Origin of the sequence: Streptomyces sp. NBC_01006 (assembly GCF_045162725.1) — a bacterium.
In the GTDB taxonomy this organism is placed as follows: domain Bacteria; phylum Actinomycetota; class Actinomycetes; order Streptomycetales; family Streptomycetaceae; genus Streptomyces.
In genome coordinates, this window is the sequence record NZ_CP108700.1 from 7,746,716 (window position 1) to 7,803,679 (window position 56,964).

Here is a 56,964-nt window from a genome sequence, read left to right on the forward strand (position 1 = left end):
GACGACGGCCAGTTCGGCCTCGGCCACGTCCGCCTCGGCCGGCGGCATGCTCTCGCCGAACCGGGCCGCGGCCTGCCGGGAGGCGTCGGGGCCCGCGTACGGGCGGCCCGCCTCCCGCATGCACGCGGCCCACTGCCCTCACCGCCGTCAGCTCGGTCGCCTTCAGCCCCGACGGCGCGGTGCTGGCCTCCGGGGGTTTCGATGCCACCGTCCGGCTGGCGGGGACCGACGAGGCGCGGGTCATCGCCGACGCCTGCGCACACACCGGACCGCGGATCACCCGCGCCCAGTGGTCCGCGCACCTGCCGTACGTCGCCTACTCGCCGCCGTGCAGCGGGCTGGAGCAGCGTCAATAGCGGCCGGGCGGGGGCGCGTGGCGATAGCCTCGGGGTGGACGCCCGACACCGGCTCGGAAGGCAGGTCCCGATGGCGAGTTCAGCCGATCCACCGAGTTCTTCCCCCTCTTCCCCTTCCTCTCCTTCCCCGACTTCCTCCGCTTCCGCTCGATCCCGGGTTCCCGTGATCGACCTCGGGCCGTGGCGGTCCGGTGGGGCCGGGGCGCGGGAGCGGATCGCCGCCCGCGTCGACGAGGCCCTCCAGGCCGCCGGGTTCCTGCTGATCACCGGGCACGGGGTGGATCCCGGGCTGCCCGCGCGGATCCGGGAGGCCGCCAAGGAGTTCTTCCGGCTGCCGGCCGAGGCGAAGGAGCCGTACGCGGTCGCGGTCGGCGGTCGCGGCTGGCTCGGACCGGGCGCCGAGGCCAACAGCTACGCGGAGGGGGCTGCCTCTCCGCCCGACCTCAAGGAGTCCTGGTCCTGCGCGGCGGACGAGCCCACCGGGAACCCGTCCGTGGACGCCGAGTGGTTCCGGCCGAACGCCTGGCCGGCCGAGGTACCGGAGCTGGGGCCGCTGGCCGTCGAGTACATCGCCCGGATGCGGGCCCTGTCCGACGAGCTGCTGGAGCTCCTCGCCACCGCACTCGGCCTTGCCGCCGACCACTTCACCCGCCACACCGGGCATCCCACCTGGGGGTTCAACCTCAACTGGTACCCGGGCACGGAGGTGCTCGGCGAACCCCTGCCGGGCCAGTTCCGCATCGGGGCGCACACGGACTTCGGGACGGTCACGGTCCTCGACCGCGAGCCGGGCTCGGGCGGACTCCAGATCCACACCGACGCCGACGGCTGGCAGGACGCCCCGTACGACCCGGCCGCGCTCACCGTGAACATCGGCGACCTGATGGCCCGCTGGACGGGGGACCGCTGGCGCGCAGGCCGCCACCGTGTGCTGCCGCCGCCCGCCGACGCACCGGCCGAGGAGCTCGTCTCGCTGGTCTACTTCTACGAATGCGACCCGCACACCCGGGTCGAGTCCCTCCCGGCCCCGGTCGGGCGGGTGGTCCACGACCCGGTGGACTCCCACGCCTACCTGCGGGCGAAGCTGGACGCGATCACCGTGTCCTGACCTCTTCGCGGGCGGCGACCGGGTCCCCGGCGGCCGCCCGGGCGGACCCGATTACCGCTGGTCGGCGGTGTTCGGCAGGATGGGGGGCATGACCGAGATCCGCACCCCCCGCCTGCTCCTGCGCCGCTGGACCGACGACGACCTCGTCCCCCTTTCTGAGATCAACGCCGACCCGGACGTCATGCGCTGGATCGGCGACGGCTCCACACTCGACTTGGAGGAGACCGCCGAGGAGATCGAGCGCTGGGAGGAGGAGTGGGACGAGGAGGGCTTCGGGCTCTTCGCCGTGGAGCTCCTGGCGTCGGGCGAGCTGATCGGGGCGGTCGGCCTGACCGTGGCGCAGTCCCCCTCGGAGGCACGGGACTTCGTCGCGATCAGCTGGCGGCTCGGCCGGCCTTACTGGGGCCAGGGCTACGCCTCCGAGGCGGCGCAGGCCTCCCTGGAGTTCGCCCTGCAGGACCGCGGCCTCGACCGGGTGATCGCGGTGAACCGGTCGGGCCACGAGGAGTCCGAGAACGTGATCCGCAAGCTCGGCATGGTGCTGGACCTCGACACGACGGACCCGGAGAACGGCCACCTGCTCCAGGTCCACAGCATCGACCTGACGGAGTACGAGGGCTGACCTCCGGCTCCTTCCTTCCGCGGCGGGTCAGGCCGGGGGCCGTGGCGAGGGCGTAGGCGGCGGGGCCGGGGCTTCGGCGGCGTGGCCCGTGCGGATCGCGGCGAAGGCGGCGGCGTGGACGGCCGCCGGGTCGCCGTGGTGGCGGACCGGGCTGCCGGTCAGCGTGTACCACTCCTCCGCGTCCTTGTACTGGACCTCGATCCGGACCTGCGCGCCGTCCGGCAGCGCCGTCGTGCGCAGGGTCAGCGGGCCCGTGATGACGCCGACCTCGTCCGTCATCGCCCCGCCGGGCCCGGCGAGGACCTCGTCGCACCACTGCTGCCGGCCGGCCATGTGCTGTCGTCCGGTCATCCCGCGCAGCTGTCCAGCATCGTTCCGAGCATCTTCTTCTCCGGTTCGGTCACGGTCAGTCCGTACGTGGATTTCACGGTGGTCCAGGCCCGCCCGTACTGGCACCAGCTCGACTTGTCCGGCGGCTGCCACAGGTCGGGGCTCTGGTCCCCCTTCGAGCGGTTCGAGGCCGCCGTCACCGACAGCAGCTGGGGGTGGGTCAGGTCGTTCGCGAAGGCCTTGCGCTGCGCTGCGTCCCAGCCGGCCGCGCCCGAGCGCCAGCCCTCGGCGAGCGGCACCATGTGGTCGATGTCCATCTTCGACGCCTCCGTGACCACGACCCCGTCGTACAGGCTCCTCCAGGTACCGGAGACGGCCTTGCACTCGGCGTCCTGGGCCACGTCCTTGCCGTCCCGCTTGAGGACGACCTCGCGGGTGTCGCACTTGTTGCCCTGCTCGGCCCAGTGGGTGAACTTGGCCCGGCTGTAGCCGGCCATGGTCCCGGGCGGGGCGACCTTCAGCGCGGCCAGCTGGGTACGGGCCGCCTGGACGCCGACCATGCCGGGCAGTACGTCCCCCGAGGCGGGTTTGGCGTCCGTGCCGCCCGGAGCGGAGGACGACGTACCGGCCGCCGAGGGCTTCGCGTCCTTGCCCGGCGCGGTGCCGGTACCCGAGCACCCGGCCACGGCCAGCAGCACCGCCGCCGCCAGGACCGCACCCCGGACACGTGTCTGACGTCCCATGAACCCACCCCGAGCCGGTCCCGCACCGCACACTGTCCCGGGAAGACTACCCAGAACCGGACATTCAACCGGACAACCGAGCCGCCGCGGACACTCCGCCGTCGAGCCAGGCGCCGGGCGGGCCGCCGGGCCGGGCGCCGAGCGGGGCCCCTAGGCGGGCGTTGTCAGTGGCTCTCGCTAGTCTCCCGACATACCGCAGCTCAGGGGGGATTCGTCCGCCCTGGTCGACGCTGCGCGCATCCGGGACAGGGCAGGCGGAGGGGCACGTACTGATGGCATGGCTGGCGGCGGGCGAGGGGTACGAGATCGCCCTGGTGGAAGGGAAGGTGGCGGTGCGATCCGCCACCGGCCGCTCGGCGGGACGGCAGTTGAAGACGCTGCCCAAGGCCCTGCGCGACCATCCCGAGGTGGACCGGCTGCGCCGGCTCGCCGAATGGCTGGAGCGGCACGAGGCCGCCTGCGTCGCCCAGGTGGACACCTGGATGGTCTCCTCGCTGCCGGTGCCGACGGCGCTGCTCGCCCGGGTCTGGCCGGACGAGGCCTGGCAGAGCGCGCTGCGCGACATGGCCGTCGTCGGCGAGGACCCGGACGAGGTGGGCTTCCTGCGGGACGCCACCGCGTCCGGCGAGCTGAAGGTGGTCAACCTCGACGGCGAGACCGTACGGCTCTCCCCGCGCACGGTGACCCTGCCCCATCCGGTGCTGCTGCCCGACCTGGACGACGTACGGGACTTCGCGGCCGAACTGCGCATCGTGCAGCGCGTCGAGCAGATCCACCGGCCCACCTGGGAGAAGCCCGAGGGCTTGGCGGCCACCGCCACCGAGGTACGGGACTACGCGGGCGGGGTCTTCGCGAGCCGGTTCGGCCTGGCCGCGCGGGCGACGGGCCTCGGCTACCGGGTCTCCGGCGGCTACGCGACCTGCAAGGTGCGCGACACCGGCGGGGGAACCGAGGCGGCGGTCTGGATCGGCGAGCCGTACTACGAGGACGAGACGAGCACCGGCGCCCTGAGCTGGCACGACGAGAACGGCCGGGCGGTGCGCCTGACGGAGGTCGGACCGGTCGCCTGGTCCGAGGGAATGCGGATGGCCGCGGCGCTGTACGCCGGGCGCAAGATCGAAGAGGGCGGGGACGCGCGATGAGCACCACCACCAGCACCACGGGGACGAACGACACCGCGGCCGAGGCCGAACTGCTGCTCAAGGCCGGCGCCGTGCTGCCGAACGGCACCGAGGGCGCGGGCCCCTCGGCGGTCGACCTGACCGCACGCTCCTACCGCCACCCGGCCCTCCCCGACGACCGTGTCGTCGTCCGGCTCGCCGCCGCCGAACTGGGTCCGGCCGAGGACCTCGCCGCCGGCTTCCTGGGACTCGTACTCGACGAGGCCGAGGGCGCGCCGCCCGTGGTCGGCCTCGGCCAGCGCCAGGCCCTCGGCTTCCCCGAATGGGTCCTCGTCCACCACCCGGAGGACGGACACCACGCCCTCGCCGTGGTCCCCGAACTCGACCGGCTCGCCCGGACGGCCAGGACCAAGCCCAAGGCCGCCCTCGACGCCTGCCACGAACTGGCCGGCCGGCTCGGCGCCGCCGTCCCGCACTTCCTGCCCGTCTTCTACGAGCAGGCCGCCCGCATCTTCCTCGCCGTCGAGAACACCACGTACGCCGCCCAGCTGTTCGGCCGTGCCCGGACCAGCGAGGCCCAGCACGGCCTGGCCGTCGACGAGGACCGACTCGACGGCGTGTTCCTCGAATTCGCCCTGGTCGGCGCCCTCCCGGTGAAGGTGCTCACCGGCTACGCCAAGGAGCTGTCCGCCCGCGTCAGCCCCGCCGAGGCCCACGAGCGCTTCCGCCGGCTGTGCGTGCGGCGCACGGCGGGCGGACTGCCGCCCTCCGCGCAGGCCGCGACCGAGCTGCGCCGCCTCGCCCGCGCCGCCGGCCTGACCGGCACCGAGGCCGAGCAGGAGTACCTCGCCGAGCTGCTCCCGCTGCCGGCCACGCTGCGCGCCGCGTACGGCTGGTGGAAGGCCCACCGCACCGCGCTCGTCGCGCTGGCCCGCCGGGTGCCGTCCGTACGGGGCACCCTGCTCGGTCTGATGCCGCCCGGCGGCGGGGACGGCGAACTCCCCGCGCTGTGGCTCGGCCTGCTGGAGGAATCCGGCGCCACCGACGGGCTGGTCCGCGCCGACCTGCCCGCCGAGGAGCGCTGCTCCGACGGCGCCGCCGGCTGGCTGGAGCGCTTCCACGCCGCCCGGCACACCGGCTGGGGCTCGCGCCCCACGCTGCCCGCCCTGCTCGACCTCGTCGTCCGCGCCGCCGACCGGCTGCGCGCCGAACTCGCCGAGCCCGGCCGCGAAGCGGGCCTGAAGGTGGGCGTCGAGGACGCCGACCTGCTGGACCTGCTGCTCTCCCTGGACATCCCGGTCACCGACCCCGAGCCCGACTCCACGTCGCGCCGGCGCCACGACCAGCTGAACCTGGCCGACTGGGCCCGCTCCGACCAGCGGCGGGACCTGCTCGCCCTCGCCGCCGACCGGCGCTTTTGGCCCGCGTTCGGGCGCGCCGCGTACGGCCTGGGCGGCGACGGCCACGCGGTGGAGGTCATGCGGCTGCTCGCCGCTTCGCCCGGCGGCCGCCCGATGCTCACCGAGTGGATGCACGAGGTGGCCGGTGCCTCCACCGCCGCGGGCCTGCCCGGACTGCCGGACGCCATCCGGCGGCTGACCTGGCTGCCCGCCGAGGCCCTCGAACTCGCCCGGGAGGAGGTGGCTCTCGCCGCCTCCGCCGACCTCGGCGAGACCCTCGCCCGTACCCTGCGCACCGGCCTCTTCGAGGAACTCTCCTGGCCCGCCTGGGAGACCGCGATCGCCGAGATGACGCCCGCCGGCCAGGGCGGGCACGGGCTGACCGTCGTCGAGGCCTGGCCGCACCTGATCGTCGCCAACTCCGCCCAGGTCCGCGTCATCGACGCCGACTCCACCGTGCTCACCCACGACCTGCGGGCGGCGAGCAGCAACGCACGCCGGTACGGATTCCATTACGTCGACGGCGAACTGCTCGTCTTCTGGGCCCACTACGGCAGCGGGGGCATCGAGGGCTACTGGCACACCGACCCCGGCAACGTCTTCACCGTCGACGTCGACGGCGGCTATTGGAACCTGCGCTCCGAGGACATCAGCCTGCCCCTGCCCGGCGGCGGCCGCGCCACCGGCGGCGGGGTCCTGCACGCCGGAGACACCAAACTGCCGGGCGAGCGGAGGCTGCTGTCCGACGGGACCTCGTACTGGGTGTGGCAGAACCGCGACCAGGAACACGAAGGCGGGTGGCGCGAGTACGACCCCGCCGGCGGCGCCCTCGGCCGGCTCTCGGTGCCCGGCTTCCTCGCCGACACCCTGCGCGCCCACCCCGGGGACGGCAACACCGTGCCCACCCAGTCCTGCTGGCTGCGGCCCGCGCCCGCCGTCGAGGGCTCGGCCCTCGGCTCGCCCGCGGACGGCCTGCTCGGCTGGCGCATCGTACGCGTCCCCGGGCGGGGCTGGGAGGCCTCCGACACCGGCGGCCGCAGCGTCAGCGTGCCCGAGGGCGCCGAGATGCCCGTCGCCGCGCTCACCTTCCCCGGCGACGAGCGGCCGCGCGCCCTGACCCACCGCTGGCGCGAGCTCAGCATCAGCGACCCGGACGGCGTGGTCACCGCCCAGTCGCGCAGCGACTACCGCACCACCGCCTTCGCCACCGGCAGCGTCGAACTCCCGCCGCTCCCCTTCTGGTACGCGCTGCGCCCGCGCGATCCCGAGGGATCGGCCGCCCTGCGCGCCGCGGACGGCGGGTCGGTCGGCATCCTGCTCAAGGCGGCCGGCGCCGCCGAGACGGCCACGGACCTGCCCGACCTGGTCCGCGCGGCGCTGCCGCAGGTCACCGCCCCGCAGCTGATCGGGGGCATCGTCGAGGTGCTGCGCTTCGCCCTCGTCCAGCAGGCGGCGCTGGACGCGGTCGCCGCCCGCCTGGACCCCGACTCGGGTGCGGCGGCCGACGGGCAGCCCGAAGGCCCCACCGACGAACTGATCGCCGACGCGCTGCACGGGCTCGTCGGCACGGGGTACTACCGCTGGGGCGCCCAGAGCGACGTCGCCTACCGCTACTTGGACGGGCTGGTCCGGGCGGCCGCCGACACGGGCGCCGAAGAGGTCCCCGGCCGGCTCCACTTCGACCTGCCCGAACTGCCGTACTCCGCGCTCCCGTTCACCCAGCTGCTGGACCAGCCCGCGGCGATCGCGTACCGGGCCGTCACCGCCGGTACCACCGAGGAGCAGCGGACCGCCCTGTGCACCCTGCTGGGCCGGGTGGACGCGCTCGGGCTGGCCTCCGCGGAGGGCTCCGCCGACCGCTGGCGCCGGGTCCTGGTCCACCTCGACCAGCGCCACCTGCGCACCCCCGACGGCATCGAGCGCAACACCTCGCACCGCAGCCTGCTCCCGCTCGGCGGCGGAGCCGTCCTCGGCCTCACCGAGCACAGCGTGTCCGTACCCGACGGACACGAGTTCGGGGCTCTGCTGTACGACCCCGCCGGCCGCTTCGCCGTGCCCGGCCCCTACGCCGTGCGCGGTGATGCCCCCCTCGGCGACCGGGAGCGCGGCCCCGGCTGGCTGACGGCCTTCCTGGCCGAGGCCGCCGGACGCGGGACGGCGCCGTTCTTCCCCGAAGCCGCCGAGGAGTTCGCCCGGCTCACGGGCGTTTCCAGCACCCTCGCGCGGCTGCTGCTGGCCGGCCTGCCCAACATCGACAGCTACGAGCACCATTTCCTGCCGGCCGAACTGCGCACCGCCCTCGGCGTCAAGGCGGCCGACGCGAAGCACGCCCGGTCCGAGCTCAAGAGCCTCCAGATCGAGGTGCGGCGCGAGGTCGTCGCCGCGCTGCTGCCCGCCGATCCGGCGCGGCTGTGGACCGAAGGTCCGGACGTGGCCGCCGCCGCGCAGGCGTGGAACCGTCTCGTGGGCCGTCGTACGCCCGTGCCCGAGTGGCTGCTCGCCGAGGCCACGCGCGCCGCGCGCACCGGCTGGTCGACGCACCGGGCGCTGGCCGCGATCCTCGGCCCGGCGCAGTCGCGCCCCTTGAGCGTGGACGTCGCCTGGGAGGTGAAGGGGGACCACGTCGAGCCCCGCGAACCGGCCGACGAGCCCTTCACCTCGACCGTCCTGACCGGCGCGCTGACCCTGACGGCCTGGGCGGCCCACCGGCTGCCCGCCGGGGACCCCCTGCGGGCCGCGCTGCCGCCCGCCCTGACCGCGGTACGACAGCGGCTGGCCGCGCCCGAACTGATGCTCAGCATCGGGCACTTCACCAGCCTGCCGGACTTCCGGAAGGCCGCGGGCACGCCGACCGAGACGGGCGAGGGCTACGAGCGGTACGGCGCGGTGGTCATGGCCACCGCGGACGACCGGCCCAAGCCCGCCCTGCGGACGGCCCTGCTCGACTCGACCGGCTCCGACCCGTACCTGCCGGCGCTGCGCGGCGAGGACCAGCAGCCGTCGCCGGTGGAGACGGCGCTGCGGGCCGTCCACGACGCGCGGTTCGCGGCTCTCCTGGCGGATCCGGGCGCCCCGGCGGCAGGGGCCGCCGACAAGGACGGCACATGGTGGCCGCAGGACCCGAGCCGCTCGGTGCCCGAGCTGGTGGCGGAGGTCCGCGAGGCGCACGGCCTGGGCGCGGACGCGGCCGCCGTGTACCTGGCACTGCTCGCCATGCCCGACCCCACCGACCGCAACCTGGCGCGCTGGACGGGCTGGAAGCCGGCCAGGATGAAGGCCGCCCGCGCCGAACTGGCCGCCACCGAACTGGTGGTGACGGCCTCCCGGACCCGGGCCGGACGCTCGCTGTTCCTGCCGGGCGGCTGGGCGGAGATGGCCTCGCCGGTGCTGCCGGTGGAGCTGTGGAAGCTGCCGATGTACGGGCTGGCCCCGGGCGGGCAGCCGGTGCTCGGGGTGCTGGTGCCGGACGAGCCGGCCGCGGACCTCTACCGGCGGGCCTGGCAGCGGGTCCGCGAGGGCGACGTACCGCGCTTCGAGGCCCTGAAGGTCAAGCGCACCCGCGCCCGCCGCCGCTGACGCCCGAGCCGGCCGGCACCCCGTAGGCCCGTACGCCCGTAACTTGCGAAGGAAACACCACGTCATGACCCTGACCGACACACCCGTTCAGAGCCCTGCCCGGCAATCGCTGCCCGCCGAGGAGCGGTACGCCGCCGAACTCACCTTCCTCGCCGCCCAGGACACCGGCCCCCGCCCGCCCGGCTGGGCGCTCACCCCGCGCGCCGTCGTCACCTTCGTGTGCGGCAGCGAGGGAGCGGAACTGGCCCTGCCGGGCCGCCGGCCCGCCGGGCTCCCGGCCAAGCTGGCGATCGCCCCGAAGTTCGTGGGCGAACGCGCCCTGGTCGAGCGCTGCGTCGTCACGCTCGCCGGGGAGCGCGGCCTGCTGCTCACCGGCGAGCCCGGCACCGCGAAGTCGATGCTGTCCGAGCTGCTGGCCGCCGCCGTCTGTGGCACCAGCGCGCTCACCGTGCAGGGCACGGCCGGTACGACGGAGGACGCCTTCCGCTACGGCTGGAACTACGCCCTGCTGCTCGCCCAGGGCCCCACCTCCCAGGCGCTCGTCGACTCCCCGGTGCTCTCCGCCATGCGGACCGGGCGGGTGGTGCGGGTCGAGGAGATCACCCGCTGCCTGCCCGAGGTGCAGGACGCGCTGGTGTCGATCCTGTCCGACCGGCGGGTGAGCGTGCCCGAACTGACCGCCACCGAGGATGCGGTGGTCTCCGCGGCCCCCGGGTTCACCGTCATCGCCACCGCCAACCTGCGGGACCGCGGGGTCTCCGAGATGTCCGCCGCCCTCAAGCGGCGCTTCAACTTCGAGACCGTGGCGCCGATCGCGGACGCGGACGCCGAGGCCACGCTGATCCGCCGCCAGGCCGTGGCCGCGGTGCAGCGGGCGGGCGCGGCGTTCGCAGTGGACGACGCGGTGCTGGACGCGCTGGTCACGGTCTTCCGGGACCTGCGCTCGGGGCGCTCGGCCGAGGGCTGGGACGTGGAACGGCCCGGTACGGTCATGTCCACGGCCGAGGCGGTCCAGGTGGCGGCCTCGCTGGGCGTGGCCGCGGCGTACCTGCCGGGCGGCGACGTACTGGACCTGCTGCCGGGGCACCTGCTCGGCGTGGTCCGCAAGGACGACCCGGCCGACCACGGCCGCCTGCTGGGCTACTGGGACGGCCCGGTCCGCCGCCGCGCCGAGGACGGCTCGGCGATGTGGCGCCGCCTGTGGGACCTCCGCGGGAACCTCCGATGACGGCCCCTGACGACCGCACCGAGCCCACCGCCCTCGCCGACCCGCCGGCCGCCGGTGCTCCGGCTGCGCTCGCCGCCCCGTCGCCGGGCGCCGACCGTGCGGCCGGCTCGCGCGGCGGTCCGGGCGCGGCGGAGGCGGCGCGAGCCCCGCAGACGCCGGGAGCCGACCCGCGGACCGTCGTGGACGGGCTCGCCGCGTCGCGGGCGCCGTACCTGCTGGGCGTACGGCACCACAGCCCCGCGCTGGCGGCGGTGGTTCCGGCGTTGCTGGACGCCGCGGAGGCGGAGGTGGTGTGCATCGAGCTGCCGGCCGACTTCCAGCCGTGGCTGGAGCACTTGGCGGACCCCGAGACCGTCGCCCCGGTCGCCCTGGCGGGCACGGGCCGGGAGGGCGGGCTCGCGTTCTACCCGTTCGCGGACTTCTCCCCGGAGCTGGCGGCGATCCGCTGGGCGCGTGCGCGCGGGGTGGAGGTCCGCTGCTGCGACCTCCCCCTGACCGACCCCGGCTGGACCGCCCGGTCCGGGGACTCGGCCCCGATGGGCCGCAGCGCGTACGCGGACGCGCTGAGCGCATCCGGCAGCGGGCGCGACGGCGACGACCTGTGGGACCGGGCCGTGGAGGTACTGGCCCCCGGATGTACGCCGGAAGCCGTCCGGCGGGCCGCGCTGGGCGTGGGCTGGGCCCTGCGCCAGGACGGCCCGGTCCCCGCGACCGACCTCGCCCGCGAGGCTCATATGCGCGCCGTCCTCAACGCCGCCGCGTCCGGCGGCCGAAGGGTCGCCGCCCTCATCGGCGCCTTCCACGCCCCGGCACTCCTCACCGCCGCCGACCCGCAACTCGCCGCCGCGCCCGGTTCGGCCACAGCCCCGGGGGTCGTGGGCGCAAGCCGGGCTGACGGCCCGGCGGGTGCCGCGGTGCCGGCTGCGGATCAGGCGCGGGTGCCTGGGTCTCGTGCGGGTGCGGCTGCTGCTCCGGGGAGCACGGTGTCCGGCGTGGTGGCGCCTGGTGCCGATGCTTCGGCCGTGCAGGCGCTCGCTTCCGCGGCGGGCGTCCGGGGAGCGGGCGAGGCCGGCGGGGCGGTGACCTCCCTCGTGCCCTACTCGTTCGATCTGCTCGACTCCCGCTCCGGATACCCCGCCGGGATCCGGGATCCGCTGTGGCAGCAGGAAGTGCTCCGGGCCGGCGGGGATGCCGTGCGGGTGCGTGATGCCGCATCCGTCGCCGTCACCGGCATCTGCCGGGAGCTGCGCCGCGCCGGGCACACCGGCGGGACCGGCGAGGCCGCCGAGACGCTGCGGCTCGCCTGCGACCTGGCCGTCCTGCGCGGGCTGCCCGCCCCCGGCCGGGGCGAGCTCCTCGAAGCCGTCACCACCGTGCTCGGCCAGGGTGAACTCCTCGGCCGGGGACGGGCGTTGGCCCGGGCTCTGGAGGCCGTGCTCGTCGGCACCGGCCGCGGCCGGATCACCCCGCACGCCCCACGCTCCGGACTCGGCCCCTCCGTCGAGGCCGAGCTCGCGGAGCTGCGGCTGCCCGGCCCCGAGGACCCCGCCTCCCGCGAGGTGCGCCTCGACCCGCTCCGCTCCCCGCTCGACCGCCGCCGCGAGGTGCTGCTCCAGCGGCTGGCCGTCTGCGGGGCCGCGTACGGGGAGCCCCTCGATGTGGCATCCACCGGCGACGGCACCGCCCTCGGCACCAAGTGGCGGCTGACCTGGACCCCTTCCGTCCCGGCCCGCCTCGACCTGGCCGGCGTCCGCGGAGTCACCGCGGCCCAGGCCGCCGCCGGGACGCTGCGCGACACCGCCCGGCGGGCCGCCGCCGAGGGCGGGCCGACCCCGGCCCGGATCCTCACCGGCCTGGCCGCCGCCGCGCGGTGCGACCTGCCCGAGCTGGTCGACGTACGGCTGGAGGAAGCCGCCGAGACCCTTCCGCAGACCGCGACCCTGTCGGAACTCCTGGAGTCGCTGGACCTCCTGGAGGGGCTCTCCCGCGGACACTTCCCCGGTACCTCCGAGGGATCCCGCGCCGCCGCGACCGCGCTCACCGGCCGGCTGCTCGAAGCCGCCGTACGGTCCCTGCCCGGCCTCGCCGGCAGCGAGGACCCCGCCGACGCGCGGGCCCTCGTGGCCCTCGCCGACCGGGCCGCCGCCCTGCACCTGGGCCTGCGGATGGACGCCGCCCTGGCGGAACTGGCCGCCACCGCCTCCCCGTTGATGCAGGGCGCGGCACTGGCCGTACGGGTCCTGCTCGATCTGGACCCGGCCGCGGGTCTCGGAGACCGGGCCGCCGGGTGGATCGACGGCGCCGGCACCCCCGACGGCCGGCGCTCCCTCGCCCGCCGCCTCGGCGGCGTCCTGGCCGCCGCCGGACCGCTGCTCCAGTCCTCCGCGGCCGCCCTCACCCCGGTCCTGGACCGCATCGACGCCCTCGCCGACCAGGAGTTCCTGGACCGGCTCCCGGCGCTGCGCGGCGGGTTCGACGTACTCGCCCCGGCCGCTCGCGAACGGCTGCTGGACACCGTCACCGAGCGGCTCGGCGACCGCCTCGACCTGTCGCTCGACGCGCCACCGGCGCTGCTCGCCCTGTGGGCCGCCGCGGACGCCGCCGGCGCCGCCGCGCTCAAGGCCCTCGCTGGGCTGCCGATCGGGGGCAGTGCGGCTCCCGGACCCGAACTCGGACCGGGCGCCGTGCCGGAGGCACCCGTACCGTCCGGACCATCCGCAACGCCCGTACCCGCGCCCCTGCGCGGCGACCACCGGCTGGCCCCCGCCGACCGCTGGCGCCTGCTGCTCGGCCGCCAGCGCGACCGGCTCCCCGCCGGCGCCCGGCGCTACGCGCAGGCCCTCGACGAGCTGTACGGGAACGGCCGCGGCGAAGGCTCCGCCGACCTTGAGGGCGGCCGGGGCAGCGGCGGCGGCCGGGAGGCCTCCTTCCCCACGGCCCGCGAATGGTCGCAGGAGCTCGAAGCGCTCTTCGGCGCCGACGTACGCGAGGAGGTGCTCGCCGACGCGGCCGACGCAGGCCGCGCCGACGTGCTGAGCCAGCTCGACCCGGCGGCCGTCCGCCCCTCGGTGGAACTCCTGAGTTCCGTGCTGTCGCTGGCCGGCGGTATGCCGGAGGGCCAACTCGCCCGGCTGCGGCCCCTGGTCAGGCGGCTGGTCGACGAACTCGCCAAGGAGCTCGCCACCCGGCTGCGCCCGGCGCTCTCCGGCCTCGCCACCCCGCGCCCCACCCGCCGCCCCGGCGGCAGGCTCGACCTGGCCCGGACCCTGCGCGCCAACCTCGCCCACACCCGCCGCCTCGGAGACGGCCGGGTGGTCGTCGTCCCCGAACGGCCCGTGTTCAGCACCCGGGTCAGCCGCGAGGCCGACTGGCGGCTGATCCTGGTCGTCGACGTCTCCGGATCCATGGAGGCCTCGGTCATCTGGTCGGCCCTCACGGCCGCAGTCCTCGGCGGTGTGCCGACCCTGTCCACTCACTTCCTGGCCTTCTCCACCCAGGTCGTGGACCTCACCGACCGGGTCGAGGACCCGCTCTCGCTGCTGCTGGAGGTCCGCGTCGGGGGCGGTACGCACATCGCGGCGGGTCTGGCCCACGCCCGCTCCCTGATCACCGTGCCGAGCCGGACGCTCGTCGTCGTGGTCAGCGACTTCGAGGAGGGCGCGCCGATCGGCGGGCTCCTCGGGGAGGTCCGCGCGCTGGCCGCGTCCGGAGCCCATCTGCTGGGCTGCGCCGCGCTCGACGACGCCGGCGCGCCCCGGTACTCGGTTCCCGTCGCCCGGCAGCTCGTCGCGGCCGGAATGCCGGTGGCCGCCCTCAGCCCGCTCGCCCTCGCCCGTTGGGTGGGCGACCGCCTCCGTGGAGAACCCCGTTGAGCAGTGAGTCGAGTAAGGAGTGGAGCACCGAGTTGAACACAGGCTTCCCGCAACTGCCGCCCGTGGCCCCCGAGGTCCTCGCCGAGGCCGTGGAGAATCTCACCGCCCGGCTGCGCAAGAAGCTCGACGCCGCCATCGAGGGCTGCGCCGCGGGCGCGGCCAGGGAGGACGACGGGAGTGTGACCGTCCGCTTCGGGGAGGACGCGCTCGTCACCCTGCGGCCGGGCCCGGGCGCTGCGGTCACGGCGGCCGAACAGGCCACCTGCACCTGCCTGCTGGCCCCGCGCTGCCTGCATCGGGCGGCAGTCCTGGGCGCAGCCCCCCTGGCCGACCTGGCGGACCTGCCCACACCGGACCCGGCCACCGATCCGGCCGTCGGCGCCGGGACCGCACCCGGGTCCGTACCCGGGACTGTGTCCGGGTCCGGGTCCGCTCCCGAGTTCGGCTCCGGGGCGTCGCCCGCGGCCGGTCCCGTGCCCGGGACCGCGTCGGGATCCGCGTCCGGCATCGGGTCCGAGCCCGCCCCCGAGCCGGCCTCCGAGGCCCTCACCGCCGCCCAGCTCCGCGCCGCCGCCGCGCTCTGGCGGGCCGCCGCCGAGGCGCTGGCCGCCGGTGTCACCGCCGGCGGCGCGGTGGTCCAGGCCGAGCTGCTGCGGGCCGCCCACACCGCCCGCCTCGCCGGGCTGCCCCGGGCCGAGGCCGCCGCCCTGCGGGTCGTACGAGGCCTGCGCGCGGCCCGGGAGCGCAGCGGCGGCCACCGGCTCGCCGACCTCACCGGAGCCTTCCGCGAACTCCTCCACACCGCCGGACTGCTGGCGTCCGGTACGGTCGGCCCGGCGCTCACCGGTACCGCCCGCCGCGCCTACCGGCCGGGCGGCAGCCTGCGGGCGTACGGCTTGTGCCGGGAGCCGGTCCTGTCGGCCACCGGGTACGGGGGCGTGGCCACCCACCTGCTCGCCGAGGACGGCTCGCGCTACTCCGTCTCCGACGTCCGCCCCGGCGGCCTGGCCCGCGCCCGCGGCGCCGGATCCGCCTCCGTGGCGCTCGGCGGAGCCGCCCTCGACCACGCCGGCCTCGCGCGCGGGGGACTCCGTATCGCCGGGGCCACGGTCTCCGCCGACGGCCGCCTCGGCGCTGGTCGCGGGGTCCAGGCGACCCCGCTGCGCGGAGTCGCGTGGACCGAGGAGCCGGCCGCCGCGCTCTTCGCCCGCCCGGCGGCCGAGGCCGTGGCCGCCCAGCTCGCCGACCGGGACGCCGACCCGGACGGGGCCGAGCCCGCCCTGATCGGCTGCGAGGTCGCGGTCGTCGGGGCCGCCGGCGAGGACCTCCTGGTCCGCGAGGTACGAGCGGACGCGCCCCTGCTGCGGCTGCGCGCCGCCCACCCGCACCCGGAGCTGCCGCACACGGCCAACCTGCGCCGAATCGCCGCCCATCCGGGGCTGCTGCTCCGTGTCCTGGGACGCCCCGACCTGGACCGCGCTGCGACGCTGCGCCCGCTGGCCGTCGGGCCGGTCCCCGGCGCGCAGTACACGCTGCGCCTGCCCGAGGAATGGCTGGGCCGCGCAGACCTCGGCTACGACCTGCTCCAGGGAAGCCACTTCCCGCCCGGCGCGGCCGCTGCGCCGTCCGCCGCCGACGGCCCGGACGTCCTGGCCGACTCACCGCTGTGGCGGGTACGCCGCCTGCTCGAAAGCGGGGTCGCGGGCGGCCGCCGCGCCGTCGCCGAGGCGGCCCGCACCACCGAGCCCCTCACCGCGTACGGCCCCCTGCGCCGGGCGGGCTTCACCACGGCGGCGGAACTCGCCACAGCCCTCGTCGCCGAGGCGGACCGCCGTCCCCGCGACCCCTTCGGCCGCCTGACGAACCCCTCACCCGACGCCTACGCCCAAGCCTGGCTGGCCACCTCCACCCACCTGGCCGCAGCAGAACGCTCCCTGGTGGCGGCGTCCTGGGCCTGGGGCCAGGGGGTGTCGCCTTGACCGGCGGTCGCGCGTCTTGTGATGGATGCCCTGCTGTGGTGATGACGGAGTCGGATCACTCGCGCGGGCGTTTGATACGTTGCCGGCCATGACTGAACTCGGACCAGTCGCCTGGCCTCCTGCCCCGACAGGGACCGAACGGCTCGTGCTCCGGGAGTCCGAGGCCCGGGACCGCGCGGCGTTCATCGAACTGTTCGCCTCGCCGGAGGTGCGCACCTACCTCGGTGGCCCTCGCACCCGTGACGAGCTTGAACGCGTGGTGCCTGAACTGCCCGGGCGGCGCCCTGGCCTTTTCGTGATCGAGCTTGACGGAGCGGTGATCGGCACGATCACGCTCGATCGGCGCGACGCGGAGCGTCCGGGGCACCTCCGCCCGGATGCCGGGGAGGTTGAGCTCGGCTACATGTTCCTGCCGGAGGCGTGGGGACGCGGGTACGCCGCCGAGGCGTGCGCGGCGGCACTCGACTGGTTCGCCGACGCGCTTCCCGGCGAGCCGGTGGTGCTCTGCACCCAGACCGCCAACGACCGCTCGATGCGGCTCGCGGCGAAGCTGGGGTTCACCGAAGTGGAGCGGTTCGAAGAGTTCGGCGCCGAGCAGTGGTTCGGCGTGTGGTCCTCGGTCACGCCGTCCGGTTGAGCCGGGCGGGGAGCGGCGTCATGCGGTGACCTCCTGGGGGCGCGTGTGGCCACGGAGCCATGCGGCGAGCGTGGTGAAGTCTGTCGGGGTGAGGCCGAAGCGGGCGTCCACGCGGTGGAGCAGGGCCGGGGCCGGGTGGTGTGCGCGGACCCAGGTGCGGTCGGCGGGGGCGACCTCGTCGTCCACCCAGGCGAACGGCCGGCCGGCGGCGTAGTCGACCAGGGCGCGGGTCTTCCAGTGGGTTCGACCGCGGTCGTCGTTCTCGGACGGGTCCGGCCAGGACACCACCGGCAGGTCCGGTAGGCCGATCCGGGGTGCGACCCACGCGTTCGCGTCGGCCATCCAGGTCGTGGCCCAGACCAGTTCGCACGGTAGTGCCAGGAGGCGGGGCCCGAGGGCGGGATCGAGTCTGGCGAGGAGGGGGTTCGCGTCGGGCTGAGTCCCGTACGCCGGGTAGCCGTCCGGCAGTTCGTGGGAGTTGGCCCCGAACGGGATGAGTGGTCCGTCGACGTCGAGGAAGAGGAGGGGGCGCTGGACTGGGCTGGTCATGGCGGCACCGTAGCCCCCGGTGTGGAACCGCGGGCGGTGTGATCCCCTCTCCATCGGCAAGGGGGCGATCGTGACGACCATGACGAGGACAGCTGTGTCCAGGCCGGCCGTGAGAGCGGCGGTGGTGGGGCTCATGTGCGCCGTGCTGGCGGCATGCGGTACCCGGCACGCGGGCGGGGAAGCCGCCGGGCCGCCCGCCCCGGCCGCGCCGGTGCAGGAGACCTGCGGCCTCGACCGGACGACGGGCGGCGGCGGTACAGGTCTGCCCGATCCGCCGACGGAGGAGCAAACGGGCAGCAGTTATGCCGGACCGCCCACCGATCAGGAAACGGGCAGCAGCTATGCCGGGCCGCCCACGGATCAGGAGACGGGGAGTTACGCCGGGCCGCCCACGGATCAGGAGAGCGGCGCGTATGCCGGGCCGCCCACCGATGGGGACGTCACAGATGGCGCCGGGCCCTGTGGCGGGGCCGGGTGGTTCGACATGACCCGGGACTTCAACGCCTACTACGCCCAGCGGCGCACCAGTGCCGACAAGTTCCTGCCCGAGCAGGCCGTCAGCGAGGCCCGGGTGCGCAAGGGGCGGGATTCCGGGGAGGCGATCGTGACCTTTGCGACCGGATCCGTGGGCAAGGGCGTCGGGGAGGACGGCCGTCGGGTGGCGGACGTGTTCGTGTCCTGGCGGCAGCAGGTGTACCAGGACCACGGCAGCCTGTCCGTCAGGACGCGCGACGGGGACGTCGTGGCCACCTCGGCATGGTGATGGCGGCTCAGACCCCCTGGGCGTCCCAGAACGCGCAGTGGTGTTCCGCCGGGCCGTTCACCTCGTGGATCCCGCCCGGTCCCGGCGCCAGCGACAGTACGGAACCGGCCGGGCCGAACCGCGGCCACGCCGGGAGAGTGCCCGTACGGGCGAATCCCCTCCAGTCGGCGGTCATCCGCTCCGACAGCGCGCGCTGCGGAGCGGTCAGGGCGGCATCCATCGTGAAGAGGTAGGGCAGTTCCAAGCCGTGCGAGGCGCCGTACGGGAAACCCGGCACCTCCGGCAGCCCGGTGAAGTTCGGCGCGTCCCGGTCGCTGAACCGGTACGCGTACACCGGCACGTGCCGGGCCATCGCCCGGCCGTCCCGCAGCGCCGGGCAGATGAACGAGACGTCGGAGAGTACGGCGGCGAAGGCCAGTGCCGGGGTCGGGTACGCCGCCACCGGGTACCGCGCCTCGACGGCCGGGACGGCCGCGGCGCCGAACGACTGCTCCACCCGGGCCCGGTAGGCGCCCGCGTCGGGGATGGGGAACGCCGCCAGGCCCTGCGCCAGGAAGATCCGCATCTCGTCCCGGTTGACGCCCTCGATCACCGGCACCCGGTGGAAGCGGCCGCCCTCCAGGGCCCGTCGGGGTTCCTCGGGCAGCACGCGGTTGCCGTTGCCGTAGGAGACGGGCGAGAACCGCATCATCAGCTCCGGCGTTGCGAGTTCCACCGCGTCCTTCCCGCGCAGGCACTCCAGTACCGCGCCCGGCTCCGGCCGGTCGCAGCCGAGCCCGGCCGCCGCCGTGACCCCGTCCGCGACGGTGCGCTGCTCGGGCACGAAGGGCTCGTACCGGCCCAGTGTGGGCAGCAGCGAGCGGGGCGGCATGGTGGTCGAGCAGGAGCCGCTCTGCAGGATCGCCCGCTGGAACAGGCCGGCCGAGGCCGGCGAGGTCAGGTGCGCGCAGATGCTGAGCCCGCCCGCCGACTCGCCGAAGAGGGTCACGTCGGACGGGTCGCCGCCGAAGCGGGCGGCGTTGGACCGCACCCAGCGCAGCGCCGCCTGCTGGTCGGCGATGGCGAAGTCGGGGGCGCCGCCGAGCGCCGGATGCCCGAAGAGGCCGAAGACGCCGAGCCGGTAGTTGACGGTGACGACCACCGCACCGCCCTGGACGGCCGGCCGGTCCGCCCGGTAGAGGTCACCGGCTCCGTTGACGAAACCGCCGCCGTGGAACCAGACCATGACCGCCCGCCCCCGCCCGCCCGATGGCGATGGCGATGGCGACGTGACGTTCAGGTACAGGCAGTCCTCGGAGCCGCTCGGCCCGCCCGGCCCCACCGCCGGAAGCTGCACGCAGCGCGCCCCCGGCGCCCCGGCGTCGCGTACGCCCGCCCAGCGCGCCGCGGGCTGCGGAAGGCGCCAGCGCAGCGGGCCGGTCGGCGGGGCCGCGTACGGGATGCCCTCGAAGGTGCGGTACGTGCCGTGCGCCGTGCCCCGTACCGGCCCCCGGTCGGTCTGCACGACGGGCCGGTCCCCGGGGGTCGCGGACGCCGCGGACGCCGGTCCGGCCCCGGCGGCGAGCATGAGCAGGGCGCACCACACGGCGCTCCAGCGTCGTACGGAGCGGGCACGGGACACGATCGACCGCCCTTCGTCGTCAGTCTCTGTCCTCATACGTACCCCGGATGGCGCTATCCGCGCTGCACGACGCCTCGTACGTACGCGGCCTGGCCGGCATGCTGGAGGTCGTCGGAGAGGATGCTCACCAGCCGCACCCCCAAGGTGACCGGCGGGTCCCAGCCCGTGTCGACCACGCGGTCCAGATCGGTGGCGGAGAGCCCCCGGACGAAGTCGGCGGTCCGCTCGTGAACGGCGTCGAAGTAGCCGAGCAGCAGCTCGTCCGACTCGACCAGGACCGTCCCGACCTGTTTGGCCGTGTGCCCGTAACCGGTGGCCTCGGCTGGCAGCGGCAGGGCGAACCGGGTGAACCATCCCTGTTCCGTCCAGACCTGTTCCAGGCCCGACGCGTCCGCCATGTGGTCGTCCTGCACCCGGGTCAGGTGCCACACCAGCCAGGCGATCGAGTTCGCCTTCGGGTCGATCCGTGCGTTCAGCTCCTCGGCCGAGAGCCCCTCGACCACCTCGTGCACCACCTCGTGGATGCGCCCGTATGCATCGGCCAGTGCCTCCGTAGCCTTCATGTACCGCCTCCTGACGTGGCGTCATGTCGCCTGACGTACGACATCGGCCGGTGCCCCGTGGCGACCGGCCGATGGGTGGACCGGCGCGGGGCTACATGGGATCCATGCCCCGGTCGTCGATCTTGTCTTCCTTCTCGCTCTGCTCCTGGAGCCGGCGGGCCTTCTCCTGGAGCCTTCGGCGCTCTTCCGGATCGCTGGAGCGTTCGGCAGCCGTGTTCAGCTCCTGCGCCTTCTCGCGCAACTGCCGGACCCGGCCACGGGCTTCGCTTGCGCTCATGATCACTCCTCGGGTGTGGGGGGTAAGGAGGCCGGATCCAGCGAACCAGCAGCGCCGCGCGGGCGCATCTCGAACCCACGCCTGCGGCAACCGGACGGGAGGGCGGCTCCCCCGTTTGCCCGCCCCGAATGGCGCAGCGGAGCCGGGTGCCGGTGAATGGTGACCGAGCGTGCGCTTCCCACGACGCACGTTGACCGGCGTGCGATGTGTAGACCCGCGCGTCGGCGAACGGAGCTTTCCATGAACGACCCCATCCCGCTCGCGGCGACGCAGGACGACGGCCCCCGCGAGCTCCCCGACCCCGACCCCGATCCCGCCCCCGAACCCACCGGCGCGACGCCCCCGGCACCCCCGGCGGACCCGGCGAGTACCGCGCCCATACGCACCTTGCTGGAGACGGCAGGCACCTGCCGGCCTCTCAAGGAAGTGGCCGAACTGGTGAGCCTCCTGGAGGAGACCGGCCAGAGCCCCGGCCACGGCCACCAGACGCTGCGGGCGGCCGCCGTCGGACGCCCGGTCCAGGACGTCGCCCTGCTGGTCGGCATCCTCGGGACGGACGAGGACCGCGAACCGCCCCCGGATCCCGCCCCGACCGCTCAGAGCCCCGAGCCCGTGCACCCCGGCCCGGTCGCAGGTTCCCCGCAGCCCGTCCCGGCCGCCCCGGCCGCCCCGGCCGCCCCAGTAGTCCCAGTAGTCCCGGCCGTCCCGTCCGTGCACCCGGCCCAGCCGCCGCACACGAGCCGGCCCGCCCGGCCGCCCGCCGTCCCCACCGTCCACGCCGGATCACCGGCACGCGACGGGCAGCGCTCCGCGCAGCGGCCCGAGCCGCCGGAGGAAGAGCCGTTCGACGACCCCTACGAGGACGAGCCGTACGAATCGCTCGCGGAGTACCGGCGCAAGTACGGGCGCGGCCCGTACGGCAACCCGGCCGCGGTCCCCGCCCCCTCCGGCCCGTTGCGCCACCTGCTGCGCTGGCCCGTGGCGGCGGCCCTGCTGGTCTGCGGGGTCCTGCACCTGCCGAGTGACGTGACGGCGCTGTCGACCGAGACCCCGACCGCGTTCCTTCCGCTCCTCGCCGCCGTGCTGTGCCTCGGGCTCGGCGCGCTGATCGCGGTGCACGACAGCGCCGGAGCGTGGCGGGCCGCTGCCGTGGCCGCCGTCGCCGTCGTAGCCCTGCACGTGGTCGGCGGAATCGCGGCCTTCGACCCGCTGGAGGGCGCGGTGAGCGCCTCCCAGGCCTGGGCGGGCGTCGCGGCGGTGTTCTGCGCCGCGGCCGCCGCGGTCCTGGCGGGCCTGGCGCTCGGCAACCGGTCGCCCCGGGCCCGGGCGGGCGCCGGCGGCTGACCGCGCGACGGGGGCGGGACCGGCACGTGTCGCCGGTCCCGCCCCCGCCGCATGCCTGCGGACACCGCCTACGCGAGCAGGTTGACCCCGTGCGTGAACACCCGGGGCAGCCGGGCCGCCAACGGGACGATCCGCCCCGCGAGCCGGGGCTGTTGGCGCGCCCAGAGCAAGGACGCGGTCAGCGTGCGGTAGCTGCGCGACAGCTCCCGCCAGGCCCGCTCGTACGCCTGCGGCCGGCCCTCCCGTACGCAGCGCACCAGTTCACCCGCCGCCGTCAGGGCCAGTGTCAGCCCCTCGCCGGTCAGCGCGTCCACGTACCCCGCGGCGTCACCGACGAACAGCACCCGCCCCGCGACCCGTACCCTGGCCCGCTGGCGCAGCGGCCCGGCGCCGCGCACCGGCGAACCGGCGGACCCGGTCAGCCGCTCGCACAGCAGCGGGAACCGCGCCAGCTGTACGTCGAAGGGGGCGCGCTCGCCGGTCAGGACCGCCACGCCGACCCGGTCGGGCCCCAGCGGGGTCACGTACGCCTCGCAGTGCGCCGACCAGTGGACCTCGACCAGGTCGCTCCAGGGCGCCACCGCGTAGTGGCGGCGCAGACCGTAGCGCGGCGGCCGGCCGGTGGCGGGCGGCGCCGCGAGGCCCAGCCCGCGCCGGACGGGGGAGTGCAGGCCGTCCGCCGCCACGAGGTGGCGGGCCGTCAGACCGGCCGCACCGACCCGCTCCTCGTCCTGGCGGACCTCGCCGACGCGCCGCGCGAGCACCCGTACGCCCAGCCGCTCGGCCCGCTCGGCCAGCGCGGCCTGAAGGACGGTCCGGCGGGTGCCGAGACCCGGCCCGGTGCGGAACCGCCCTTCCGCGTGCAGGCCGCTCACCCCGTCCAGGTAGCGGATGCCGTGGAAGGCGTGGCCCGGTACGGAGACGCCCAGTTCCCGCAGGCCGCGTACGGCCCCCGGCATCAGGCCCTCGCCGCAGGCCTTGTCGATCGGGGTGGGGCGCGGCTCCAGGACCACGACCTCCATGCCGGCCAGCGCCCCGTGGATGGCCGTGGCCAGCCCGGCCGGCCCGCCGCCCGCGACGAGCAGGTCGATCACCGGGTCCGGCCCTCCGCCGGTACGGCGCTGCGGTAGACGGGCGCGGCATGGGCCAGGGCGTCCTCCTCGCAGCGGATGCGTACGCCGAGCAACAGCAGGTTCAGCAGGGTGAAGGCGGCCGCCGTCACCCAGGCGGTGTGCACGAGCGGCAGTGCCGCGCCCTCGACGACGACGGCGACGTAGTTCGGGTGGCGCAGCAGCCGGTACGGACCCGCCGCCACCAGCGGCAGCCCCGGGACGACCAGGACCCGGGTGTTCCAGCGCGGGCCGAGGGCGGCGATGCACCACCAGCGCAGGCCCTGGGCGGCCAGCGCGAGGGCGAGGGCGGGCCAGCCCAGTGCGGGCAGGAACGGGCGGTCGGCGACGAGCGGCTCCACCACACAGCCCAGGAGCAGCGCGGTGTGCAGTGCGACCATGGCGGGGTAGTGGCCGCGGCCGTACTCGGTGGCGCCGCGGGACAGGCTCCAGCGGGTGTTGCGGCGGGCCGTGGCGAGTTCGGCGAGTCGCTCGGCCGCGACGAGGCCGATGAGGAGCAGGTACAGCTCCATCGAGGGGGTCAGTGTCACAGACATGGGGTCACCAGCGCAGGAGGACGAGTTCGGAGGCGAAGCCCGGTCCGAAGGCGATCATCAGCCCGACGGAGCCCGGTGCGGGCGGTGCGGAGGCCTGGATCGTGTTCAGGATGTGCAGGACCGACGCCGAGGAGAGGTTGCCCGCGTCCGCGAGCGAGCGCCGGCTCGCCGCGAAGGCGGAGTCGGGCAGCGACAGCGCGTCCGCCAGCACGTCGAGGACCTTGGGCCCGCCGGGGTGGACGATCCACGCGTCGACGTCCGGCGGCTTGAGGTCGTGCCGGGCGAGGAAGGTCTCGACCTCCTCGGCCACGTGCAGTCTGACCAGCGCGGGCAGTTCCCGGCCCAGCACCATCCGGAAGCCCCAGTGGCCGATGTCCCAGCCGAGGAGCCCCTCGGTGCCGGGGTAGAGGCGGCTGCGCGTGGCCACCACCGACGGCCCCGGTCTCGTACCGTGCAGCGGATGGCCGCGGCCCACCGCGAGCAGGGCCCCGGCCCCGTCGCCGAAGAGGGCCCCGGCCACCAGGTTCGCCACCGAGGTGTCCGAGGGCTGGAGCGTCAGCGAGCAGAGCTCGGTGGACAGCAGCAGGGCCGCGTGGTCGGGGCGGCCCGTCAGATGGTCGTGGAGGTGGCCGAGTCCGGCGGCGCCCGCCGCGCAGCCCAGGCCGAAGAGCGGCAGCCGCTTCACGTCGGGGCGCAGACCGGCCCGGCCGGCGATGCGGGCCTCCAGCGAGGGCGTCGCGAGGCCGGTGACCGTGGTGGACATGATCAGGTCCACCTCGTGCGCCTTCAGGTGGGCCGCGGCGAGGGCGGCTTCGACGGCGCGGACGCCGAGCTCCTCGGCGCTCTCCAGGAAGAGGGCGTTCGTACGGCCGAAGTCGTTCGACGGTCCGTAGCGCTCCAGCGGGAGGGAGAGGTGGCGGGACTCGACGCCCACCGCGGCGTGCAGCCGGTGGAGGAGGGCGGTGTCGGCCCCCGGAGGAAGGAAGCGGGCGAGCGCCGTCGCGATCTCGGACTGCCGATAGCGGTGGGGCGGGAAGACACTGCTCACGGCCAGGACACGCGTCATTGCCTCAACATAGGGAACAACTGACACTTCATGAGGAATACCGCATATTGGGCGCGGCGCGGCATAGCGTGATCGCGTGCCCCGCGCCAGAGCCGAAACCCCGGACGCAGCCCTGACCATGTCCGCAGCAACGGTCGCGGCCGGCCCGCCGCAGTCCGCCGTGTCCGGCCTGCTCAGGGCCTGCCATCCGGTGCCCGCGGCCGCCGTGACGCTCCTCGCCGCCGCCCTGGCCGCCGCCGTGGGGCGCAGCCTGCCCGGGGCGGCGTTCACCGTGGCCGCGGTGGCCGCGGGGCAGTTGTCGGTGGGCTGGTGCAACGACCGGGTGGACCTGCGCCGGGACCTGGCGACCGGCCGCCGCGACAAACCCCTGGTTCGCGGCGCCGTACGGCCCGCCGCGGTGACGGCCGCGGCGCTCACCGCCCTGCTGCTCTGCGTTCCGCTGTCGCTGGCCGGCGGATGGCTCGCAGGCGCCGCGCACCTGTGCGGGGTGGCCGCCGCCTGGGCCTACAACCTGCGGCTGAAGAGCACCGCCGTCTCGTGGCTCCCGTACGCCCTCGCCTTCGGGCTGCTCCCCGCCTTCGTCACCCTCGGCCTGCCCGGCGCGCCGTGGCCGCCGTGGTGGCTGACGGCCGCGGCGGCCCTGCTGGGCGCGGGCGCGCACTTCGCCAACGTGCTGCCCGACATCGACGACGACCTGGCCACGGGCGTGTCGGGGCTGCCGCACCGGATCGGCGCGCGGCGCTCGGCGGCCGTCGGGGGGCTCCTGGTCCTCGGCTCGGCCGTGGCCCTGGTCGCCGGACCGCCGGGGCGGGTGCCGCCGTACGGCTGGGGACTGCTCGCCGTGACGGCCTCGGCGGTGCTCATCGGGGCCGGACGGCCGACCGGCCGGAGCCGGATTCCGTTCCTCGCGACGATGGCGGTCGCCGGAGCCGATGTCGTCCTCCTGGTGGTCCGCGGGACCGACCTGGCCGGACTCCGCTGAAACGGCTCGCGCCGACGCGACCTCCCGGGCGTCGGGCGCCGGCTCAGGCCGCGGCTGCTGCCGCCGCCGGCGGGCGGCGGGTCCGGGTCCACTCCAGCAACTGCTCCCGCGGCCAGGTGTTCACGACCCGCTCGGTCGCCACCCCGCACTCCACGGCCCGTTCGCAGCCGGTCGGCTGCCAGTCCAGCTGGCCCGGGGCGTGCGCGTCCGTGTCGATCGCGAACAGGGCCCCGGACTCCACGGCCAGCCGCAGCAGCCGGCGCGGCGGGTCCAGCCGCTCGGGCCGGCTGTTGATCTCCACGGCGGTCCCGGACTCCGCGCAGGCGGCGAACACCGCCTCGGCGTCGAACTGCGACTCGGGGCGGGTGCGCCCCGTCACCAGCCGTCCCGTGCAGTGGCCCAGGACGTCCATCAGGGGATTGCGTACGGCGGCCAGCAGCCGGCGGGTCATCGCCGGCGACTCCATCCGCAGCTTCGAATGGACGGACCCGACGACGAGGTCGAGGCGGTCCAGCAGTTCCGGCTCCTGGTCCAGGGAGCCGTCGAGCAGGATGTCGCACTCGATGCCGGTGAGCAGCCGGAAGGGCGCCCACTCCTCGTTGAGCTCCGCCACCGCGTCCAGCTGCTCGCGCAGCCGCTCCGGCGAAAGCCCCCGGGCGACGGTCAGGCTCGGCGAGTGGTCGGTGAGTACGGCCCACTCGTGGCCGAGCGCGGCTGCCGCCCGGCCCATCGCCTCGATCGGGCTGCCGCCGTCGGACCACTCGGAGTGCAGGTGGCAGTCCCCGCGCAGGGCCGCGCGCAGCGCGAGGGCGGCGGGGCTCGGCGGCGGGCCCTCGGGGTGCGCCGCGACCTCGTCCTCCAGCGTCTGCAGGTACGCGGGGATCGCCCCGCCGACGGCCTCCCGCACCACCTGGGCGGTTTTCGGCCCGATGCCCTTGACCGCTTCGAGGGTGCCCGCCCCGACCCGTTCCCGTACCTCGCGCTCGCCCATCCGTACGAGGGCGGCCGCCGCCGTACGGAAGGCCTGCACCCGGTAGGTGGGTGCCTGCCCGCGCTCCAGCAGGTAGGCGATCCGCTCCAGCGCCGCGACCGGATCCATGCGGTACCTCCTGAGTGCCCCCGGGTCCTGGTTCCTGGTTCCGGGTTCCAGTGTGACCGGCACCCCCAAGGATGTCTTGGGAAGGTCATAAGCTCTGTTTATAGGGCTATAAGCGGGGGGTGGGTGCTGGCTTAGGGTTCCCTTAGTTTAGGGTTCCCTTGATCCAGTGTTTTTCGGTCGAAGGGAACCAGTCATGCCTCGCCCCCTCCGGGTAGCAATCGTCGGTGCCGGCCCCGCCGGAATCTACGCCGCCGACGCGCTGCTGAAGTCCGAGGCGGCCGCCGAGCCGGGTGTCTCCATCGACCTCTTCGAGCGGATGCCCGCCCCCTTCGGCCTGATCCGTTACGGCGTAGCCCCCGACCACCCGCGGATCAAGGGCATCATCACCGCCCTCCACCAGGTGCTCGACAAGCCGCAGGTCCGCCTGTTCGGCAACGTGGACTACCCGAACGACATCAGCCTCGACGAACTCCACTCGTTCTACGACGCGGTGATCTTCTCCACCGGCGCGACGGCCGACCGCGCGCTCGCCATACCGGGCGTCGAGCTCGACGGGTCCTACGGCGCCGCCGACTTCGTCTCCTGGTACGACGGCCACCCCGACGTCCCGCGCACCTGGCCGCTGGAGGCCGAGAAGGTCGCCGTGCTCGGCGTCGGCAACGTCGCCCTCGACGTCGCGCGCATCCTCGCGAAGACCGCCGACGAGCTGCTGCCGACCGAGATCCCGGCGAACGTGTACGACGGGCTCAAGGCCAACAAGGCGCTGGAGGTGCACGTCTTCGGCCGCCGCGGCCCGGCGCAGGCCAAGTTCAGCCCGATGGAGCTGCGCGAGCTCGACCACTCGCCCAACATCGAGGTCATCGTCAACCCCGAGGACATCGACTACGACGAGGGCTCGATCGCCACCCGCCGCTCCAACAAGCAGGCGGACATGGTCGCCAAGACCCTGGAGAACTGGGCGATCCGCGACATCGGCGAGCGCCCGCACAAGCTCTTCCTGCACTTCTTCGAGTCGCCCGCCGAGATCCTCGGCGAGGACGGCAAGGTCGTCGGCCTGCGCACCGAGCGCACCGAGCTCGACGGCACGGGCAACGTCAAGGGCACCGGCCAGTTCACCGACTGGGACGTCCAGTCCGTCTACCGCGCCGTGGGCTACCTCTCCGACGAACTGCCCAAGCTGCCGTGGGACGTCGACAGCGGCACCGTCCCGGACGAGGGCGGCCGCGTGATCGAAGCCGGCGCGCACCTGCAGTCGACGTACGTCACGGGCTGGATCCGGCGCGGTCCGATCGGCCTCATCGGCCACACCAAGGGCGACGCGAACGAGACGGTCGCGAACCTCCTGGCGGACCACGCGGGCGGCCGCCTGCAGACGCCCGCCGCGCCCGCGCCGGAGGCCGTCGAGGCCTTCCTGGCCGAGCGGAACGTCCGCTTCACGACGTGGGAGGGCTGGCACAGGCTCGACGCGGCCGAGAAGGCGCTGGGCGAGCCCGAGGGCCGCGAGCGCGTGAAGATCGTCGAGCGCGAGGACATGCTGAAGGCGAGCGGCGCGTAACACCGCCACGCGTTGGCGATCGGGTGGGGGCCGCCGGAGGTGGCCCCCACCCGCATGTCCGGAGCGTCGTCAGTCCGTGATGGAGAGGATCTTCCGGGTCTTCAGATCGGCCTGGACGTGGAGCTGGGTGGTGTCACTGCCGCTCCAGGTCAGGGTGACGGTGGCATTGGTCTTGCCCATGCCGCTGTCGACGTAGGTGACCTTCCACTCCAGCGGCACGTTCTGGGCGCGCAGGACGCCGTCCGCGTGGTTGGTCTCCTCCCACTTGGCCAGCTCGCGCTGGAGCGGCGCGGAGAGGTAGGCGGCCCGCAGCTGCTTCGCGCGCGTACCGTCCCCGTCGTACACCGCGTCGATGTACGCACCGTAGAAGGTGGCGATCCGGGAGAACGCGCCCTCCGGGCTGCCGGACACGGACGGGGCCGCGACGGCCGCCCGGCCGTCTTGCGGCGCGCCTGCGGTCGCGGAGGCGCTGGTGACGAAGGCGAGGGTGAGTGCGGCCGTCGCGGCGGCGGCCGCGAGGGCGAGGGAAGCGGTGCGCTTGGCCTTGGCCGGAGACTTGGACATCGTTCGGACCTTTCGCCGTGCTCGGTTGCCGAGTAGCTGAACCCACCGACGCCGCCGTCCCGGCGGACGGTTCTCGGAACGTGCGAAATGGCCTGAATGCGACGCGGATGGCGTACAGCCGCCTATCGGGGCGAACCCAGGCAGCTCAGCGCCGCCGCCCGCAGGGCCCGCACCCCCGCCGGGAGCGCCGTGCGCACGTCCGGCGCGAAATCCGGCGCATGGTTGGCCGGCAGGACGGCCAGCTTCTCCGCCGCCGTCGCGCCCGGCGCCGCCGACCAGGCCGCCGGGCCGATCACGCCCAGCATCCAGTACGCGAGGCGCACCCCTTGCGCCCCGTGCAGATCCCGGCCCGCGTCGCCGAACAGCCCGAAGTCCTCCGTGGCCAGGGACGGCGGCCACATGGCCACCCGCTCCGCCCCGAACTCGGCCGCGTGCGCCTCCCGTACGGCCGCGGTGGTCGCGGGATCGGGATGGGTGACGGGAGAGGACCCGACCCGGACGACCTCCGGTTCCCGCGGGCAGTCCGAAGCTGCGCACTCGGCGCGGACGATCCGCTCCACGGCGGCCGCCGCCCGGATCAGCGCCGCCTCGCCGGCCGCCCGTACGGTGACGCCCAGTTCGGCCCGGTCGGGCACGACGTTCGCGCGCTCGCCCGCCCGGAACGAGCCGATGGTGACGGCCACCTGCTCCGAGGGGGCCGCCTCGCGCGCCACCACCGTCTGGAGCCGGGTCACCACGTGGGCGGCCGTCACCACCGGGTCCACGGTGAGATGAGGGGCTCCGGCGTGGCCTCCGCGCCCGTGCACCACGATCCGGAACGTGACGCTCCCCGCGGTCATCGGCCCGTACCCGTGCGCGACCATCCCGGCCGGCAGCGGAGCCGCGTGCTGGGCCACGACGGCATCGGGCCGCCCGACCCGCTCGTACAGCCCGTCCTCCAGCATCGCCCGCGCCCCCTCCAGGGTCTCCTCGGCGGGCTGGCCGACCACGACGACCGTGCCCCGCCAGCTGCCCGCCGCCCGGGCCAGCAGGGCGGCGGTCCCGGCCGCCGCGGCCAGGTGCAGATCGTGCCCGCAGGCGTGCGCCGCGCCGCCCTCGCTCGCGTACGGCAGCCCGGTCGTCTCCCGTACGGGCAGGGCGTCGAGCTCCGCGCGCAGCAGCACCGTCGGCCCGTCGCCGCTGCGCAGCACCCCGGCGACGCCGTGCCCGCCGATCCCGTGCGTCACCGCGTACCCCTCGGCTTCGAGCGCGCCGGCGAACCGCGCCGCCGTGCGCTGCTCCCGGCCCGACAGCTCCGGATCCCGGTGCAGTTCCAGGTAGAGGGTGGTCAGCGGCCTGATGAGAGCGGAGAGCATGGCCCCATGGTCGGACAGGGCCTGCGGGGCGGAAGCGTCAGGGCGCTGACACTTCCTGTCAGAGAGGTGCCAGCGGTCCGGGGGGTGAGCTGATGGCGCGACGGGCTCTGATGGAGGGGCAACAGGTCCCCGCCCACCGACCGAAGGAGCCATCATGGAGAAGTCGCCCCTCGCCTCGCTCGCCGACGAGATCCTCGAACTCGAATCCGAGACGTTCGAGATCTCCGACTACTCGGACGCCAGCGAGGTCGTGCTCGCCGGTTCCACGAGCTGCAGCTCGACCTCGACCTGCTCCTCCACCACCAGTACGACCTCCTGCAGCGCCTGACCCGAGCTCAGGACGTACGCACACCGGTGCCCCGGCCCTCGCGCAGCGCGCGGGCCGGGGCACCGTCGTACGGTGCGGGCGGGTCAGGGGAACGGATGCGGGACCATCCGGATCTCCGCCTCCGCCAGGTCCGTCTTCCGCAGCCCCGCCCGGCGCGGGGCCGTCCGCAGCCGCGGCAGGTACGGTGCCCGCTGCCGCGACCAGCCGAAGTCGATCGGCAGCAGCCCCGGCACCACCGCGCACACCGTGCGCAGCCCGATCCGCAGCTGCTCGGGGGTCGTCTGGTCCACGACGATCACATCGTGCCCCGCCTGCGTCAACTCCCGTACGCAGCACATCAGATCGTCGCGCAGATCGCCGGTGGCCGGCCGCCCGCCGGAGCCCTTCGACGGGTGCAGCCAAGAGCGGTACAGCGCATCCATGGGCCGGATGCCCGCCGGCTCCGTGTAGGGCCGTACGTACGGGGCCATCGAGGGCAGCCCGTACAGCTGGGCGTGGTCCTTGAGGTGCCGTACGAGGTCGAAGTCGACTGCCATCGCCTCCAGTTCACCCCGGCGCTCCGCGACCTGCCGGGGCAGGTGCGGAATGTACGTGAGGACCTCGGAGAGTGCGGCCTCCACGGCCGCCGCCGGATCGAGCGCCGCGCCCGCCCCGAACGCGAACAGCCCGGGGCCGCCGTCCCGGCGCACCGCGAGCCCGGTGACCACGGGCACCGCCAGGTCGATCCGGTTGTCGAACGCGTGGACCTCGTACCCCTGGAGCGCGGCCCGGTCGGCCATCGTCCGGACCGCCGGACCCGGCACCGAGCCCAGGTCGATCTCGGTCAGCGGCAGCCCGCCGTACCAGGCGAGCAGGAAGGCGTCCCGTTCGATCAGTTCGAGCAGCGCGCCCAGCAGCGCCTCCTCCGTGCAGCTGCCGATGGCGCAGCCGTTGGAACACTCGAAGACGAAGTTGTCGGCCGCCAGCCCCGCGCTGTAGTGCACCAGCCGCGCCGGGACCAGCACCGGCCGGTCGTCGCGCAGCGAATGCCCGTACACCCACGGAATCGGCCGATTCGGGTCGAAGGGCGACACCAGCGGATCCTCGCGGTAGGTCCGCGGCGCGTAGAAGCCGCACTCCGCCGGGTTCAGTGCCCGGTCGCCCAGCTCGGCGTACGAGGCGGTGAGCAGGGAGCTTCCGGTGCGTCGGTGCGTGCCGGCGTACCGCTCCAGCCCTTCGAGGTACGCCAGGTCCCGGCTGGCGGTGTAGCTGTTGGCCTGCCCGCTCCAGGTGACGTCGGTCAGGCCCGCGTAGCCGCGCATGAAGACGCTGCCCGCGACGGGCGCGGTCGTGGGCGAGGTGACGTCGGTCCAGGTGCCCCCGCCGAGGACCCCGGTCACCGGATTGGCCAGCGCCGCGTACGGCATCGGGTACGAGTCCGCCGCGCGCAGCCGCTGCGCGCCCGGGGCGGGTTTGGGCCTGGAGACGGGTGTGAAGGGAGCCGGGGCGTCGGCGCCGCGCGGTCCGCAGTCCGGGCAGAGCGGGTCGGCGGCCAGGGGGTACGTGCGGACCTGGAGGGTCTCCGGGTCCAGCCGGGTGACCTGGGGCAGGGCCCGGTCGGCCGCCGCCGGGCCGGGGGCGCTCGCGTACCCGCCGAACACCGCCTCGTGGAGCGCGTACGCGGCGTCGCGCAGGGCGGGGGTGAGCAGCGGCCACCGCGCGGCCACCGGGGTGGGCGGCCCGCTGCCGGTCTCCAGGGCGTCGCGCTCGCTGCGGCTGCGCAGCCGCTGCCAGCGCATCGCCAGGCACTGCCCGCAGGCCGGGGCGGAGCCGTCCCCGCCCCAGGGGCCGACGAGTACCGCCCGGGCGCTGAGATGGACGGTGGCGGCAGGACGCACCGCCGCGAACGGGTCGGCGGTGCGCGGCCCGAGCGCGTCGTGCACGCCCAGGGTGACCACGCCGGCGCCGAGTCCGGCCAGTGCCCCGGCCAGTTCGCGCCGGGCCGCCTCCAGCGGGGAGCCGTCGGGGGCGGCGGGGCGGCGGGAGTCCGGGAGGGGGGCCCTCACGTCCGTCATGTCCGGTTGCTCCAGCGGAAGGTCTTGAGCCCGATCGCGCCGAACAGCAGGGCGAAGCCGGCCAGGGCCGCACACCCGGTGCCGATCGCCCCGAGCGAGCCCGAACCGGTGAGCGCGCCGGTCGCCGCGTCATTGAGGTAGCGCAGCGGCAGCACGCGGGAGACCGACCGGAGCCAGGACGGCATCATGTCCAGCGGCAGGAAGGAGCCGGACAGGAACGCCATCGGCACCATCATGCAGTTGGCGATCGCGGCGACGGCCTCGGGCGTGTTCGCGTACGTCCCGACGATCACCCCGATCGCCATGAACGCGGTGATCCCGAGGACCAGCGCGGGCAGCACCAGCGGCCAGCGCCCGTCCAGCACCAGCCCGAACCCGGGCAGCATCGCGACCGCGATGAACACCGCGGCCTGTACGGCGCCGACGACGAGGGCCAGTACGTACCGCGAGGCCAATACGGTGGTCAGCGGGGTCGGGGTCAGCCGGATCAGCCGCAGCAGGTCGTCGCGCCGCCACTGCATCAGGGTGAACGCGATGCCGAACACGGCGGCGTTCGCGACGCCCCACGACATCACGCCGGGAGCTATGTACGAGATGTACGGGCGGCCGCTCTGCTCCACGTCCTGCCCGCTGAAGATCAAGCCGAACACGACGAGGAAGAGCAGGGGGAAGGCGAACGTGAAGAACAGGGTGGCCTTGTCCCGGATCTGGGCCCGGTAGCCGGCGGCCGTCAGGGCCGTGTACGCGCTCATGCCTGGGACTCCGTGGTGTGGGGGTGTGCGGGGTTCGTGGGCTGCGTGGGGTCTACGGGGTGGGCGTGGCCGGTGAGTTCGAGGTAGACGTCCTCCAGCGTGGCCGTACGGGTCAGCACCCCGTCGAGCCCGGTGAGCGCGTCGACGGCCTGGAGCACCTTGCCGGGTGCGGCGGTCTCCAGGACCAGCGAGCCGCCCTGCAGGCTCGCCCGGTCCACCCCGGGCAGGGCCATGGCCTGCGCGAGCTCGATCCGGCCGGCCGGCAGCAGCAGCCGCGAGGGCGCGCCCGCGGCGGTGACCAGCCGGTGCGGGGAGTCCAGGGCAGCGACCTTGCCGTCGACGAGTATCGCCACCCGGTCGCACAGGGCCTCGGCCTCGTCGAGGTGGTGGGTGGTGTAGACGATCGTGCGGCCCTCGCTCTTGAGGACGCGCAGCACCTCCCACAGATCGCGGCGGGCCTGCGGGTCGAGGGCGGCGGTCGGCTCGTCCAGGAAGATCAGCTCCGGGCCGTGGACCAGCGCCGAGGCGATGGCCAGGCGCTGGCGCTGCCCGCCCGAGAGGTTCTCGACGAGTACGTCGCGCTGCCCGGTCAGCCCCACCGTCTCCAGGGTGCGGTCCGCGGCCGCCGGTTCGGCGCGGTACAGCCCGGCGACGGTGGCGAGATGTTCGCGCGCGCTCTGGCGTACGAAGAAGGCCGAGGCCTGGGTCTGCACGCCCATCCGGGGCAGCAGCGCGGTGTTGCGCGGCCAGGGGCTGTGGTCCAGGACCCGGACCGTGCCGGAATCGGCCTGCCGCAGTCCCTCCATGATCTCGATGAGGGTGGTCTTGCCCGCGCCGTTGGGGCCGAGCAGGCCGAAGAACTCTCCGCGCCGGACGTCGAGGGAGACCCCGTCCACGGCCTGGCGGTCGCCGTAGCGTTTGCGTACGTCCCGGACGGCGATGGCGGAGGAGTCGGGGGGCTGGGTGCTGTCGGTCGTCATGGGCGGTGCATTCCCTCGGTGTTGTCGCGGATGTCGGGATCAGGAGGACGGGGAGGCAGCGGCGGCGATCGCGTACCAGGCGGCGGCCGTCAGCGCGCAGGCCGCCAGCAGGACGAGGACGGCCGAGCCGACGGCGTAGCCGGCGTAGATCCGGCGGGCGCGCGCCGGGTAACCGGCCGCCACCGCCCGGTCGCGCAGCCGCAGCCGTACGTACGCGGATCCGGCGGGCGCCAGCCGGGTCACGCGCAGCGCGTGGCCGAGCATCGTGTAGCCGTCCAGCGGTGGCAGCGGGAGGAGGTTGACCAGTGCCTGGGCGCTGCCGAGCAGCAGCAGCGCGCCGAGCACCCTGCCGGTGGCGTCGCCGGGCGCGAGGGCCGTCCACCAGCCGAAGAACGGCAGCAGGAAGAGCAGGTTGGCGAAGGCGCCGGCCCCGGCGACGGCCAGCTGGTCCCGGCGGCGGCGCAGATAGCGGTAGTTGTCGACGGTGCAGTACATGATCGCGACGGGCAGCCGCCAGCGCAGCCCGATCTCGCCGACGGTCCCGCCGACATGGCGGGCGGCGATCCCGTGCGCGAACTCGTGCAGCACCGTACTGAGCCACAGCAGCGTGGCCACCGCCAGCAGCGGCACCGGGTTCGAGGCCAGCCACCACAGGTCGCGTACGAGTTCCCCGGCGTTCGCGGCGAGCACCGACTCCATCGCCAGGCAGCCCAGGAGCAGCAGGCCCAGCGCCGCCGGGTGCAGGGCGGGCCGCAGGAACCGGTGCAGCCGGGCCGTCGTCGCGTCGGCGTCCGCGACCAGCCGCAGGGTGCCGCGCAGCAGGTTCCCGGTCCTCGGCTCGCCGGCGGCCTTCGCCGCGGCGGGCGGCGGACCGCCCGCGAGCAGCCGCCGGGTCCCGAGCAGGGCCAGCAGCTGCTGCCAGTTCCGCTCGTCGAGCCGACGCCCGAAGGTCTCCCCGTACGCCACGCCGATCTCCGCGAGCGTACGGGTCCCGTCGAGGCGCGAGACGAGGAAGAACTCCTTCGGGCCGATCTCGAACGAGGCCCCGGACACCGGGTCCTTGACCAGATGGACCACGACCGGCCCGTTCAGCAGGGGCGGCGACAGCAGGATGCCGGGGCGCAGCGCCGGCCGGTGCTCCAACAGCCCCGCGGGGGTGCTCACGCCCGGACCGCCGCGGTCGGCCCGGAGCCGGACGGCCCGCCGGCGCCCTCGCGCAGCACCCGGCCCAGCAGGTGCGCGAGATAGGCCTCGTCCCGGATCGTCACGTGCAGCCGGTTGTTGGTCATGTGCATGTACGGGGAGAGCAGCAGTGGCAGGGCCGCCGCCGGATCCGTCACCCGCTCGTCGCGGGTGCCGTCCCAGGAGCGGAAGACCAGATCCCCGGCGCTCGCGAGCGCCTCGACCCGCCCGCGCAGCTCCCGGCAGTGCTCGGCCCACCCGGCCAGGAACCCCGGCAGCCGGCCCGTCTCCCCGGCGGCGAGTGCCTCGCGGACTGCGGTGAAGCGGCGCGCGATCCCGGGCCCTGTCTGCTCGTACGTACGGTCGTACTCGGCCGAGCCGATGAACCCGGTGCCGGGGAAGGCCCGGTGCCAGAACTCGTAGTAGCGGTCGAGGTAGCCGCCGAGCTCCTCCCGGTCGGGCAGGAACACCCCCGCCATCACCATCATCAGCTGGGCCGAGGTGCCGAGCAGCACGGTCCGCAGGTGCAGGTTCATCCCGCTCAGCGCGTCCATCACGAGATCGCTGGAGTGCGCGAAATGCCATTCGGCGAGCTCGACTCCGGCCGGGCCGCCGTACTTTCCGTACTCGGGCTCGTACGGCTCGTACGCGTGGCTGTTGTTGGGCCGCAGATTCATCCGGCCGTCGGGGCCCATGAACGCGGCCCGGTCGCCCTCGGGGAACTCGATGTCGAACAGGGTGTTGTAGAACTCGTTGAGGAAGCCGGAGTCGACCTCGTAGAGCGCGGGCCGGGCTCTGAGGAAGGCCGTGACGGCCTCCTCCGTGCGGCGGCGCACCTCGGGCCCGTCCCCGGGCGTGGCGGGGCGCAGCCGCAGCCGTACGTGCGGGCCCTCCAGCCAGTAGTTGATGAAGAAGTGCCCGGCGAGCAGCCCGTCCCGGGACAAGCCGGCGATCAGCGGGCGCACGCACTGCACCAGCAGGGGCGTCGGGTTGGCGGCGTAGAAGATGTGCACGGCCTGCCACGCGCCGGGCTCCTCGGCGCCGCGCTTCTCGGTCAGCTCTGACATCGGGGTCCGCCTTCCGGGCGTCGGATGAGGGTCGTGAAGGTCTCGACGGCGAGTTCGGCGACGTGGGCGCCGTGCTCGGAATACGCGTGCAGGGCGCCGTGGTCCGGGAGCATCTCGCGGAAGACCACCTGGCTGCCGGTATCGCGCAGCAGCGGCTCGAAGGCCGCGAGCGAGAGCAGGCTGGAGAAGTCCACGTACTGGGGTTTGGCTCCCAGCGCGGAGGGCCCGGCGGAGACGGTCGCGAACACCCGTCCCGGCAGTCCGTGCGCCCGCCGCCAGCGCTGCCAGTCCAGGAAGTGCCCGGCCTCCTGCGCACCCTGCACCGGCAGTTCACCGGCCGTGGTGGTCCAGCTGCGCCGGCTCAGCACGAGGTCCCCGTGCACCACGCGCGGACGGGTGCGCACCCCGCCGTGCGCGGCGCCCTCCGGCACCCCCGCCCACACGTCCAGCGGGGACATCGAGGACGGGGAGAGCAGCAGCAGCGTCCGCGGGATCGCGGGCAGGGCGAGCGGTACGAGATAGCCGAGGTAGACCGGGATCACCTCGCGGCCGAGCCGGTGCGAGCGCAGCACCACCCGGCCGGTGTCCGGTACGTGCTCGGCGTACAGGTCGTCGAGGTGCAGCCGGCGGTCCTCCGGCAGGGTGCCCCTCTCGCCCGGGCAGACGATCTCGTAGTCGGTCAGCCGGCCGTGCAGGTTGAGGTTGGTGGTCACCGGGCCGCCGGTCACCTCGGCGAACACCGCTCCCTGCGGGGTGACTTCGGCGGCGCTCGCCCGCAGCCCCTCGGCCAGACCCGGACCGCCCCCGGCGCCCTCGGCGTCCTCGTACACGTGCGTGAAGCGGCTGAAGGGGAAGGACAGCCCGCCGTACGAGCGGTTCAGTACGGTCAGTCGCTCCCCGGTGCCGGGATGGCGGGCCGGCTGGAGGTGGTGGCAGCGCGGTGCGAACCCGGGGAGCACCGGCTCCAGTTCATCCGCCACCGCCTCGATGTCCTCCTGGGTGAGGCGCAGTTCCTCCGCATCCCGCTCCCCGTACGCCGACCAGGCCGCCCGCATCCGGCCGACGAAGGCGCGCCGCGCCGCGTCCAGGGCCCGAATGCCGGGCAGGGAGAGCCAGTTCTCCTCGGGGACGTACTCCCCGCGTGCGTCGAAGGGCGTACGGCGTGCCGTGAAGGACAGGTACTGGTCGAAGAAGTCCTCGTGGAAGTCGTGGACCAGGCCCAGCAGATCCTCGCAGCGGCCCCCCGGGCCGTAGCGGGCGGTGAAGAACCCCTCGAAGGTGATCCGCTGGGCCAGTGTGAGGTCGAAGGCGGGCAGGATCCGCTCGACGGAGCGCAGCCCCCCGCCGTCGGCGTCCGCCGCCGCCCAGGCCGGCTCCGGGCAGGCCAGCTCCCGGCCCGCGCTCACGTCCTCGTAGAGCAAGGTCTGCGGCAACGCGGCGCCCGGGGAACCGAGTTCGCGCTGCACCCGGTGCAGGCCCGAGCGCAGCTCACCCAGCAGCTCCGCCCGCTCGCGGGCCCCGGCCGCCGGATAGCGCTCCAGTACGGCGGCGGGCGCGTCGAGCAGGCCCGCGAGCTCCTCGGCCCACGGCCGCTCCAGGGCGGACAGCGACCGCTGGAACGCGCGCAGCGGGTCCCCGTCGTGGACCTCGGTGTCCAGGCAGGGCACCCGCACCATGCCGAGCTGGAGCAGCGCGCCGATGTACGCCTCGCAGTCGGCCGGCGCCGCGCCGTGCTCCGCGGCCAGCCAGTCGGCCAGCTCCTGGTGGCGCAGTTCGGGGCGCTCCTCGAACAGGGCGAGCAGCCGGTCGAGGGTGCCGCTGCGGCGCAGGAAGAACAGCCGGTCCTTGACGGCGTCGAAGGTGACCGCCGCCGCGTCGTCGCCCGCCGTGACCGAGCGCCGTACGTAGCGGATCCGGTCGTCCTCGCGCCCCCAGCCTGAGGCCGGGCGCAGCGGCAGGTCCCGCCGTCGCACCGGATCGGCGAGGATCAGCTCGGCGAGCCGGGCCAGCACCACGACGTTCAGCCGGACATGGCTGGTCCAGGTGTCCGCCGTACGGATGCCTTCCCCGGGCGCCGCCGCCGGGGTGAACCGGCCCGTGGCCACCGCCGTGAACGTGCTGAACGGGCTCGTCTTGCAGGCCGTGCGGTAGAGGTACGACAGCACCGAGCGCTCCACCTTGCGGGCCCTGCCACCGGGTACGCCGGTGGCCCCCGCGTACGCGTCGAGCTGCGCTTCGAGTACCGGCGAGGCCAGCAGCAGGCCCATCCGCAGCCGGTCGTCCCCGAGCAGTTCGCGCAGCGCGGCGCGGCCCCGCCCGAGATCGCCGCCGAGCAGCCCGGCCCCCTCGGCCAGCAGCGCGTCCAGTCGGCGCCGCCGCAACACCCAGGCGGAGAGGTGCCCGGCCGCGACGCCGTCGACGTCGGAGAGCTCCCGTACGGCCGCGTCGGGGTCGGCGGGCAGCTTGCCGTTGTGGATCTGGCGGCGCAGCCGCAGCAGTGCGCGGCGCCGGGCCGCGCCCTCGCCGCCCGGGCCGGGATCGGTCGCGCCGACCGCCTTGTGCAGGGCCTCGCTCAGCTGCTCCGCGTCGGCGCGCAGCGAGTCCTCGGCCGACAGCACCTCGGCTGCCCAGCGGCTGGTGTCCGGGCAGCGCAGCGCGTCGACCGCGGTCAGGGGCAGGCCGGCCACGCGCAGCATGAAGCGGTCGCCCGCCTGCCATTCGGTGGTGGTGTTCATCCTGATCGTCCTGGTTCTGTCGTCGGTGGGTCGCGGTCGGGTCGTGGGGAGGGGGAGATGGGCGGGGTCAGGCGATCTCGTGGCGGAAGTCGGCGGGCCGCGGCCGCTCGTGGCCGAGCAGCATGATCAGCAGCGGCGCCTCGTCGGTGCCGGTCAGTCCCAGCTCCTCGATGTGGCTGATGGTGTCGAAGCCGAGCGCCACGCCCGCGCCCAGTCCGTGGGCGGCGGCGCTGGTGTAGAAGGTCTGCGCGACCGCCCCGACGGCGGCGCCCACGAGCCGGTAGCCGCGGTCGCCCACCGCGTCGAGCACGGCGGTGGCCCGCACGGTCGGCACGATCACCGCACCCGCCTGCTCCAGGTTGTAGTTGGAGAGGAAGTAGCTGCGCTGGAGGAAGGGGCCGGGCGGGCCCGGGACCACCAGGCGCAGGGTGCGGGCCGCCGGATCGTAGGCGTACGCGCCCGGGGCCACCCCGTCGACGTGGTTGACGAAGACGTACAGCGAGGTCAGCCCCGGCCCCTGCGGCCGCTCGGCCTCGCTGCCGACGGCCGCCCTGGCGCAGTCCGCGAGTACGGCGGCCAGCTGCTCCGGCCCGACCGGGCGGCTCGCGTCGAACCGGCCGAAGCTGCTGCGCCGGGCCCGCAGCGCCGCATGGACGCCGGTGGGGGCGGTGGCGGGCGCGGGCAGCGGCACAGGGGCCGTACCGCGCGGCGGACGGGCGGCCGCGGCGTCGAGCGCACCGGGCTCCGGGCGGTCGGCGGCGCGGCCGAGGGTGGCCTCGTGGATCCGGTGCAGGGTCTCGAAGGCCAGGACGCGGCGGGAGCGTTCGAGGTCGCGGTGGCGGACGGCGGCGGGAACGGGGGCAGGGGCGGGGGAGGGGGAGGAGAGCGCCGGGCCCGCGTCCGTGGTCGTACGGTCGTCCGCCCACTCCAGCGGCACGACCGCGAAGACCCCCTCCTCCCGGTGGTCCACGCCCAGCAGGCGGGCCAGCCGCTCCTCGTCGAACCAGAGCACGGGCGCGATCCGCAGCCCGTGCTCCCGTGCCCACAGCCGCCAGGTCTGGAGCACCGTGCCCACGTCCATGCTCACCGCGTGGAAGGAGAAGCTGTTGTACTTGAAGGAGTTCTGCCAGTACTTGACGCTGAGGATCAGGTACTGGGCGGCGCCCGAGGCGTGTGCCGGGGCATCGGCCCCGAGCGCGTCCCGGATGTCACCCGTGACATCACCGGCCAGCAGCCGCCGCATCCCGTGCTGGTGCGGCGCGTAGTGGTACACGCCCGGCGTGAGCGGCCCGCCCGGCCCGGCCGCCCAGTGGACGGCGACCGGGTAGAGCCCGCCCCCGGAGGCCGTCCCCCGCGACCAGTTGGCCTGCGGGTAGTGGGGCAGCGCCGCCAGATCCGTATTGGCCTGGATGCCGAGGCGCCGGCCGGTCAGCCCGTACGAGTCCAGCAGCATCCCGGAGAGCAGGGGCAGGGTGAACCCCCGGAGGGGTCCCGTCGAGGCCTCCGGGTCCGGCTCCGGCTCAGGCTCGGGCAGCGGCAGGGTCTCCGCGCCCGGATGGAACTTCGCCTTGCGCGGGCGGTCGGCCCAGTCGGGTACGAAGTCGACGGGCTCCATCGGCACCCGGCCGCGGTGCATGATGGCGGTGGCGTAGTCATGGGCGTGGCCCACGGGTCCTCCTACGGTCGGTCAGGGGAAGGGATGCGGCGCCGGGTTGAGATCGCCGGGCTCCAGATCGCGCTCGCGCAGCCCCGCCGCGCGCAGGGCGGTCCGCAGCCGGGGCATGCCGAGCGCCCGCTGGCGCGACCAGCCGAAGTCGATCGGCAGCAGTCCGGGCACCAGCACGCTCACCGTGTGCAGCCCCAGGACCCGCTGCTCGGGCAGCGTCTGGTCGACCACCACCACGTCGAAGCCCTCGGCGGCCACCGCACCGACGCACCGCGCCAGATCCTCGCGCACGTCGTCCGGCCCACCGGCGCCGCCGCCCCGCCGGTCCTCGGGCGGACGAAGCGCCGAGACCGGCCGCAGCGGCTCCCGGGCCGGGGTGCGCAGCAGGAAGTCCGCGTGCCGGCCCATCTCCGGAACCCCGTACACCAGCGGGTGGTCGTGGAGCGCGGTGACGAGGTCGAAGTCCGCGGCCATCGCGCGCAGCCGGGCCTCGTCCCGCTCGGTGCGCCCGGGCAGGTTCACGGCGTCCGTCGCGATCTCGCACAGTGCCGAGTCCAGCGCCGACTCCGGGTCCAGGCCGGCGCCGGCCCCGAAGCACATCCGGCCGGGTCCGCCGTCGAACCGCTCGGCGACGGCGGTCACCACCGGGACGGGGAAGGTGATCCGGGTGTCGAAGAACCGTGCCCGGTACCCGTACAGGGCGAGCCGGTCGACCATCATCCGGGTCGACGTGCGGCCGCTGGTCGCCGGGTCGATCTCGGGCAGCGGCTGGCGCCCGTACCAGGCGAGCAGGAACGCGTCCCGCTCGATGACCTCCATCAGCCCGAAGTACACCGCTTCAGCCAGACTGCCGCCGGTGGCACAGCCGTTGGAGCTCTCCTGTACGAAACGGTTCTCCAGACCGGGCGAGTGATAGTACGTCAGCACCTCGGGCACCAGGCGCGCAACTTGGTCGCGCAGCGACCAGCCCCAGACCCACGGGATCTCCCGGCCGGGGTCGAAGGGCCGCACGCGCGGGTTGTCCGCGTAGAACCGCTCGCTGTACAGGCCGACTTCGCGCGGGTCCACGGCGTCGGCGCCGAGCCGTGTGAGCGAGCCGCGCACGCCCGTCGTCCGGGCCCGGGCGCGCATCCCGGCGTACCGCTCCAGCCCCTCCAGGACCCCGACCCGGGCGCTGCGGTCGAAGGAGTCGGTGTGGCCGCCCCAGAAGGTCTCGCGCAGATAGGGGCCGGAGCGCAGCGAGAAGCAGCCGATGGTCGCCGAGGTGGAGGTGGAGGAGATGTCCTGGACGAGGGAGGGCCCCAGCGCCCCGCACAGCGGATTGGCGAAGGCCGCCACGTCGAGGGCGTACGACTCCACGGGCCGGGTACGGAAGGTTCCCGGCCGGTACTTCGGCGCGGGCGCCAGCGGCTCCAGGGCGCGCGGCTCGTCGGCGACGGGCGCCGCGCACACCGGGCATTCGGGGTCGGGTACGAGCGGATACCGCCGGACGGCGCCGGTGCCGAGGTCGAGGGAGCGCACCTCGGGGAACGGCCCGCGGGGGGCCGTGACACCCGTGACCAGTGCGGCCAGGGCGTCGGCGGCGAAGGCGTGGGCGTGCGGCCAGTCGCCCGCCGCCCGGGTGCCCCCGCCCAGCTCCAGGGCATCGCGCAGCCCCACCGACCGTACGGCCTGCCAGCGCCGTTCCAGGCACCGGGCGCACCCCGGACCGCCATCGGGGACCGGCACCGGGCCGACCACCGCCTGGCGGCCGTACAGCCGTACGGGCAAGGCGGCGCCGATCTCCGCGGACACGGACACGGGAAGGGGAACGGGAACGGGCTCAGGCTCAGGATCGGCGAAGGCATTTCGAGCCCCGAGCACCGACAGCTCCACCGGCGGCCCGCCGAGCGCGTCCAACGCCCGGTCCAGCAGCGCGGTGAACCGCTCGGCCGCCCCGGCCCCGAGCACGTCCCGTACGGCGGGATCGGCCCGGACCAGAACGGGGCGGCTACGCGTCATCGCCGGGCTCCCGCACCGCCGTGAGCAGTACGCGTACGGTGTGGACCCCCGCGGACGCCAGCTCGGGTGCGCCCGTCGGGGCCAGGTACGCATCGCGCCCGGCGGCGCCGAGCCGCTCCAGTACCTCCGGCCAACCGACGGCCCCGGCCGCTCCGTTCGCCCCCACGGCCTCGCCGCCCGAGCCCGAGCCGGCGTCCGAGCCCGAGACCGCCAGGGCCCGGGGGTCCAGATCGCGCAGCAGCGGATCGCCGGTGTCGGCCGGCCGGCCGCCGCCCGCCCGGTCCGCCTCGTACTGGGCCGCGCCGAGGAGCTCGCGCAGCGCGGCCACGGCCGCCGTACGCCGGTCCAGGCCGCTGCCGACCGCCCAGCGCTCCGCCGACCGGGCGAGCAGCACGCTCACGCCGCTCCGGCCGCTCTCGCCGAGGTCGAGCAGCTCCACCGGCAGCTCCAGCCGGTCCGCCGACCGTACGAGGAACCCGAGTTCGGCGTCCGGCCCGTCCGGGTCCGGCAGCGGCACGGGGGTCGCCGGGGTGCCCCGTACGGTGCGCAGCAGCGCGTCGTAGGCGAGGGCCGAGAGGAGCCCGGCCGCTGCCGCGTCGGCGGGGGCGGGGCCCGCACCGGCCCCCGCGCGGGTCCGCTCGAAGAGCCGGTCGGCGTTGTGTGGTCCGAAGGGGCGGACGGCGCCCGCCGGGACGAGGACGGGCTCCTTCGTCAGGAGGGACACGGCCCGCTGGTGGACGGTGGATCCGCCCGGCAGCCCGGTGGCGAGGGCGAGCGAGGCCGGGGCCTCGACGCAGGAGCCGGTCACGAGCCCGCGCGCCGGGACGACGTGCTCGGCGTACACGAGCGCGGCGGCGTCCAGGGCACGCATCCGGGCGCCCGCCACGTGGTGGATGTCGAAGGCCGCAATGGCGCGCGGACCGGCATGGCCGATGCCCAGCTCGACCACTCCCAGCTTGAGCGGGATCTGGGTGAGCGGTTCGTCCGCGAAGCGGGTGAACACCCCGGCGTACGGGCGGACGATGGCGGAGCGCCGGTTCAACTCCTCGACCAGCGCGTCCGCTTCGCGGGCGGTGTCGAGCGTCGGCAGTTCGGGGGCGCCCGAAGTGCCCGCCGCGGCCAGGTCCACCGGCTGCCCGGCCGCCCGGTCGGCCGCACGGTCGCCCGTCTCGCCCCCGGCGCAGAAGGGGCAGCGCGGGTGCGGGAACAGCGGCTCGGCGGTGACGTCCAGCGACTCCATGTCCTGGACGACCAGCCGCCCGGAGGTCTCCGCGGGCAGCGCACCCGTGGCCGTGCGGAAGACCTCGTATCCGAGCAGATTGCCGAGCATCGCGGCCAGCGGCCGGCCCGGCACGAGGCCGGAGGGGACGGCCCCGGTGCCCGGCAGGGCCAGTGCGCTCCACAGGTCGGCGGCCGCCCCGGAGCCGGGGCGGGCGGAGCCCAGCCGCAGCGCCGCGCAGGCCCAGCAGCCCTCGGTCCCGGCGGCCATCAGCGGGCCGACGACGGCGTCGGAGCCGTACGACCAGGCCGGAAGGAGGGTGCGGCCCTCGGGTATGCCTGCGCGCAGCAGCGGGAGGAGCCGTGCGGGAGCCGCGTGACCCCCGGTGACCACCACGAAGTCGAACCCCGCCGACTCCGCCCAGCCGAAGGGCTCCCCGCCCGGGGCCAGGGTGAGTATCTCCACCGGGCAGCCGTCGGCTCGCGCCTGCTGCGCGTCCTCCTCGACGAGGCCGAGCTCCGCGCCGGGCAGGACACCGACGACCGCACAGCCGTTGCGGACCAGGCTCAGGGCGCACCAGCGGGCCACGGAGTCCTCGCCGAGGACGGCGACCCGGGTGCCGCGGAAGCGCAGGAACCGCTCCTCGGCCTCGTCGGCGTAGTGGTCCACGTACGCGATCTGCGGCGCGAACCGCCGCGCCACGTCGGGGGCGGGCACCGGGCCGGCGGGGGTCCGCGGGGCGGGTACGGAGCGGGCGAAGTCCCTTTCGTACAGCGTCTTGACGAGTTCGCCGACCATCGCGCGCTGGGCGTCGCCGAAGCCCTGGCAGAGCTGCTCGACGGAGTGCTCCCCGGTGAGGTGCGGGACGATCAGCGTGGCGAACCGGTACGCCGAGCGGGCGGTGAGGCGGAACCCGCCGTCGGAGTTGTGGAACAGCACACCGTCGGGCGTCTCGGTGAAGAGCACGTCCCGGCGTATCCGGGGCCGTGAGGCGGCGACGGTCTCATAGCTGGCTTGGGACATGGGACACCCCTGGGTGCGGTGTGGGTGGAGGGAGACGACAGAGGAACGCGAGGGGAGGGGGGAGGTCAGCGCGCGACGGGGGCGGCGGCAGCGGGGAGGGGCCCGCGGGCCAGCCAGCGCGCGTAGCCGAGGAGGAAGGAGTGGAGCCGGTACCGTGGCTTGCCGGGTGGTCCGTCCTCCAGCATCCCGGCCTCCACCAGCTGTTCGAGCTCGGTCTCGGACCCGGCGTCCGTGAGGGGGGCCCGGGGACCGAGGGCGCCCAAGCGGAGGAAGACCTCGCGCAGTTCGGGCGAGAGGGCGCCGACGGCCCGCCCGAACACCTCCGGTACGGAGAGCCGTGGATCCTCGGCGAGGGCGAGCCGGGCGGGTGGCTCCTCCGCGAGCCAGGCCGTGCAGTCCGCCACGGACAGGCCGGGCCGGGTCAGCAGCCGGCCGGCCGCGATGCGCAGGGCGAGCGGGAAGTGCCCGCAGACGCCGGCGAGTTCCGCGGCCGCCTGCGCCTCGGCCGCGATCCGGTCGGCGCCGACGAGCCCGGCGAGCAGTGCGTACGCCTCGTCCGGTCCGAGGACGTCCAGCCGGTGGACGGCGCCGCCGTGCGTGGCGACGACCGCGGCGAGCCCCCGTCTGCTCGTGACCAGTACGGCGGCGTCCTCGGCCGCGGGGAGCAGCGGCAGCACCTGCCCGGCGCCGGCCGCGTCGTCGAGGACGAGGAGCCGGCGGCCGTCGCCGTCGCCGGGTCCTGGCAGCAGTTCCCGGGCCTCGTCCAGGGTGAGGGGGCTACCGTTGGGCCGGGCCAGCGCGAGGGTGAAGACCCCGCCGGGGAACTCGCCGCGGACCTCGTACGCGCACTGGTGGGCCAGCGCCGACTTGCCGATGCCGGGCGCCCCGGAGACGACGACCAGCCGGGGGCCGTCGGCGGAGGTCAGCCGGGCGGCGATGGCCCCGCGGTCGCCCTCGCGCCCGGCGAACCCGGGCACGGGCGCCAGGCCCGGGCGCCCGGATCCCTTCCTGGGTACTCCGCGCCAGCCGCTGTCCGCCGCGGGCTCGGCCGGCCGCGCCGACGGTGCGGGGAGCGCACCCGGGGCGGCGCCGGTCCGCGGCAGATCAGGCCCCGCCGGAGACTGTGCGGCGGGCGTCACGACCGGTGCCGCGGTCGGTACAGCGGCCGGCCCGGGCGCGGGCCCGACGGCGGGCCGTGCCGCCGGGCCCACGGCAGGCGCCTGCGGCCCGCCGATCTCCTCGGCCCGCAGGATGGCCAGTTCCAGGCGGCGCAGCCCGGCCCCCGGGTCGACTCCGAGCTCGTCGCGCAGCCGGTCCCGTACCGTGCGGTACTCGGCGAGAGCCTCCGCCTGCCGCCCCGTGCGGTAGAGGGCCTCGATGAGCTGCTCGGTGAAGCGCTCGCGCACCGGATGCCGGCGGGCTCCGTCGTACAGGTCGACCAGGACCTGGTGGCAGTTCCCGGCGGCGAGTTCGAGATCGCACACCCGCTCCAGCACGCGCAGCCGCTCCTGTTCGAGCGAGGGCACCGCGTCGCGCCGCAGCATCCGCGAGGCCACGTTGGCGAGCGGCGGCCCGTGCCACAGGGACAGCGCCTCGCGCAGCCGGTACAGCTCCTCGCCCGGTCCGCCGGCGGCCGTCGCCCGCGAGGTCAGGGCGCGGAAGAGGACGAGATCGAGGGTCTCGGCGTCGTTGTGCATCCGGTATCCGCCGGGCACGGCTTCGATGGTGGTCGTGGATATGCCGTACTTCGTGAATAACCTCCGCAGCCTCAGGACGCACGTCTGCAACGCGGCGCGCGCGGTGGCGGGCGGTTCCTCGTCCCACACCGCGCTCACCAGATAGGTGGTCGAAACAACGACCCCGGGATGCAGAAGAAGAGCGGCGAGAAGACTGGTCGGCTTGGATGGCTTGAGAACTACGGTTTCCGGGCCGTGGGCAATACTCAGCGGCCCCAAAAGCTGGAACCGCATACTGGTCCCTCGTGTCGGGTCACGTATTTCGCGAACGAGCAGGACAGGGGCGGTGGTCGGCCCCGCCTGCTCTCCGCCCCCTGGTGGGGCGACGAATGAATGAAACACTACATAAGGGATCTTGTGAAAGTCGAGTGGTGTACGGCTTGTTTCCGACCGCACGGCGATTCTCATTCTTTCCGTCACTCTGGAGTCCCGTGAAGTTACCACCGGTTGGCCAGGATGTTCACGTGTAAACGAATTCCCCGTACGGATCTCATCGCGCGGCAATCGAAGTCGATTTCCGGTCACGCGGCGCCGAAGTTCCCTGGCTGATTTCGTATGGCAGGGAACCGGCCACTCGTACGGGTGATCCGTGGGACGGGGGCGCCGGACGCGGAATGCGCGGCGGCGCCCGGTGGTTCGGACTCCACGCAGCACCCGACCACCCTGCACGGACTGGAGAGCTCATGAAGATCGGCATCATCGGCGCAGGCAACATCGGCGGCAACCTCACCCGCCGCCTCACCGCCCTCGGGCACGAGGTGTCCGTGGCGAACTCCCGCGGCCCCGAGACCCTGGCCGACCTCGCGAAGGAGACCGGAGCCACGCCCGTCACCGTCACGGAGGCGGCGCGGGGCGCCGAGGTCGTCGTGGTCACCGTCCCCCTGAAGAACGTGGCGAACCTGCCCGCCGGCCTCTTCGACGAAGCGGCGAAGGACTTCGTCCTCATCGAGACCGGCAACTACTACCCGCAGCAGCGCGACGGCCGTATCGCCGAGATCGAGGACGAGGGCCTGACCGAGAGCGGCTGGAGCCAGCGCCGCCTCGGCCACCCGGTGGTCAAGGCCTTCAACGGGACGTACGCCGAGGACATCCTCGGCCTGCACCGCCCGGCCGGGGCACCGGACCGGGTGGCCCTCCCGGTGGCCGGCGACGACCCGGCGGCGAAGCGGACCGTCCGGGCGCTCATCGACGAGCTCGGCTTCGACACCGTCGACTCCGGCGGCATCGAGGACTCCTGGCGCCAGCAGCCGGGCACCCCCGTGTACGGGCTCCGGGCGGGGACCGACGCGGTCGCGAAGGCCCTCGCCGAGGCCTCTCCGGTCCGCCAGGCGGCCTTCAAGGGCTGACCGTCCCGGGTGGGCGCGGGAGTTACGGGTCCTCCCGCGCCGGCCCCGGGCGCGTCTCTCTCCCCCCGGAGGGACCGCGCGGCGTCCCCGGCCGGGAACCGATACCGAAGTGTCATCCTCCGCCCCTCCATGCCGATGCCCCGGGCTTGCTACGGTCCTGCCCTCACGGGAGCCGTAGGAGGGCCCACCATGCACGTCAGACCCCGTCTGCTGATCGCCTCGGCGGTACTGGCGGCGCTCCCGGCCGTCCTCACGGCCTGCTCCGGCCACCCGGACCACCCGGCCGCTCCCACCCGGTCGGCGAGCCCCTCGCCCTCCGGCTCCGAGTCCCCGACGGCGACCGCACCGGCCACCCCGGCCTCCTCCGCGCCGGCGCCCACGCCGTCCCCGACCGTCACCTCCGCCGCCGCGTCCCCGGCCGCGCCCGCGAAGACGCCGACGGCGCCCCCGGCTCCCGCGACGCGGCTGTCCCTGACCGCCGCCGCCCGCGGCGGCGCGCTGCACCTGGTCCGCGGCGGCCCCGCCCAGGAGTTCACGGTCACCGTCCAAAACGGCAACTCCCAGGCCTACCGGCACCTGCTCGTCGCCTTCCAGATGGAGCCCCTGACCGGTGAACCCGGCGACCTCCCCGGACCCGCCGCCCCCTTCGTCCTCGAACGCCGCGACCCGGCCACCGGTGCCTGGCACGCCGTGGACCTGCGCATCGCCACCGACGCCAAGCCGGCCCACCTCTACACGGGCGGTACCGCCCTCGCCCCCGACGCCGTCCGCACCGACCGCTACCGGCTGCGCGCCACCGCCACGGGCCCGACCGGCAGCAGCCCGCTCATGGTGTACGCGATCGATGCGGACGCCGCCGAGGGCGGCTCCGCCGAGTTCGGACACCCCGGACACGTCTCGCTGCCCCTCACCACCCGGCGCCTCGTGTAACTCCCGTTCCCGCCGCGGAAACCGGAGGGGTCCGGACCCTTGACCCACACCTGGTCCAGACCAATCATGGGGCGTCCGCCCGTTCGCTCGCGCCCCACCGGGAGCATCGATGAGACGTCCCAGGCCCCTCCATGCCTTATCCGCGGCCCTGACCACACTCCTCGCCTCCGCCGGCCTCGTCCTCGCCGCCGGCGGCGCCGCCCACGCCGCGACCCCGCTGCCCGCGCACGTCTTCGCCCCCTACTTCGAGGCGTACAACGGAGACAGCCCCGCAGACCTCGCCCAGAAGTCCGGCGCGAAATACCTGACCATGGCCTTCGTACAGACCGAGGCCAGGGGCTCCTGCACCCCGTACTGGAACGGCGACACGGGACAGCCCGTCTCCGCCTCCGTCTTCGGCGCCGACTTCGCCACGATCCGCTCCCGCGGCGGCGACGTGATCCCCTCCTTCGGCGGCTACGCGGCCGACAACGGCGGCACCGAGATCGCCGACAGCTGCACCAGCGTCGACGCGATCGCCGCCGCGTACGAGAAGGTGATCACCACCTACGAGGTCTCCCGGCTCGACATGGACATCGAGGACAACTCGCTGACCAACAAGGCAGGCATCGACCGGCGCAACCAGGCGATCAAGAAGGTCCAGGACTGGGCAGCGGCGAACGGCCGCCCGCTACAGGTCTCGTACACCCTGCCCACCACCACGACCGGCCTCGCGAGCAGCGGACTCGCGGTCCTGGGGAGCGCCAAGGCGGCGGGCGTGCAGGTGGACGTCGTGAACCTGATGACCTTCGACTACTACGACGGCGCCACCCACCACATGGCCACCGACACCCAGACCGCCGCCACCGGGCTCCACGAACAGCTCGCCGGCCTGTACCCGGCCAAGACCCCCGCCCAGCTCTGGGGCATGATCGGCGTCACCGAGATGCCGGGCATCGACGACTACGGCCCCGCCGAGACATTCACCACCGCCGACGCGACCGCCGTCCACGACTGGGCGGTGGGCAAGGGCATCGACACGCTCTCCTTCTGGGCGCTCCAGCGCGACAACGGCGGCTGCCCGGGCACCGGCGGCTCCGACTCGTGCTCGGGCATCGTCCAGGACCCCTGGTACTTCAGCCACACCTTCGCGCCGTTCACCGGCGGCGGTCCCGTCGCCGACGACTTCTCGCTCGCCGTCGCGCCCGGCTCGGCCTCCGTGGCGCCGGGCGGCTCCACCTCCGCCACGGTGAACACGGCCGTCGTCTCCGGCACGGCGCGCACCGTCGCGCTGACGGCGTCCGGCGCACCCGCCGGAGTCACCGCCTCCGTCGACCCGGCCTCGGTGACGGCGGGCGGCTCGGCCCGGCTCACGGTCGCCGCCTCCGCCTCGGCCGCTCCGGGCACGTACCCGATCACCGTCACCGCCGCCGCCGGCGCGCTCACGCACACCGCCGCCTTCACCCTCACGGTCACCGGCCCGGGCGGCGGGAGCGGCGCTCTCGTCAACGGTGGCTTCGAGAGCGGCTCGCTCACCCCGTGGACCTGCGAGAGCGGCGGAGCGGTGGTCGGCGCCCCGGCGCACGGGGGCTCGTACGCCCTGAAGACCGCACCCACCTCCGCACAGACCGGTGAGTGCGCCCAGACGCTGACCCTCGCCCCGAACACGAAGTACACGCTGGCCGGCTGGGTGCAGGGCAGCTACGCCTACCTGGGCGTCCGCGGCGGCGCGAGCGCCAGTACGTGGACCAGCTCGACCGGCTGGTCGAAGCTGACGGTCCCCTTCACGACCGGCGCCTCCGGCACGGTCACCGTCTACCTGCACGGCTGGTACGGGCAGGGCGCCGTGTACGGGGACGACCTGTCGGTGGGGTAGACCGCGGGTGGATAGGCTCGGCCCCGGCCGCCCGGGTACGCACCGCCCCGCGCAGGGCGGTGCGTACCCGACGGAAGGAACAGCGCCATGGCCGGCGGCAACGAGATCCGGATCCTGCGCGCGGGCGACCGCGCGGCGGTCGCCTGGAAGAACGGCGGCGGGGTGACCCGCGAGATCGCGGCCTGGCCCGAGGGCGCCGGACTGGCCGACTTCGGGTGGCGGATCAGCCTCGCGGAGGTGGCCGCCGACGGGCCGTTCTCGGGCTTCCCCGGGGTCGACCGCACGCTGACCCTCGCCGAGGGCGCCGGCATGGACCTCACGGTGGCCGGCGCTCGCCGCCTCGTCGACGAGCGCTACGCGCCGCAGGAGTTCCCCGGCGACGCCCCCACCGACTGCCGGCTCATCGACGGGCCCGTCGTGAACTTCAACGTGATGTACCGCCGGGACCGGGTGCGGGCGCAGACCGCGGTCGTACGGGGCACCCTCGTGCTCGCCACCGCGCCGGGGGAGACCCTGCTGGTGGTCGCGCTCCGGGGCCCGGCGGAACTCGAAGCCGGAACAGGACTCGAAGCCGGAACGGGACTCGAAACCGCGCCCGGGCCCGTCGCCCTCGGCCCGTACGACGCGGTCCGGATCTCCGGCGGCAACGCCTGCGGCCTGCGCACCCGGGGCCACGCGGCGGTGGTCAGGCTGGCAGCCCGCCCCGGGCGATGACGTCGGCGTACCAGCGGGCACTGTCCTTCGGCGTGCGCCGCTGGGTCGCGAAGTCGACGTGGACGAGGCCGAACCGCTTGCTGTAGCCGTACGCCCACTCGAAGTTGTCCAGCAGCGACCACACGAAGTACCCGCGCACGTCCGCCCCGTCCGCGATCGCCCGGTGCACCGACGCCAGATGGCCGTGCAGATAGCCGATCCGGTCCGGATCGTGCACATCGCCCTCCGGGTCGGCGTAGTCCGCGTACGCCGCGCCGTTCTCCGTGATCAGCAGTGGCACGCCCGGCAGTTCGTCGCGCAGCCGGACCAGCAGTTCGTGCAGGCCGCCCGCGTCCACCGGCCAGTCCATGGCCGTCCGCGGCCCCGGCGCGGGCAGGAAGCGTACGTGCTCCTCGGCGCCCACCCACGGCGAGGGCCCCTCGTCCGCGACGCCTCGCCCGGGTTCGGCGGCCGCGACCACCGTCGGCGCGTAGTAGTTGATGCCCAGCCAGTCGATCGGGGCGGCCGCCGCCGCCAGATCGCCGTCCCGGACGAAGGACCAGTCCGTCACCGCGGCGGTGTCGCGGACGAGGTCCTCCGGCAGGCGCCCGTGGAAGACCGGGTCGAGGAAGATCCGGTTGCCCACCGCGTCGATCCGGCGGACCGCGTCCAGATCGGCGGCGGAGCGCGTCAGCGGCCGCACCACGTGCAGGTTCAGCGTCAGCGAGACCTCGGCCGTGCGGGGGAGGACCGCGCGCAGCGCCGCCGTGCCGAGGCCGTGGGCGAGGTTGAGGTGGTGTGCGGCCCGCAGCGCGGCCTCCGGCTCGGTGCGGCCCGGGGCGTGCACTCCTGAGGCGTAGCCGAGGAAGGCCGCGCACCAGGGCTCGTTGAAGGTCGTCCAGTCGGCCACCCGGTCGCCGAGAGCCCCGGCCACGAGCCCCGCGTACTCGGCGAACCGCTCGGCGGTCTCCCGTACGGGCCAGCCGCCCAGGTCTTCGAGCTCCTGCGGCAGGTCCCAGTGGTAGAGGGTGGCCACCGGCCGGATCCCGGCGGCCAGCAGCGCGTCGACGAGCCGCCGGTAGAAGTCCAGGCCGCGCCGGTCGGCGGGCCCCCGGCCGGTGGGCCGGACCCTGGGCCAGGCCACCGAGAAGCGGTAGTCGCTCACGCCGAGCCGCTTGAGCAGGGCCACGTCCTCGGCCATGCGGTGGTAGTGGTCGGCTGCCGTGTCCCCGGTGTCGCCGTGGAAGACCTTGCCGGGGGTGTGGCTGAAGGTGTCCCAGATGGACGGCGTCCGGCCGTGCACAGTGGCCGCGCCCTCGATCTGGTACGCGGCGGTGGCCGTGCCCCAGCGGAAACCGGCCGGGAAGGTCAGCCCCGTCTGCGCGAGGGGAGACGCGTCGAGCGTGGTCATGAAAAGGCTCCAAAGAGGGTGAGGGGAGGGCCGGGAGGCGGCTGCGTCAGCCCTTGACCGCGCCCTGCATGATCCCGCCGACGATCTGGCGGCCGAGCAGTCCGAAGACCAGCAGCACGGGAAGGGTGCCCAGCAGGGTGCCCGCCATGACCACGGACTGGTCGTGGACGTAACCGCCGCCCAGCTGGCGCAGCGCGACCTGGACCGTCGGCTCCTGCGAGGACAGTGCGACGATCGGCCAGAAGAAGTCGTTCCAGGCGGTCATGAAGGTCAGCAGGCCCAGGACGGCCATGGCCGGGCGGGCGACCGGCACGACGATCGACCAGAAGATCCGGGCGTGCGAGGCCCCGTCAACCCGGGCCGCCTCGATCATCTCGTCCGGCAGCGACTGCACCAGGAACTGCCGCATGAAGAACACCCCGAAGGCCGAGACGAGTCCGGGCAGGATGACGGCCTGGAGCTGGTTCACCCAGTGCAGCTTGACGATCAGCATGAAGAGCGGGATCACCCCGAGCTGCGGGGGGATCATCATCGAGGCGACGACGGCGCCGAGCAGCGCCCCCCGGCCGCGGAAGCGCAGCTTGGCGAAGGCGAACCCGGCCAGCGTGGAGCACAGCACCGTTCCGACGGTGATCGCGCCCGAGACGATGAGCGAGTTGAGCAGCGCCTTGCCGATCGACGCCTCGTCCAGGACGGCCTGGAGGTTGTCCAGGAGCCGCGGCCCCGGCAGCAAAGCCGGTACGGAGCGGGCCAGTTCGGCATTGGAACGGCTCGCCGCGACGAGGGTCCAGTACAGCGGAAAGGCCGAGACCAGCACCGCGCAGATCAGGACGGCGTACGTGAGCCTGCCGCCACGCCGGGCGGAGACGTTCGCGCTCATCGGCCGGCCTCCTTGAGGGAACGGCGGCGCGCGGCCCAGGCATTGGCCCCGACCAGCACCACGATCAGCAGGAACATCACCCAGGCGATGGCCGCCGCCCGGCCCAGGTGGAAGAAGCCCCAGCCCTGCTCGTACATGTACAGCCCGAGGGTCTGGTACTGGTGTGAGATGCCGCCGGACACCGATCCCTCGAACAGGAGCGGCTCACCGAACAGTTGGGTGGCGCCGATCGTCGAGACGATTGCGGTGAAGACGATCGTGGGGCGCAGTCCGGGCAGGGTCACGTGCAGGAACTGCCGCCGGCGGGAGGCCCCGTCGACCTCGGCCGCCTCGTACAGCTCGGTCGGGATCGTCTGCATGCCGGCCAGGTAGATCAGCGTGTTGTAGCCGGTCCAGCGCCAGACGACGATGGACGAGACGGCGATCTGGGAGGCCGCCGTACCGTTCTGCCAGTCGACCGGGTGGATGCCGATCAGGTCCAACAGGCGGTTGACGAGCCCGAAATCGTGCCCGAAGAGCTGCGCGAAGATCAGCGAAGCGGCGGCGACCGAGGTCGCGTACGGCAGCAGCAGCGCGGTGCGGAAGAACGTACGGGCGCGCAGCCGGTAGTTGAGCAGGTGGGCGAGGCCCAGCGCCATCAGCAGCTGGGGCACGGTGGACAGCACGCCGATGGTGAACGTGTTGCGCAGCGCCGTCCAGAAGAACGGGTCGGTGAACAGCGCCGTGTAGTTGCCGAGCCCGCGCCACTCCAGCTCGCCGGGGGTCTGGAGTTCGGCGCGGTAGAGGGAGACGTACGCCGTGTAGAGCAGCGGGAAGATCCCGAACGCGGCGAACAGGGTGAAGAACGGGGCGAGGAAGGCGTACGGGGAGAGCGAGCCCGGCCGGCCGCGCCGCCGGAGCGGCGCCGCCGACGGCTTCGGGACGGTCAGGGGCGCCGGCGGGGTCGGCGGGGCCAGCGGCTCAGCCGAGGGCATTCTTGATGGCCTTCTTCGCGTTCGACCAGGCCGTCTCGGGCGCCGTGCCCTTGCGCTCGACCTCGCTGAGCGCGTTGTTGATCTGGTCGGCGATGTCCTTGTCGTGCAGGCCGAGCACCTGGACGGGGGCCTGCTCGGCGGCGTCGCCGAAGATCTTGCCGATCGGCGCGTCCGAGAAGTACGGGTCCTTGGCGTCGGCTATCTGGCCGATCGACTTGGTGGCGGACGGGAAGTTGCCCTGCCCGCGGAAGACCTTGGTCTGCTGCTCGGGCGCGGTGAGCCACTTGATCAGCTCGTACGCCTGCTTCTTGTGGGCGGCCGCGGTCGGGACCGCCAGGTACGAGCCGCCCCAGTTGCCCGCGCCGCCGGGCAGCTTCGCGACGTCCCACTTGCCCTTGCCCGCGTCCCCGGCCTGGCCCTTGATGTAGCCGAGCATCCAGGCGGGGCAGGGCAGGGTGGCGAAGGACCCCGAGGAGAAGGCCTGGTTCCACGGCGGCGACCACTGGTCCAGCTTGGCGCTGAGTCCCTCGCCCGCGGCCTTGACCGAGGCGTCCCAGGCGGCCTTCACGGCAGGGCTGTTCTCGTAGATCAGGGCGCCCGAGGCATCGTAGTAGCGCTCCTTCTCCTGCCCGACCATGATCGCGTTCAGGCTGCCCACGCTGTCGATCCAGGCGCTGCCCGCGGGCGCCTTCTCCTTGTACTGGCGGCCGAGTTCGAGGTAGCCGTCCCAAGTCGCCCACCGCGCGGCCAGTTCGGTGCGGTCGGTCGGCAGGCCGGCGGCCCGGAACAGGTCGCTGCGGTAGCACATGGCCTCGGGGCCGACGTCCGTGCCGAGGCCCAGCACCTTGCCGTCCTTGGTCGTCGCGGCGGACCACTTGGCGGGGGCGAACTCCTCCTTGAGCGCTCCGGCCCCGTACTGGTTGAGGTCCACGAACTTGCCCGCCTGCTGCTGGGCGACCGAGGCGATGCGGCCGACCTCGATGCCCTGGACGTCGGCCAGGCCGCCGCCGCCCGCGAGGCGGGTCTGGAGGGACTTCCAGTAGTCCTGCTCGTCCTCGGTGTCGGTCTGCTTGATCTTTATGCCGGGGTGGAGCCGCTCGTACTCGGCGTAGAGCCCGGCCTCTTGGTAGCCGAACGCGCCGAACAGGTCGACGGTGAGCGTGATGTCGCCCCCCGCGGCGTCGGAGGAACCGCCGCCCGAACCGGATCCGCAGGCGGCCAGGACCACTCCGGTCAGCGCGACGGCGCCGAGGCGGACCGCGGTTCTCTGGACGGTTCGGGGTATCGACATGGGGCGGCCTCCTTGGCCTGGACGGGCAGGGTGCGGGGGTGGGAGTGCGCCAGCATTGAGAGCGCTCTCAGAGCGCGACTGGAGCGTGCACCCGCAGCCCGGGCCCCGTCAAGAGTCGTACGCGCAACGGAGTGCATTCGTCCACAATCACCCGCGCCGCACGGCGAGTTCACGCCGATTGCGCCCCTCCTGCCGTTTGCGCCGACCGCCCCGGCGCATCAGGTGGAATCACGCCGAACCAGCGCCGTCGGCGTGACCACCGACTCGGGCACGGCACGGTCGCCCCGGGCCTTGTTCAGGGTGCGCAGCAGCAGCTGCGCCATCAGGCGCCCCATGCCCTCGATGTCCTGGCGTACGGTCGTCAGCGGCGGATCGGCGGTCTCCGCCACCAGCTCGGCATCGTCGAAGCCGACCAGCGCCACGTCCCCGGGGACGGCCAGTCCGCGCTCCCGCAGCACCCGCAGG

General features: G+C 74.6%; 45 protein-coding genes and 1 pseudogene (2 of these 46 only partly in view). 18 read left to right on the plus strand and 28 right to left on the minus strand.

Features of this window, described 5'->3' with window-relative positions; genetic code table 11:
- Window positions 1-120 carry the beginning of a hypothetical protein gene (locus OG509_RS35325; protein WP_406186642.1) on the minus strand. The gene continues 264 nt to the left of window position 1, outside the view, so the window shows 120 of its 384 coding nt (coding positions 1-120); its start codon is at window positions 118-120; its stop codon lies beyond the left edge, outside the window.
- A gap of 32 nt (window positions 121-152) precedes the next feature.
- Here OG509_RS35325 and OG509_RS35330 point away from each other — a divergent pair.
- From OG509_RS35330 to OG509_RS35340, 3 genes and pseudogenes are all read left to right on the plus strand, one after another.
- A pseudogene (locus tag OG509_RS35330) lies at window positions 153-356 on the plus strand (hypothetical protein); the annotation flags it as partial.
- 163 nt (window positions 357-519) lie between these two features.
- Window positions 520-1,464, plus strand: coding sequence for an isopenicillin N synthase family dioxygenase (locus tag OG509_RS35335; RefSeq protein ID WP_406186643.1), 945 nt, complete (start codon window positions 520-522; stop codon window positions 1,462-1,464).
- Window positions 1,465-1,552: 88 nt separating this feature from the next.
- Window positions 1,553-2,086: a GNAT family N-acetyltransferase gene (locus tag OG509_RS35340; RefSeq protein ID WP_406186644.1), complete on the plus strand. Its 534-nt coding sequence runs from the start codon at window positions 1,553-1,555 to the stop codon at window positions 2,084-2,086.
- Window positions 2,087-2,113: 27 nt separating this feature from the next.
- On the opposite strand, the gene OG509_RS35345 is transcribed toward OG509_RS35340, so the two are convergent.
- Window positions 2,114-2,437: a hypothetical protein gene (locus tag OG509_RS35345; RefSeq protein ID WP_406186645.1), complete on the minus strand. Its 324-nt coding sequence runs from the start codon at window positions 2,435-2,437 to the stop codon at window positions 2,114-2,116.
- Entirely contained in the window at window positions 2,434-3,159 is a 726-nt protein-coding gene (locus OG509_RS35350; RefSeq protein ID WP_406186646.1) for an HNH endonuclease family protein, read from the minus strand. Before OG509_RS35350 ends, OG509_RS35345 begins: the two co-directional genes overlap by 4 nt.
- Window positions 3,160-3,431: 272 nt before the next feature.
- Between OG509_RS35350 and OG509_RS35355 the strand changes: the two genes are divergently transcribed.
- From OG509_RS35355 to OG509_RS35380, 6 genes are all read left to right on the plus strand, one after another.
- On the plus strand, window positions 3,432-4,301 hold the full coding sequence (locus OG509_RS35355) for a DUF4132 domain-containing protein (protein WP_406186647.1): 870 nt from the start codon (window positions 3,432-3,434) through the stop codon (window positions 4,299-4,301).
- Complete coding sequence (locus OG509_RS35360; protein WP_406186648.1) at window positions 4,298-9,256, plus strand: DNA-binding protein; 4,959 nt, start codon at window positions 4,298-4,300, stop codon at window positions 9,254-9,256. Before OG509_RS35355 ends, OG509_RS35360 begins: the two co-directional genes overlap by 4 nt.
- A gap of 64 nt (window positions 9,257-9,320) precedes the next feature.
- Window positions 9,321-10,484: an AAA family ATPase gene (locus OG509_RS35365; protein WP_406186649.1), complete on the plus strand. Its 1,164-nt coding sequence runs from the start codon at window positions 9,321-9,323 to the stop codon at window positions 10,482-10,484.
- Window positions 10,481-14,356: a DUF5682 family protein gene (locus OG509_RS35370; protein ID WP_406186650.1), complete on the plus strand. Its 3,876-nt coding sequence runs from the start codon at window positions 10,481-10,483 to the stop codon at window positions 14,354-14,356. The genes OG509_RS35365 and OG509_RS35370 overlap by 4 nt, the downstream gene beginning before the upstream one ends.
- Window positions 14,357-14,388: 32 nt before the next feature.
- Window positions 14,389-16,335, plus strand: a complete 1,947-nt coding sequence (locus OG509_RS35375; RefSeq protein WP_406186651.1) for a hypothetical protein — start codon at window positions 14,389-14,391, stop codon at window positions 16,333-16,335.
- 88 nt (window positions 16,336-16,423) lie between these two features.
- Window positions 16,424-16,972 (plus strand): GNAT family N-acetyltransferase, encoded by a 549-nt coding sequence (locus tag OG509_RS35380; RefSeq protein WP_406186652.1) that lies wholly within the window; start codon window positions 16,424-16,426, stop codon window positions 16,970-16,972.
- Between the two features lie 18 nt (window positions 16,973-16,990).
- Here the strand turns inward: OG509_RS35380 and OG509_RS35385 are convergent, their stop codons facing one another.
- Window positions 16,991-17,521: a hypothetical protein gene (locus tag OG509_RS35385; protein WP_406186653.1), complete on the minus strand. Its 531-nt coding sequence runs from the start codon at window positions 17,519-17,521 to the stop codon at window positions 16,991-16,993.
- A 79-nt stretch (window positions 17,522-17,600) separates the two neighbouring features.
- Between OG509_RS35385 and OG509_RS35390 the strand changes: the two genes are divergently transcribed.
- Window positions 17,601-18,284: a hypothetical protein gene (locus tag OG509_RS35390; RefSeq protein WP_406186654.1), complete on the plus strand. Its 684-nt coding sequence runs from the start codon at window positions 17,601-17,603 to the stop codon at window positions 18,282-18,284.
- A 7-nt stretch (window positions 18,285-18,291) separates the two neighbouring features.
- Here the strand turns inward: OG509_RS35390 and OG509_RS35395 are convergent, their stop codons facing one another.
- The 3 genes from OG509_RS35395 to OG509_RS35405 all read right to left on the minus strand — a co-directional run bounded on the left by OG509_RS35395 (window position 18,292) and on the right by OG509_RS35405 (window position 20,745).
- The gene (locus OG509_RS35395; protein WP_406186655.1) at window positions 18,292-19,905 is read right to left on the minus strand and encodes a carboxylesterase/lipase family protein; all 1,614 of its coding nucleotides are present in this window, start codon (window positions 19,903-19,905) and stop codon (window positions 18,292-18,294) included.
- Window positions 19,906-19,958: 53 nt separating this feature from the next.
- Window positions 19,959-20,468, minus strand: a complete 510-nt coding sequence (locus OG509_RS35400) for a DinB family protein (RefSeq protein WP_406186656.1) — start codon at window positions 20,466-20,468, stop codon at window positions 19,959-19,961.
- Between the two features lie 91 nt (window positions 20,469-20,559).
- Entirely contained in the window at window positions 20,560-20,745 is a 186-nt protein-coding gene (locus tag OG509_RS35405; protein WP_406186657.1) for a DUF6381 family protein, read from the minus strand.
- A 240-nt stretch (window positions 20,746-20,985) separates the two neighbouring features.
- Here OG509_RS35405 and OG509_RS35410 point away from each other — a divergent pair, with 240 nt between their 5' ends.
- Window positions 20,986-22,089 (plus strand): hypothetical protein, encoded by a 1,104-nt coding sequence (locus OG509_RS35410; RefSeq protein ID WP_406186658.1) that lies wholly within the window; start codon window positions 20,986-20,988, stop codon window positions 22,087-22,089.
- A gap of 68 nt (window positions 22,090-22,157) precedes the next feature.
- On the opposite strand, the gene OG509_RS35415 is transcribed toward OG509_RS35410, so the two are convergent.
- Genes OG509_RS35415 through OG509_RS35425 form a run of 3 tightly spaced genes read right to left on the minus strand, consistent with a single transcriptional unit; the run spans window position 22,158 to window position 24,821 of the window.
- Entirely contained in the window at window positions 22,158-23,183 is a 1,026-nt protein-coding gene (locus tag OG509_RS35415; RefSeq protein ID WP_406186659.1) for an NAD(P)/FAD-dependent oxidoreductase, read from the minus strand.
- Window positions 23,180-23,731, minus strand: a complete 552-nt coding sequence (locus OG509_RS35420; protein ID WP_406187776.1) for an isoprenylcysteine carboxyl methyltransferase family protein — start codon at window positions 23,729-23,731, stop codon at window positions 23,180-23,182. The genes OG509_RS35415 and OG509_RS35420 overlap by 4 nt, the downstream gene beginning before the upstream one ends.
- A gap of 28 nt (window positions 23,732-23,759) precedes the next feature.
- Window positions 23,760-24,821, minus strand: coding sequence for a type III polyketide synthase (locus tag OG509_RS35425; protein ID WP_406186660.1), 1,062 nt, complete (start codon window positions 24,819-24,821; stop codon window positions 23,760-23,762).
- Between the two features lie 76 nt (window positions 24,822-24,897).
- Here OG509_RS35425 and OG509_RS35430 point away from each other — a divergent pair, with 76 nt between their 5' ends.
- Window positions 24,898-25,803, plus strand: a complete 906-nt coding sequence (locus tag OG509_RS35430) for a UbiA family prenyltransferase (protein ID WP_406186661.1) — start codon at window positions 24,898-24,900, stop codon at window positions 25,801-25,803.
- Between the two features lie 43 nt (window positions 25,804-25,846).
- Here OG509_RS35430 and OG509_RS35435 read toward each other — a convergent pair whose 3' ends face one another.
- The gene (locus OG509_RS35435) at window positions 25,847-26,902 is read right to left on the minus strand and encodes a PHP domain-containing protein (protein WP_406186662.1); all 1,056 of its coding nucleotides are present in this window, start codon (window positions 26,900-26,902) and stop codon (window positions 25,847-25,849) included.
- A 193-nt stretch (window positions 26,903-27,095) separates the two neighbouring features.
- On the opposite strand from OG509_RS35435, the gene OG509_RS35440 reads away from it, so the two are divergent.
- On the plus strand, window positions 27,096-28,457 hold the full coding sequence (locus tag OG509_RS35440) for an FAD-dependent oxidoreductase (protein WP_406186663.1): 1,362 nt from the start codon (window positions 27,096-27,098) through the stop codon (window positions 28,455-28,457).
- A gap of 69 nt (window positions 28,458-28,526) precedes the next feature.
- On the opposite strand, the gene OG509_RS35445 is transcribed toward OG509_RS35440, so the two are convergent.
- Both OG509_RS35445 and OG509_RS35450 read right to left on the minus strand, forming a co-directional pair.
- Window positions 28,527-29,021 (minus strand): hypothetical protein, encoded by a 495-nt coding sequence (locus tag OG509_RS35445; protein WP_406186664.1) that lies wholly within the window; start codon window positions 29,019-29,021, stop codon window positions 28,527-28,529.
- Between the two features lie 122 nt (window positions 29,022-29,143).
- On the minus strand, window positions 29,144-30,376 hold the full coding sequence (locus tag OG509_RS35450) for an amidohydrolase (protein ID WP_406186665.1): 1,233 nt from the start codon (window positions 30,374-30,376) through the stop codon (window positions 29,144-29,146).
- Window positions 30,377-30,530: 154 nt separating this feature from the next.
- Between OG509_RS35450 and OG509_RS35455 the strand changes: the two genes are divergently transcribed.
- Window positions 30,531-30,704: a thiazolylpeptide-type bacteriocin gene (locus tag OG509_RS35455; protein ID WP_007268044.1), complete on the plus strand. Its 174-nt coding sequence runs from the start codon at window positions 30,531-30,533 to the stop codon at window positions 30,702-30,704.
- An 83-nt stretch (window positions 30,705-30,787) separates the two neighbouring features.
- Here the strand turns inward: OG509_RS35455 and OG509_RS35460 are convergent, their stop codons facing one another.
- The 10 genes from OG509_RS35460 to OG509_RS35505 all read right to left on the minus strand — a co-directional run bounded on the left by OG509_RS35460 (window position 30,788) and on the right by OG509_RS35505 (window position 47,353).
- A complete protein-coding gene (locus tag OG509_RS35460; protein ID WP_406186666.1) occupies window positions 30,788-32,758 on the minus strand; it encodes a TOMM precursor leader peptide-binding protein in 1,971 nt (656 codons plus the stop codon).
- On the minus strand, window positions 32,755-33,510 hold the full coding sequence (locus OG509_RS35465; protein ID WP_406186667.1) for an ABC transporter permease: 756 nt from the start codon (window positions 33,508-33,510) through the stop codon (window positions 32,755-32,757). Before OG509_RS35465 ends, OG509_RS35460 begins: the two co-directional genes overlap by 4 nt.
- Window positions 33,507-34,490, minus strand: a complete 984-nt coding sequence (locus OG509_RS35470) for an ABC transporter ATP-binding protein (protein WP_406186668.1) — start codon at window positions 34,488-34,490, stop codon at window positions 33,507-33,509. Before OG509_RS35470 ends, OG509_RS35465 begins: the two co-directional genes overlap by 4 nt.
- A gap of 39 nt (window positions 34,491-34,529) precedes the next feature.
- Window positions 34,530-35,654, minus strand: coding sequence for a peptidase M50 (locus OG509_RS35475; RefSeq protein ID WP_406186669.1), 1,125 nt, complete (start codon window positions 35,652-35,654; stop codon window positions 34,530-34,532).
- Window positions 35,651-36,739: a lantibiotic dehydratase C-terminal domain-containing protein gene (locus OG509_RS35480; RefSeq protein ID WP_406186670.1), complete on the minus strand. Its 1,089-nt coding sequence runs from the start codon at window positions 36,737-36,739 to the stop codon at window positions 35,651-35,653. Before OG509_RS35480 ends, OG509_RS35475 begins: the two co-directional genes overlap by 4 nt.
- Entirely contained in the window at window positions 36,727-39,474 is a 2,748-nt protein-coding gene (locus OG509_RS35485; protein WP_406186671.1) for a lantibiotic dehydratase, read from the minus strand. Before OG509_RS35485 ends, OG509_RS35480 begins: the two co-directional genes overlap by 13 nt.
- 67 nt (window positions 39,475-39,541) lie before the next feature.
- Window positions 39,542-41,143 (minus strand): SagB family peptide dehydrogenase, encoded by a 1,602-nt coding sequence (locus OG509_RS35490; RefSeq protein WP_406186672.1) that lies wholly within the window; start codon window positions 41,141-41,143, stop codon window positions 39,542-39,544.
- 18 nt (window positions 41,144-41,161) lie between these two features.
- Entirely contained in the window at window positions 41,162-43,141 is a 1,980-nt protein-coding gene (locus tag OG509_RS35495; protein WP_406186673.1) for a TOMM precursor leader peptide-binding protein, read from the minus strand.
- Entirely contained in the window at window positions 43,131-45,383 is a 2,253-nt protein-coding gene (locus tag OG509_RS35500) for a TOMM precursor leader peptide-binding protein (protein WP_406186674.1), read from the minus strand. Before OG509_RS35500 ends, OG509_RS35495 begins: the two co-directional genes overlap by 11 nt.
- 65 nt (window positions 45,384-45,448) lie before the next feature.
- The gene (locus OG509_RS35505; protein WP_406186675.1) at window positions 45,449-47,353 is read right to left on the minus strand and encodes a BTAD domain-containing putative transcriptional regulator; all 1,905 of its coding nucleotides are present in this window, start codon (window positions 47,351-47,353) and stop codon (window positions 45,449-45,451) included.
- A gap of 380 nt (window positions 47,354-47,733) precedes the next feature.
- On the opposite strand from OG509_RS35505, the gene OG509_RS35510 reads away from it, so the two are divergent.
- The 4 genes from OG509_RS35510 (at window position 47,734) to OG509_RS35525 (ending at window position 51,964) form a co-directional block, all read left to right on the plus strand.
- Complete coding sequence (locus OG509_RS35510) at window positions 47,734-48,465, plus strand: NADPH-dependent F420 reductase (protein WP_406186676.1); 732 nt, start codon at window positions 47,734-47,736, stop codon at window positions 48,463-48,465.
- A gap of 189 nt (window positions 48,466-48,654) precedes the next feature.
- Window positions 48,655-49,395, plus strand: a complete 741-nt coding sequence (locus tag OG509_RS35515) for a hypothetical protein (protein WP_406186677.1) — start codon at window positions 48,655-48,657, stop codon at window positions 49,393-49,395.
- Window positions 49,396-49,504: 109 nt separating this feature from the next.
- Window positions 49,505-51,250: a carbohydrate binding domain-containing protein gene (locus OG509_RS35520; RefSeq protein ID WP_406186678.1), complete on the plus strand. Its 1,746-nt coding sequence runs from the start codon at window positions 49,505-49,507 to the stop codon at window positions 51,248-51,250.
- Between the two features lie 87 nt (window positions 51,251-51,337).
- Window positions 51,338-51,964, plus strand: coding sequence for a HutD family protein (locus OG509_RS35525; protein ID WP_406186679.1), 627 nt, complete (start codon window positions 51,338-51,340; stop codon window positions 51,962-51,964).
- Here OG509_RS35525 and OG509_RS35530 read toward each other — a convergent pair.
- The 5 genes from OG509_RS35530 to OG509_RS35550 all read right to left on the minus strand — a co-directional run.
- Window positions 51,936-53,354, minus strand: coding sequence for a GH1 family beta-glucosidase (locus OG509_RS35530; RefSeq protein WP_406186680.1), 1,419 nt, complete (start codon window positions 53,352-53,354; stop codon window positions 51,936-51,938). The two genes, OG509_RS35525 and OG509_RS35530, sit on opposite strands and share 29 nt — an antisense overlap.
- 46 nt (window positions 53,355-53,400) lie before the next feature.
- Window positions 53,401-54,234: a carbohydrate ABC transporter permease gene (locus tag OG509_RS35535; RefSeq protein ID WP_406186681.1), complete on the minus strand. Its 834-nt coding sequence runs from the start codon at window positions 54,232-54,234 to the stop codon at window positions 53,401-53,403.
- Window positions 54,231-55,208 (minus strand): carbohydrate ABC transporter permease, encoded by a 978-nt coding sequence (locus tag OG509_RS35540; RefSeq protein WP_406186682.1) that lies wholly within the window; start codon window positions 55,206-55,208, stop codon window positions 54,231-54,233. The genes OG509_RS35535 and OG509_RS35540 overlap by 4 nt, the downstream gene beginning before the upstream one ends.
- The gene (locus tag OG509_RS35545) at window positions 55,195-56,499 is read right to left on the minus strand and encodes an ABC transporter substrate-binding protein (protein ID WP_406186683.1); all 1,305 of its coding nucleotides are present in this window, start codon (window positions 56,497-56,499) and stop codon (window positions 55,195-55,197) included. The genes OG509_RS35540 and OG509_RS35545 overlap by 14 nt, the downstream gene beginning before the upstream one ends.
- Window positions 56,500-56,717: 218 nt before the next feature.
- Window positions 56,718-56,964: the end of a LacI family DNA-binding transcriptional regulator gene (locus OG509_RS35550; protein WP_406186684.1), read on the minus strand. The gene runs 797 nt beyond the window's last position; the window shows 247 of its 1,044 coding nt (coding positions 798-1,044); its start codon lies beyond the right edge, outside the window; its stop codon occupies window positions 56,718-56,720.

What these genes read in the sequence shown, in the direction of transcription:
- OG509_RS35450 (WP_406186665.1), bottom strand. Translation starts at nt 30,376, where the DNA reads ATGCTCTCCGCTCTCATCAGGCCGCTGACCACCCTCTACCTGGAACTG.
- OG509_RS35345 (WP_406186645.1), bottom strand. Translation starts at nt 2,437, where the DNA reads ATGACCGGACGACAGCACATGGCCGGCCGGCAGCAGTGGTGCGACGAG.
- OG509_RS35495 (WP_406186673.1), bottom strand. Translation starts at nt 43,141, where the DNA reads ATGACGCGTAGCCGCCCCGTTCTGGTCCGGGCCGATCCCGCCGTACGG.
- OG509_RS35365 (WP_406186649.1), top strand. Translation starts at nt 9,321, where the DNA reads ATGACCCTGACCGACACACCCGTTCAGAGCCCTGCCCGGCAATCGCTG.
- OG509_RS35405 (WP_406186657.1), bottom strand. Translation starts at nt 20,745, where the DNA reads ATGAGCGCAAGCGAAGCCCGTGGCCGGGTCCGGCAGTTGCGCGAGAAG.
- OG509_RS35400 (WP_406186656.1), bottom strand. Translation starts at nt 20,468, where the DNA reads ATGAAGGCTACGGAGGCACTGGCCGATGCATACGGGCGCATCCACGAG.
- OG509_RS35470 (WP_406186668.1), bottom strand. Translation starts at nt 34,490, where the DNA reads ATGACGACCGACAGCACCCAGCCCCCCGACTCCTCCGCCATCGCCGTC.
- OG509_RS35360 (WP_406186648.1), top strand. Translation starts at nt 4,298, where the DNA reads ATGAGCACCACCACCAGCACCACGGGGACGAACGACACCGCGGCCGAG.
- OG509_RS35480 (WP_406186670.1), bottom strand. Translation starts at nt 36,739, where the DNA reads ATGTCAGAGCTGACCGAGAAGCGCGGCGCCGAGGAGCCCGGCGCGTGG.
- OG509_RS35350 (WP_406186646.1), bottom strand. Translation starts at nt 3,159, where the DNA reads ATGGGACGTCAGACACGTGTCCGGGGTGCGGTCCTGGCGGCGGCGGTG.
- OG509_RS35515 (WP_406186677.1), top strand. Translation starts at nt 48,655, where the DNA reads ATGCACGTCAGACCCCGTCTGCTGATCGCCTCGGCGGTACTGGCGGCG.
- OG509_RS35530 (WP_406186680.1), bottom strand. Translation starts at nt 53,354, where the DNA reads ATGACCACGCTCGACGCGTCTCCCCTCGCGCAGACGGGGCTGACCTTC.
- OG509_RS35445 (WP_406186664.1), bottom strand. Translation starts at nt 29,021, where the DNA reads ATGTCCAAGTCTCCGGCCAAGGCCAAGCGCACCGCTTCCCTCGCCCTC.
- OG509_RS35525 (WP_406186679.1), top strand. Translation starts at nt 51,338, where the DNA reads ATGGCCGGCGGCAACGAGATCCGGATCCTGCGCGCGGGCGACCGCGCG.
- OG509_RS35535 (WP_406186681.1), bottom strand. Translation starts at nt 54,234, where the DNA reads ATGAGCGCGAACGTCTCCGCCCGGCGTGGCGGCAGGCTCACGTACGCC.
- OG509_RS35455 (WP_007268044.1), top strand. Translation starts at nt 30,531, where the DNA reads ATGGAGAAGTCGCCCCTCGCCTCGCTCGCCGACGAGATCCTCGAACTC.
- OG509_RS35435 (WP_406186662.1), bottom strand. Translation starts at nt 26,902, where the DNA reads ATGGATCCGGTCGCGGCGCTGGAGCGGATCGCCTACCTGCTGGAGCGC.
- OG509_RS35410 (WP_406186658.1), top strand. Translation starts at nt 20,986, where the DNA reads ATGAACGACCCCATCCCGCTCGCGGCGACGCAGGACGACGGCCCCCGC.
- OG509_RS35380 (WP_406186652.1), top strand. Translation starts at nt 16,424, where the DNA reads ATGACTGAACTCGGACCAGTCGCCTGGCCTCCTGCCCCGACAGGGACC.
- OG509_RS35355 (WP_406186647.1), top strand. Translation starts at nt 3,432, where the DNA reads ATGGCATGGCTGGCGGCGGGCGAGGGGTACGAGATCGCCCTGGTGGAA.
- OG509_RS35425 (WP_406186660.1), bottom strand. Translation starts at nt 24,821, where the DNA reads ATGACGCGTGTCCTGGCCGTGAGCAGTGTCTTCCCGCCCCACCGCTAT.
- OG509_RS35340 (WP_406186644.1), top strand. Translation starts at nt 1,553, where the DNA reads ATGACCGAGATCCGCACCCCCCGCCTGCTCCTGCGCCGCTGGACCGAC.
- OG509_RS35510 (WP_406186676.1), top strand. Translation starts at nt 47,734, where the DNA reads ATGCGCGGCGGCGCCCGGTGGTTCGGACTCCACGCAGCACCCGACCAC.
- OG509_RS35500 (WP_406186674.1), bottom strand. Translation starts at nt 45,383, where the DNA reads ATGTCCCAAGCCAGCTATGAGACCGTCGCCGCCTCACGGCCCCGGATA.
- OG509_RS35540 (WP_406186682.1), bottom strand. Translation starts at nt 55,208, where the DNA reads ATGCCCTCGGCTGAGCCGCTGGCCCCGCCGACCCCGCCGGCGCCCCTG.
- OG509_RS35420 (WP_406187776.1), bottom strand. Translation starts at nt 23,731, where the DNA reads ATGGAGCTGTACCTGCTCCTCATCGGCCTCGTCGCGGCCGAGCGACTC.
- OG509_RS35385 (WP_406186653.1), bottom strand. Translation starts at nt 17,521, where the DNA reads ATGACCAGCCCAGTCCAGCGCCCCCTCCTCTTCCTCGACGTCGACGGA.
- OG509_RS35465 (WP_406186667.1), bottom strand. Translation starts at nt 33,510, where the DNA reads ATGAGCGCGTACACGGCCCTGACGGCCGCCGGCTACCGGGCCCAGATC.
- OG509_RS35520 (WP_406186678.1), top strand. Translation starts at nt 49,505, where the DNA reads ATGAGACGTCCCAGGCCCCTCCATGCCTTATCCGCGGCCCTGACCACA.
- OG509_RS35390 (WP_406186654.1), top strand. Translation starts at nt 17,601, where the DNA reads ATGACGAGGACAGCTGTGTCCAGGCCGGCCGTGAGAGCGGCGGTGGTG.
- OG509_RS35460 (WP_406186666.1), bottom strand. Translation starts at nt 32,758, where the DNA reads ATGACGGACGTGAGGGCCCCCCTCCCGGACTCCCGCCGCCCCGCCGCC.
- OG509_RS35370 (WP_406186650.1), top strand. Translation starts at nt 10,481, where the DNA reads ATGACGGCCCCTGACGACCGCACCGAGCCCACCGCCCTCGCCGACCCG.
- OG509_RS35485 (WP_406186671.1), bottom strand. Translation starts at nt 39,474, where the DNA reads ATGAACACCACCACCGAATGGCAGGCGGGCGACCGCTTCATGCTGCGC.
- OG509_RS35545 (WP_406186683.1), bottom strand. Translation starts at nt 56,499, where the DNA reads ATGTCGATACCCCGAACCGTCCAGAGAACCGCGGTCCGCCTCGGCGCC.
- OG509_RS35505 (WP_406186675.1), bottom strand. Translation starts at nt 47,353, where the DNA reads ATGCGGTTCCAGCTTTTGGGGCCGCTGAGTATTGCCCACGGCCCGGAA.
- OG509_RS35440 (WP_406186663.1), top strand. Translation starts at nt 27,096, where the DNA reads ATGCCTCGCCCCCTCCGGGTAGCAATCGTCGGTGCCGGCCCCGCCGGA.